Here is a 57,671-nt window from a genome sequence, read left to right on the forward strand (position 1 = left end):
GATTTGTTTCTCAAACTGCCGATGTGAAAACTCTGGCACACGAATTAGCGCATGGAGCCTTTGGTTTGGAGCATCCGTTCCCGCAAATAACACAAGGCTCTTCGGGGTTGCTCATGGACTACGCTTCTGGAGAAGAGTTGACGAGGATGGAGTGGGAGCAAATTCATAGCCCTAATCCTATTTACAACTGGGGCGATAGCGATGAAGATGCTGCGTTTTTCGATTCATGGTTACGCTCAGCATTGGGCAATAATTGTTATACACAATATCTTGCACACGATGGCATTATACCTCCTTGCTGGTGGGAAAATGAATATGTTTACAATCCCCAAGGCGACCCAGCTTTAATTTCCGGAATTATCGATGGAGCTTACAATACGATTAAAAGTGTCTTTACAATTGCTCAGTTGTGTGTGTGCATGACTCCTGCAGGAGTGGTTACGCCATCGTGTTATGAATTAAATGAAAAAATTGGAGAAACAGGGACGTTTATTTACAACTATGCAACAGATAATGCTTATAGAGCATCTGTCAAAACGGCCATTTATAAAGAGCTGGGTAATTGGTGGGATAGTACTACTTGTTTTCAACCGCATTGCAGATACAATCAAGGTAAATTAGTTTTTGATATTGCCTCTGCAGTATTAACCGATGGTGGAGCTGCAATTTTAAAGGGGGGAATTACAATTCAAAAGACGGCTAATCTACTTTCTAAAATTCCTAAGGTGTTTGGTAAGGTAAATAAGGCTGTTTCAAAATTGAGCTACAAAATTACCAAGCAAGCCAAGATATTTTATTTAACTACTTCCTTAAATGTAAATATCGCGGTTTTCGATATTTCGAAAAATGCGATACGGCCAATTCAGTGGATGCCGAGTACAGCCAGCAATACAAAAGTATTGCAAAAGATAAACAATGTTGATTTCTATGATGCTTCCAACACCCTTAAACATGGAGAATTAGAGATTTTAGAAGATGCGGGTAAGAATGTAGGATGGAGGGAGGTAAACATGATGGGGGATTTGCTTACTAAGCGCACTAATTGGTTGAATAATTTAAAATCACAACATGGACCCTTTGATATTTTAAACTTTAAGTCTCAAGGTCTAAAACAAATTGATGTTCCAAATGCAATCTATACGGAGATGTTGGGTGAATATCCAACAGCTATCGATAATGCAACTAAGCAGGGATATCTAAATGAATTAATAAACTCAGGGAGTTCAGTTCCATTAAAAAAGCATTTTAATATTGGAGATGAACTATATAAAATAGTACCTAAGGGAGAGAGTGTGACCCCCTATACTCCTTTTTTTATGACAAAATCAGAGTATGAAGCTCTTGAAACCGCCTCAAATATTGAGCAAAGACTAGGACTACCATTAATAAGCCACTCAATTGAATATGATGTATTTAAAATTACTGCAACTCAACAAGCAAAAGCATTTGAAAATACAATAGCTAATACATTGGAAAAGTCCTACACAACAACTGGAGGGGGAAAACAAATGCTTGTAATTGATAGAGGTAAATGGAGTGCTCCTCTAAAAGTTAAGACTATTATACCTAATCAATAATTATGATGAATACAATTAATTATATAGAAAATAATCTAAATCGAATTTCAGAATTATCGGTATTAGAAAAATTTGATTTAATTATAAGTTCAACAAATGCTATAAATAAGAAGGAATTATCAAATGTTGAATTGATCAAAAAGATATTGACTAAAATAGAAGCTTTGCGTTACGAAATGGGTTACAATAAAGGGATAGAGGCAATAAGCGGTAGACTTGATAAAATTTTAGCATATGAAGCGTTAAAGCTTGCCCGAACTATTTTTAATGGAAAAGATTTAATGAAGTTTATCAATGATGTACTTTATTACGAAATAAATGAAGGTTTTAGAGAAGAGTTGTTGAAGGAAATAGAAGGATTATAACGAAAAATCTCGTAAATCAATAATTCTGCACGTGCTAACCTACCTCCAGGCAGGGCTGAAGCTATGCTATTTGTCTTGGGCTTAGTGCGCAACAGTTCTTGTAAGATGGGCTTATTTAAAATAAGCAAAGCTTACAAAAATTAAAAGGTACTAAGAAAATCTTAGCACCTACGGGGGATAATTCATTTAAAAATTCCGTACAACAAATTCAATTACCATGGTAGAAACAGAATTATTTAAAAAACAATACAATGAATTATTAGAATTAGTTGCAAACGAAGCTAAGCTTAACAAATCAGCTTTAGAATACTTAAATTATTTGAATAAGTATTACAGTATGTTTGTAGCTTATTCTAATAAGAGTGATAAAGAAAATTTAAAAGAGTTTTTGCGAAGCGCCAATCGTTACTTAGATGAATTTTCTTTTTCAGCTGACAATAGTTATTTAATAAAAAACAGAATTAGTGATTTGTATGATATACTAGACAAAGAAAACAATGCAATGTAATTTTATTGAATACCGATTACTAGATTGCATTTTTTAAGCAATTAACGGCAAATACATACTTTTGTTTTAGTGATGAGTGGCGATTATAAGATTACCACAAGTCAATCAGCAACAACCTATAGAATTATAATAGCTCCTACCACACAGAGGGGATATTCAACTACAGGAGGTGCTATTCAAACATTATTACTTGATGGAAGCCTTTGGAGTACCCTAGTAAGCGCGAACTTTTATTTCATACCAAACTATCATATAACTTTGCTTCCAAAAATAAATAAGCTGGAGCTTATAAAAAAATTAGGCCTAAGCTCCAACACACAATGCAACGCTGCAGCTTAGCTACCTACTGGGAAGACTGCACAAGCTGTGCACATTATACTGTGAATAATGTAAACATATAGTAGTATAAATTCTAAATGAATAATAGATGAAATTAAAAAGGAATTTAAGTTTTTATTTTTTTTGTTCTGTCTTTATGTTTTTTCAAAAAGGTTTTACGCAAATTATAGACAGAGCCTATTTAGACCATATAAATAGTAGTTATGGTGAAGTGGCATTAATAAATTTTATTGATAGCTGTGCTAAAAGGAAAAATATTGAGTGTATGTTTAATAAATATGTTATGTATTATGATAGTAGAAAAATAGATAGTGCAGTTGTATTGTTACTTGAAATAGCTTGCCAAAACATCGGTAGCATGGATGACCCTTATAATAGAGTTTTGGAAGTCCGAAATTCATTGGGAATAATGTATTTGGATGGATTTGTTTTAAAACAAGATTTTTACTTAAGCTATGTGTGGTTTCTTGTTTATAATGAGCATAAAAATAGTTGCGCCCAAGATGTTCAACAAAATAATATCAAAAGAATAAAATATGTTCAAAAAAAGCTATCTAAAAGTGAAATTTTATCTGCTCAAAAAGACGCTACATTTATAAATAAAGGGCCACTAAAGAATACTTCGAAACTTTTTGTAATGGAGTAGCTCCAGAGGTTAAGCACAAACACACAATGCAACGCTGCAGCTTAGTTGCCTAAAGGGTTTGTTGATGATTTTGCTAATAAAATAACTTTTGTAAAAGAAATTCCATTACAATAATGAAAATAATAATTGACAAATGCCCCGCATGTGAACCTATCAATAAAATTATTGAAGAGATTTTGAAAATTGGATATAAGACTTTAGAAAGCAAACTAGAAGACTATCATTTTCGCCAATTGTATTTTAAGGTAAACGCAAAAATTGATATTTTAAAGGGATTCGATATTTCTGGATTTACAATAAAGGATAATTTTTTGATTTGTGACTGTCATTGGAGCAGAATTGAATTCATTCAAAATGAAGTTGTTCATTCATGAAACCAATTCCTTCAAGTATTACCCCCCCCCTTCCTTTAAGTAAAGGAGGTCTTGGAGGAACAATGACTAATCTAGGAAATAATTTATGGAAAACAATATGGTAAATAATGTTTTATTTGATAATAAGTTCTTTTTAAGCTATTCTGATGCGAAAGAGGTAATAAATGAGTTTTTAAAAAACAACATGAACGAGTGGCTCTTAAAGGAAGATGAAAATTTTGGCATGTACTTTCATTTGAGATATGAATACAAAAATTATTCAATTTACTTACTAAGTGATAGAGGCAGTTTGAGCTTTAAATTTACGGTTGATAATAACGAAATAAGTTTATTGCTTTTCGAGCCATTATTATCTAATGTAGAGTGGTTCAGTAGAAAAAATATATTATTTGTTCTTGGAACAATTCAGCGTTATATAGAAGGGCAAAGTGTGATTTAACCCTCGATAGTCGACAAAGTAACCAGTAAGCTTTTCAACTCAGTAGGCGCGTAATTTTACTTCATACCAAACAAGCTAATAACTTTGCCTACAAAAAGGAAACAAGCTTATCTAATAAAAACATTAAGGCATTAAGCACCAGCACACAATGCAACGCTGCAGCTTAGCTGCCTACAGGAGACGAAATAGTAATATGGAGTGATCCAATTAATTCTAGAACTGGATTCTATAAGCGTGAATTGGACTTTATTCAAATGAATGCTATAAATTATGGGTTTGATTATAGTACAGGAATAAGTACTGGAATATTTAAAAAATAAAAAATGGACAATTTTTTCAGAAGAATAAATACGGAATCTCTCTATCAGTTTATTGGTGAAACAAAAATTGATTATCATGCTGGCATATATTTCGTCTATAAGAAAACTAATTACTTGAAATTTTTTAAGAATCATACAATAAAATATTTTGAGAGAATTGAGGGACAGCACTTAGATGATACGAATTTTTTAAAACTAAATGAGTCTCTGCTTATAGAAAATAAAGATATTCAGACGGTTCAAGCTAAAGGTATAGAATGGAATAATAATATAGTCTTATTTGAGATTAAAAGGAATACAATTTTAATTCCTTTTTATTGTATGCCTTCTAAACTAATCGAATTAATAGATAATGAAATAACAGAGGTGGTTTTTGATAATCACGAATCACCTCATAAAACAACTGAAGTATATCGATTAATCTAAGACATTAAAAGATTTTTATGCCCTAGTTAGCGCGAACTTTTACTTCATATCAATTAATAAGTTTTCCTAAAATGCTCTTTTCCTGCTAACCACAAGTATCTGTCAATATCTTTTAATGTAAAAATTTCAAGATTATAAAATGTGCGAAAACTTAATAGAATGTTTTTAAATTTTGTGTACTCTTTTAAATCTATTTTGCCAAACTCGCAAAACGAATCTTCTTTTTTAAAGTGCAAAAGTATTTTCCCTACATAGGAATCATAAATAGGATATAAGTTTGGATAATGATGGCTGCAATATTTGGTTGCGAATGAGTAAAAATTTTTCTGCACTCCATTCATTTTTACCATTGCAATTTTATTAACTATACCAAGATCTCCTTGTTTAATTTTCCTGTCAATATCAAGAGAAATTATATGCTTGGCCACAGCAAATGGTGAAAAAATATGAGTGCTGTAAAAATCATTTAGCGAACATACTTTTATTAAAACATCATCTAAATCTATATTATTAGGATACGTAATCAAGAATAGTTTTTTGAGCGCACTCTCTTGTTCAATATAATTTTTATTTTCTTCGGAATACCACATCTGAACATATCGAGCAATTTCCGTTTCTGACGGCTTAACAATATTCTTATTCTTCATTTTCATAATATTAAAGTTAAACTACTTTCTCCTAAAACAGCCAAACATCCTATCACAGAGCATTTTATCATTTTCTACGTATTCAATAAGAAATATATTTTTTAAAACATTTACTTGGTTGATAAGGAAGTTTTTGTCGCTATTAGCAATATACATCATTGCAGAATCAGCATTAATATTTAAACCATGATTTTTTCTAAGACTATTCCTTAGCAATTCTGAAACAAGTATTCTTTTTGTTTCTCCCTTTTCTGTAATAGTTAGAAGATATTCCGTTTTATAAGTATTTCCTGTTTTGGAAATTGTTAATTGTACTTCTATTGCTGGATTTGTTGAATAATCTTCGCCAACAAATGGCAGCTTACGTTCTGCAATCAAGCTTGGATTTGATTTGCACAATATCCATTCTCCAATAAATGAATCGAAGTCATCCGATAATAACTCAGTCGTATTATTGATTGAAATTTCTTTACATGAAATTAGTACAACGCAGATACATGTAAATATAAATATTTTTAAACCTTTACTCATTATACATTTATTGATTACAACATTGCCAACTATATTTAATTTTGTATCCATCATCAAGTGCCGATACCTCGACCAAACAACACCCTACTTCTGCCCCATAACAAGAGAAACTATATACGTCTTCGCGTAAATTTTCTTCGCTACAAAAATATTTCATGAAGTGCTCATGTATATAGCTATAATCAAACAAGGCTTTTTGAGTATAAATCCCCTTGGAAGACACTATATTTACAATGTTTTCATTTGTTAACAAATCATCTGTTGAATAAATTGCCGATAGCTCTAATTCTAAAGATCTATCTTTATTATTTAATTTTTTATTGTCCCGTTGCGAACTCTGACCATATGATTTATCTTGCAATTGCCTTTCGTGAGTTACATTTAAAGCTATATTCCGTTGAATCGTATCATTCTCAACCTGTTTTATTTCTGAAGTTGTCTCAGAGACTGAGGGGGCTGATGCAGATTTGTAATTCTTTGAAAAATAAAAGCAGATTATTGCAAATAGGACTAAAAACAATACGATGCCTAGAGCAACTATGGTGCTAATGCCACTAGAATCTTTTCTCTCATGAGGCAAATAAGGTATTGAAGGTTGTTCGGCATTAGCCCCTTGTTCTTTGTGCTCATTATTGCCCTCACCCTTTATCTCTAAATTATTATCCCCAATTAATAGTTTCTTTTTCAATTCTTCTTTCTGATATTCATACTCCCTTTCCGTAAGCACACCTTTTTCTTTTAAAAGAAGGACCTGCTCTAGTTGCTTTAAAACATCTCCATTATTATTGTGCAGAGATTCCTTTTCTAAATTTAAGCGCTTTGCCTGATCTGTTTTTATTTCATTATTCCGCTTCGCCATTAACTCCGCCTCCAGTTCAATATCTTCATTATAACTATTTATTGCATTTGCTCCCCAAATTATTGGTATAATGTAGTGAATAAGAAGCCAAACAATTACAAACCAAACTACAGCACCTAATACACCACCAACACCTACTAATTGAGAGCCTAAAAGAGTTTTAATAATGGTATTTCCTAAAAAAATCCAGTATATAATTTCTGCAAAACACATTACTACAGCTCCTGTAATAGTACAATAAACCATGCTTATTGGTCCTAGAATAAACCAAAGAATAATAAAAATCCAAATTTCCTTAGGACGTTTAATCATTACAAATTGCTTTTTACAAAATAGTAAATATATAATTTACAATGTAAATATTAAACATACAAATAAAAGTGTAAAAAGTCCATGTGTTTCTCAATTTTGTGGGATGGGCGTACACATTGGAGAAAAAATACGGCAGCGAGCCAAAGAGCTGCGCATGGGGCCTACTGAGTTGGGCAAATTAGTTCACACCTCCAAACAAAACATTGCCGGTATTTACAAACGAAAATCTATTGATGCCGAATTACTTAGAAAACTATCGCATGCACTTAATTATAATTTCTTTGAATACTACTCTCCGTCTGTTGTTATAACCTATGCCAATGAAGAACAAGCTGCGCATAGAAAATCTTCGGGAACAAAATACGGCAAGAAGAAAAACAGCAAAAAGAAAAACAACCTCGATTTAGCAACAGAGCTGCACGCTATACGCCAACTACTTGATGTTATTTTTAAAAAACTAGAGAATCCTTTGCAGTAGGCGGGCATGTTTACTTCGTGCCCAAATTCTTTAACTTAATCGCATTGGCGCGCTAAGCCGCACACATTAATAGTAGCTAATCTTATAAATATCTATTTTCTTATTTTTTTCATCTCTAGACAATCGTGATTTCAAGAGTCCATTATCATAAAAAATAAAATTATCCTGAAACACTAGTTCATTGCTTTTGTATTTACTAATTATACTTAATTGACCATTTTCTGTATAACCAATAGTGTATTTCTCGTTCATATCTCCACTTGCATTTGACGAATAAACCTTTTCGGTCAATTGCTTCTTGGTATTATAAGAATATATATTTTCTAAATGCACCCAACCTATTGAAAAATCGTGGGTTTCACGCAAAAGTAAATTATCGTCAGAAAAATATTTTATAATCTCTTTATATATCCTACTCTCGTCATTAAAACATTTTACCTTAAACTGATAGTTTGGCAAACGCTCGTAAGCAAATGTTTCTAATGAAATAACAACTTGTGCTGATGGAATAAAATTAGTTATGTGGTTACCAACATTCTGCTCTCGCACATTAGTAAGTTTTGAGACAAAACCTCCGTCATTATACTCGTAATACCAACTAGTAAAGCCGGTTTCTAGCCGCGTACGTTTTATTTGCAAATTACCTTCTTTGTTATAATGGTAATAGGTAATAGATGAATCGCTGACAATATGCTTACGTCCATTGCCTTGCTCATCGTCCTTTCCGACAATCTTTCTTTCTTCAACTCTCATGGATTGAATAAGCTGACCTTCTTCGTTAAAAAAGAACTGGTCGTAAAAGTTATAGTCCTTAATAGGCTGATTATCGGGCTTAACAGCGTAATTTATTTTTATCGCTCTTACTTTATTTTTTTGCACAACTGCTCTTTCAAACTGGTTAAACTCCAAGCCTTGATTAGGAGAAGTACTCAAGTGATTAGGCGAAAAAACAAATTGTGAAAACAACGGATGTCCGCCAAGCAAAAAAGAAAAAAGAAAATAATAGTTAATTGTGGATTTGCCTAAGCGCTTCATCAACAGTATGTGTAGGATATTTACATGTTTTATTGGTACAAACATATATGGTGTTTTCTTTTGCCTCTAATTTATCTTTTAATAAAGGAATTTTTGTTTGTACACTACTACTAGTTATAAACATTTTGTTGGGTATATATTTTTTAGAAAACTCCAGAATATTTTTTTTTGCATCATTCCCCACAATTGCAATTTCATACAACGGAAAAATTTGTTGCAACAACAAGATGCCCCAATTGCTATATCCGGAGCCATATTCCTTTAATAAAGGGATTGTATTGTTTAGCATTTTCAAACTTACAGTGCGGTAATATTCATTGTCTAGTAAATTGCCTAAATAAAACAATGATTTCGCAATGGAAGAGCTTGATGCAGGAATAACATTGTCAGACACTTCATATTTACGGGCAATTAATGCTTTCGATTTAATGGAAGTAAAATAAAACATTCCGGAAGCAGAATCGAAAAAATTATCGAAACAATACGAAACATAACTGTTTGCTTTCTCTACCCACTCTTCATTTCCGGTGGCCTCGTACAATGCAATATATCCTTCCACCACAAATGCATAATCCTCTAAAAAACCCTCTATAGTTGCGCTCCCGTTTTTGTAGGAATGAAATAATCCACCATCTGGCATCTTTACACTACGCTCTATCAGCGCTGCTATTTGCAAAGCATTGTGCAAATAGTGTTCATTCTGCAGGGCAAAATAAGAATCTACAAAACCTTTCAGTAGCAGCGCATTCCAACTGGTTAAGCATTTATCGTCCAATCCGGGCTTTGTACGCTTATTTCTTTCCTGCTGCAATTTTTTCTTGGCATTTTCTATTTTTTCTTGCACTTGTGCTACCGACAAATTTTGCCGTGCCGCAAAATCTACTAACTCAGCATTTCTTAGCAAAATATAATTATCGTGCTCCCAACAGCCCAATTCATTTACATTAAAATAATCTGCAAACAATAAATAATTTTCCCCCAATACATTTTCAAGCTCTTTTTTAGTCCACACATAATATTTTCCTTCCACGCCTTCGCTATCTGCATCCAATGCGCTATAAAATAATCCTTCTGCCGACTTCATTTCTGTTGTCAAAAACAAAATAGTCTGCTCAATTACTTCTTTGTACAGTTCTTTCTTAGTGCACTGAAAAGCCTCTGCATACAACGATAATAACTGTGCATTATCATACAACATTTTTTCAAAATGTGGCACTTTCCATTCCATATCCGTTGAATAGCGCGCAAACCCACCTCCAAGTTGATCGTAAATGCCGCCCATTGCCATTTTATCCAGTGTCAAAAAAACGTGCTCTAGTAATTTGGGCGAATCAATTGCATTAGGGCTAGAAGAAGCAATATTGGATGATATTTTATACTTGTTTAGAGTTGCCAAACGCATTAAAAAAATGTAATTATTGGGCAACGGAAATTTGGGTGCTTTTGCCGGTCCACCAAACTCCTCATCAAATCTTACGCTCCAATTATCCATACAGGCTTTCAAAATAGATATATCAAATCCTTCTGTTTGTTCAATCCGTACAACGCTATCTGTTTTGATTATACCATCTGTTAAGCGTTCTGCATATTCATACATTTTACCGGGCTCTGTTTTATAGATGTCCACCAACGTAGATAATACTTGCATCCACTTTGCCTTAGGAAAATAAGTTCCGCCATATACAGGTCTTTGATCGGGCAATGCAAAACAATTAAGAGGCCAACCTCCTTGTCCACTCATCAACTGAACAGCCGCCATATATACTTGGTCTATGTCCGGACGCTCCTCTCTATCTACTTTTATACACACAAAATGTTCGTTCATTAGTTTAGCCACCTGTTCGTCCTCAAAGCACTCACGCTCCATCACATGGCACCAATGACAAGACGAATAGCCAATACTAATAAGTATCAATTTATTCTCCACAACAGCTTTTGTAAGCGCACTTTCTGTCCAAGCGTACCAGTTTACCGGGTTATATGCATGCTGCAACAAATATGGACTTGTTTCATTTATGAGCGAATTGGCTTTATTATTCTTTAACATACTGTTGTTTTAATGCTTAGGAATGGTAATTTATTGCAAAATTATAGTAGTTTTGCGCATCTTAACAATTATATATGCAAAGTATCAGAAATATTGCCATTATTGCGCACGTTGACCACGGTAAAACAACACTAGTAGATAAGATATTATTACTAGGAAAACTATTTAGAGAAAATCAAGAAATGGGCGAGCTAATCCTTGACAACAATGATTTAGAGCGCGAAAGAGGAATTACCATTCTAGCGAAGAACGTTTCTGTTACATACAAAGGTGTAAAAATAAACATTATCGACACTCCGGGCCATGCCGACTTTGGTGGAGAAGTAGAGCGTGTATTAAACATGGCTGATGGCGTAATCCTATTAGTTGATGCGTTCGAGGGACCAATGCCTCAAACACGTTTTGTATTGCAAAAGGCACTTCAAAAAGGATTAAAAGCAATTGTGGTTGTAAATAAAGTAGACAAACCAAATTGTCGTCCGGATGAAACACAAGAAAATGTTTGGGAATTGTTTTTCAACTTAGATGCAACGGAAGATCAACTTGACTTTCCTACCGTATATGGCTCTTCCAAGCACAATTGGATGGGACCTGACTGGAAAACCCCAACCACAGACATTACTTATTTATTAGATACTATTCTTGCAAAAATACCACCTGCGCCTATGCATGAAGGTACTTTGCAGATGCAAATTACATCGTTAGACTTCTCCACATTTGTTGGCAGGATTGCCATAGGACGTGTGTATAGAGGATTAGTAAAGGAAAATATGCCGGTATCACTCGTAAAACGAGATGGTAAAATAATAAAATCAAGAATTAAAGAACTTTTTGTTTTTCAAGGTTTGGCAAAGCAAAAAGTACAAGAAGTTAAAGCTGGCGATATTTGTGCAGTTACTGGAATTGAAGGTTTTGAAATTGGCGATACACTTGCCGATTTTGAAAATCCGGAAGCATTACCTCCAATTGATATTGATGAGCCTACTATGAGTATGCTCTTTACAATTAACAATTCTCCATTTTTCGGTAAAGAAGGTAAGTTTGTTACTTCACGCCATTTGAGAGATAGACTATTCAAAGAGTTAGAAAAAAATCTTGCCATGAGATTGGTAGAAACTGACTCTCCAGATTCTTACATGGTTTTCGGACGAGGTATTCTGCACTTGTCTATCCTAATTGAAACAATGAGAAGAGAAGGCTACGAAATTCAAGTAGGGCAACCACAAGTAATTATCAAACACATAGACGGTGTTAAACATGAGCCGGTAGAAATTTTATACGTAGATACCCCACAAGAAACATCCGGTAAGGTAATTGAATTTGTAAGTCAGCGAAAAGGCGAAATGGTTGTAATGACACCAAAAGCAGACTGGGTACATTTAGAGTTTAACATTCCATCTCGTGGATTAATAGGTTTAAGAAACAATATTTTGACAGCTACTGCAGGAGAAGCGGTAATGAACCATAGATTTAAAGCTTTCGAACCTTGGAAAGGTCCAATTCCATCAAGAATTGCAGGTGTGCTAATATCTGGAGAAACTGGCACGGCAGTTGCATACTCCATAGATAAATTGCAAGACAGAGGTAAGTTTTTTGTAGAACCTACAGAGGAAGTATACGCTGGACAAGTTATTGGAGAAAACATTCGCCAAGACGATTTAGTAATTAATATTACTAAAGGGAAAAAACTAACAAATATGCGTGCTTCAGGCAGCGATGAAAAAATGAGTATCGCCCCTAAAATTAATTTTTCGTTGGAAGAAGCTATGGAATATATACAATCTGATGAGTATGTAGAAATAACACCGAAATCAATTCGTTTAAGAAAAATCCACTTAGATGAAAACGAACGAAAACGCCAACAAAAGAAAGTTGAAGCCTAATTTTGTAGTTTAAGAAATAAATATATCTTTATGGTACATTTAAAAACAAGACCACTAAAAAATTCAAGATGTTTTTAGTAAATTGTTTTGATTTATTGTAATAGAATTTTAATATTGTGATATCGTATCTAATTGATTTTAAGGATAACATGAATAAAATAGTTATAGTTTTAGTTGCGCTGATTTCTTCACTAAATACAGCCTTTGCAGGCGGAGTAATTGTGTTAGAAGGTACCTATCAAGGAAAAAATTTGTATGTGAACAATCCTTTTGCAGGAAGCGGAGTAGGTTTTTGCGTATATGAAGTTACGGTAAACGACCAAGTAACAACTGACGAGATTAACTCAAGTGCCTTTGAAGTTGATTTTAAAAATTTTCAATTTAAACTAGGAGATAGAATTGAAGTGAAAATTAAGCATAAAGACGATTGCAAGCCACGCGTTTTAAATCCGGAAGTTTTAAAACCAAAAAGTTCCTTTGAGATTGTAAGTATGAAGATTGAAAAAGACGAAGTTTTAAAGTGGACAGCAAAGAATGAGAACGGAAAACTTCCATATATAGTTGAACAGTTTAGATGGAATAAATGGGTTAAAGTTGGTGAAGTAGAAGGCAATGGAACACCGTCTGAAAATTCATATTCCTTTAAAATAACACCACATTCAGGAAAAAATCAATTTAAAGTAAAACAAGTTGACTATTCTAACGTAGCTCGAATTTCCAAACCTGTTGATTACATGTCTTCAAAATCGGAAATTACATTCTCTCCACAAAAGGTTTCTAAAGAGCTCGTTTTTTCTGAAGAAACTATGTACGAAATTTTTGACCAATATGGAAATGTGGTAAAAAGAGGTACAAATAAACAAATAGATTGCTCAAATCTTTCTAAAGGTGTTTATTACATAAACTACGATAATAAAACCGGGGAGTTTATTAAAAAATAATTTTTTTAAACAAAATAGAAAAGGTGTACTAACTACTTAGTACACCTTTTCTATTTCTAACCAATTTCTTTTCAGCAAAAATCATTAATTAAGTTATATCTGTATTTTTCATTTAATGAACATTATTAGTTAAATTAGTGTTATTCATTAAATAGAATTTTATGCACACGTCTCAAGCATTTATTGATTATGTTCCAATTGTAATAACATTAATTATTGCACTAGGCTTTGTTGGACTTACTATGTTTGCAACACACGCCCTTGGACCAAAATTAAAAGGCAAAAAAAAACTCGACACATTTGAGTGTGGTATTGAGTTGCAGGGCAATGCGCGCATTCCATTTTCTATAAAATATTTTATAGTCGCAATTCTTTTTGTGTTGTTTGATGTGGAAGTAATATTTATGTATCCATGGGCAGTTAATTTTAAGGAGTTAATGTCAGAAGGCGGACCTGCAATTTTTTTCGAAATGCTTTTATTCATTGCATTTTTCTTGATTGGCTTTACCTACATTATCAAGAAGGGGGCGCTAAAATGGGAGTAATACCAATTTGATAATGATTACACGAATCAACTCGAAGTATTTTTTTTAGAATTTTAGTATTTATTATTTAGAACTTTCTTCCGAATTTATGAGCAAAATACACATAGCTGAAAAACCCGATGGACACGAAGGTGCAGGGTTCTTTGCCACATCGCTTGATAAAGCCGTTGGCTTAGCACGAAAAAATTCTATTTGGCCACTGCCATTTGCTACCTCTTGCTGCGGCATTGAGTTTATGGCATTAATGGCATCGCATTACGATTTAGGAAGATTTGGTTCCGAGCGACTTTCGTTTTCTCCTCGTCAAGCAGATTTACTAATGGTAATGGGAACCATCGCAAAAAAAATGGCTCCTGTTTTAAGGCAAGTTTATGAACAAATGGCAGAACCTAAGTGGGTTCTATCAATGGGTGCTTGTGCTTCAAGTGGTGGAATATTCGACACCTATAGTGTTTTACAAGGTATTGATAAAGTTATACCAGTAGATGTATATGTTCCAGGCTGCCCTCCAAGACCGGAGCAGGTTATTGATGGAATAATGCAAATCCAAAATATGGTTGGCAACGAAAGTTTGAGAAGAAGAAATTCTCCTGAATACGCTCATTTGCTTGCTAAATACGGCATGTAACAAATAAATTATAAAATTTAGTATGACTACAACCGATACAACACTTTTAACAACAATACACGAAAAATTAAAAACGCAATTTGGCGATGCAATTATTTCGGCTGAACAGCACTACGATTTTCCGGTGTTTGTTGTTTCAAGAGAAAAAGCTCACGACATATTGCAGTTTTTAAAAGAGAATGCAGATACGCAATTCCAGTTTTTAACTACCATGTGCACATTGCACTTTCCAGATAACGAGGGACAAGAATTTGGCATAATGTATCAATTGCATAATATGCCTAAAAACTGGCGTATTCGCATAAAAACATTTTTCTCAAAGAACGACACTTCTATTCCTACTGTAACAGATTTGTTTCCTACAGCCAACTGGATGGAGCGTCAGGAGTACGATTTTTTTGGCATCCAATTTAAAGGGCATCCTGATTTGAGAAGAATATTAAATATGGATGAGATGAATTATCATCCAATGCGTAAAGAATATGCACTAGAAGACGATACCCGCACCGATAAGAACGACAAGATGTTTGGACGATAATACAATTTGAAAGTGTGCTGATTTGAAAATTTGAAAATGTTTTTTTATGATTACCGACAAAGAAATAAAAGAAAAAGATTACTCGATACTTAACCTTGGTCCCACGCATCCAGCTACACATGGTATTTTTCAAAATGTATTGAAAATGGATGGTGAGATTATAATGGAAGCAGAACCTACAGTTGGCTATATTCACAGGGCGTTTGAAAAGCTTGCAGAGCGCAGACCATATAATCAAATAACTCCAATTACTGATAGGTTGAACTATTGTTCTTCACCTATAAATAACATGGGGTGGCACATGACGGTTGAAAAGCTTGCAGGAATTGAGATTCCGAAGCGTGTGCAATATTTACGTGTAATAATTATGGAATTGGCGCGTATTGCAGATCATTTAGTTTGTAACAGTGTAATTGGTGTAGATACAGGTGCAATGACAGGTTTCTTATATGTGTTTCAAGAGCGTGAGAAAATTTATGAGATATATGAAGAAATATGCGGAGCTCGATTAACTACTAATGTTGGGCGTATAGGAGGATTGGAAAGAGATTTTTCTGAAACCTGTTGGAAGAAATTAGAGAAATTCATGAATGAGTTACCTGGTGTTTTAAAAGAATTTGAAAATCTTTTGATGCGAAACAGGATATTTATGGATCGTACAATTGGTTGTGGGCCAATTGCTGCTGAACGCGCATTGCAGTATGGTTTTACAGGTCCTAATCTTCGTGCAGCAGGAGTCGACTATGATGTGCGCGTAATGAATCCATATTCATCGTATGAAGAATTTGATTTTATAATTCCAGTAGGAACAAATGGAGATACATACGATAGATTTATGGTGCGCCAACAAGAAATGTGGGAGAGCTTAAGCATCATGAAGCAAGCAATTGAAAAAGTGAAGCAAATAAAAGATAAAGTATATCACGCGGATGTTCCTGATTTTTATTTGCCACCCAAAGAGGTGGTTTATAGCAGCATGGAGGCGTTAATATATCACTTTAAAATTGTTATGGGAGAAACCGTAATTCCTAAAGGTGAGGTGTATCATGCAGTAGAAGGCGGCAATGGTGAATTAGGATTTTATCTAATCAGCGATGGCGGCAGAACCCCGTACCGCTTGCATTTCAGAAGACCTTGTTTTATTTATTACCAAGCGTATCCTGAAATGATTAAAGGAAGTATGCTAAGTGATGCTATCCTAACTATGAGTAGTATGAATGTGATTGCGGGGGAATTGGATGCGTAAAATAGTTTAATGTGTTTCGTGTTTATGAGTTGTTTAACTCAAAACTCGAAGTTCAAAATAAGAAATAAAGTTTATGGAAATAAAATTTTCAAGCGAAGCCTTAGAATTGGTAAACAAAATAATTAAACGCTATCCAGAAGGGAAGCAAAAATCCGCGCTACTGCCGGTGTTGCATATTGCACAAGCAGAGTTTGGAGGTTGGCTGAGTTCACAAACAATGGATTACGTAGCGAGCTTATTAAAAATTCAACCGGTTGAGGTGTATGAAGTAGCGAGCTTTTACAGTATGTTTAATTTAAAACCTGTAGGAAAATGTTTAATAGAAGTCTGCAGGACTGGTCCTTGTTGGTTGTTAGGTGCCGAAGATTTAGTGAAGTATTTAGAGAAAAAATTAAACATAAAAGAAGGACAAACTACTGCTGATGGGATGTTTACATTGAAAACGGTTGAATGTCTTGCAGCGTGCGGAACAGCGCCTGTTGTGCAAATTGGAGAGAAATACCATGAGAATATAACATTTGAAAAAATGGATGGTATCTTAAATGAATGTCGTGCAACAGTAACAGAACCGGTATCCCATTGGGCAAAGGATAAAATAAAGGCGTAGAAACAATATTCCCTTTTATGTGGGAATGACAATAAGAATTGACAACTTGAAACAATAAACCCAAAACAAGAAACAAAAAGTATGGGCAAACAACTTTTGTTAGAAAATATAAATACACAGGGCATAGATACACTTCCTGTTTATAAGCAACATGGCGGATATCAAGCATTGGAAAAGGTTTTAAAAATGAAACCCGAAGAAGTAGTTGCTGAGGTGCAAAAATCAGGTTTAAGAGGTCGTGGTGGAGCCGGTTTCCCGACTGGCATGAAATGGAGTTTTATTGCAAAGCCTCCGGGAGTGCCAAGACACTTGGTTTGTAATGCAGACGAAAGTGAACCTGGAACATTTAAGGATAGGTTTTTAATGCAACACAAGCCTCATTTATTGGTGGAGGGTATGATTATTTCAAGTTTTGCTCTAGGTGCGAATACTTCTTATATATACATACGAGGCGAAATGTTGTATGTATTTCATATTCTGGAAAAAGCTATACAAGAGGCTTACGATGCGGGCTATCTTGGTAAAAATATTTTAGGAAGCGGTTTCGATTTAGATTTGTATGTTCATCCAGGTGGTGGAGCTTACATTTGTGGTGAAGAGACTGCATTGATAGAATCATTGGAAGGCAAACGAGGCAATCCTAGAATAAAACCTCCTTTCCCTGCTATTGCAGGTGTTTGGGGAAGACCAACTGTAGTGAATAATGTAGAAACAATTTCTGCTGTTGTACCCATTATAAATATGGGAGGCGATGAATACGCTAAAATTGGAGTTGGGAAAAGTACAGGAACAAAGTTGATTTCTGCTTGTGGACATATTAATAAGCCCGGAGTATACGAAATAGAGTTAGGTGTACCTGTAGAAGAATTTATTTATTCGGAAGCCTACTGTGGAGGAATAAAAAATGGAAAAAAATTAAAAGCCGTTGTTGCCGGAGGTTCTTCTGTTCCTATACTTCCAACGGAATTAATTTTGAAAACTGCTAAAGGTGAGCCGCGCCTAATGACATACGAAAGTTTGAGTGATGGAGGTTTTCAAACTGGCACCATGCTTGGCTCCGGAGGTTTTATTGTGATGGATGAAACAACAAGTGTTGTGAAAAATTTATGGAATTTTACTCGTTTCTACCATCACGAAAGTTGTGGGCAATGCTCTCCTTGTCGTGAAGGAACCGGATGGATGGAGAAAATCTTACATAAGATAGTTGAGGGGCATGGTACAATAGCAGATATAGATTTACTTTGGGATATACAAAGCAAGATAGAAGGTAAAACCATCTGTCCTCTAGGAGAAGCTGCATCATGGCCTGTGGCTAGTGCTATTCGTCACTTCAGAGCAGAGTTTGAAGATTATGTAAATAATCCATCTAAAATTAAAGATGTAAAGCATTATTTCAATACGCATAACCTGCAAGCAACAGAAGCATAGTTTCTCAAATTAGTTAAACACAAAAGCGCATCTTTCACATGAAAAAAGTAATTATATTATTAGTGGCAATTACATCTTTTAGTGTTGTTGCATCTAGTAAACCTAAAAAAATAAAACTTACCAAAATGGATAAAGAATTTCTACAAAAACAAGCAGACGGAATTTATGCAAAATTCGAAACTAACAAAGGAATTATTTACACAAACCTTGAGTTTAAGAAAACACCTTTAACGGTAGCAAACTTTATAGGACTAGCAGAAGGAAGTATAAAAAACAATATAAAGCCTGAGAATACACCTTATTACAATGGATTAAAATTTCATCGTGTAATTCCCAATTTTATGATACAAGGTGGATGCCCCTTAGGTACTGGCACTGGAGATCCCGGCTATAAATTTGCAGATGAAATTGACACTTCATTAAAACACAGCGGCCCCGGAATATTAAGTATGGCAAATGCAGGTCCTGGCACTAACGGATCGCAGTTTTTTATCACACATGTTGCTACACCTTGGCTAGATGGCAAACATACCGTTTTTGGACATGTAATTGAAGGGCAAGATGTGGTTAATAAAATTGTAATGAACGATACGATTATTAGTCTTATTATTTTGCGCAAAGGTAAAGAAGCAGAGGCATTTGATGCAAGCAAGAAATTTGTGGAAGAACAGGCCAATGCAGCAAAAAAAGCATTGGAAAAAGAAGCAAAATCAAAAGCTGCCGCAGAAAAATTAATGAAGGAATTTACCAATGTTACAGCTTCAGGACTTAAATATATCGTTTTAAAAGAAGGTACAGGGGCTACTCCTGTTGAAGGGAGTAATGTAAAAGTGCATTATACCGGTTCTTTTCTTGATGGAACCATCTTTGATAGCAGTGTGCAACGTGGTAAGCCAATTGATTTTGGATTAAATCAAGTTATTAGAGGCTGGACAGAGGGCTTGCAACTAATGAAGGAAGGCGCTAAATACAAATTTTACATTCCATACAACCTTGCCTATGGCGAACAAGGATACCCTGGTGCAATACCTCCAAAAAGCGATTTGATTTTTGAAGTGGAGTTGATTAAGATAAATTAGTCGTCCCTTAAAAAGTCGGTTTCACAAATTGATTATAAAACAAAAATCGCGAGATGAAATTTTCTAGCAGTTTTATACCGTAGTCATTAACCTATGCTTCCATAGGTTAATGACTCGTTTAGCTCAGAGACCACAGACTATTCATTTGAACTATTCAATAAGAATTTAAGTTTCGCTAGTATAGCTAACAAAATTTAGAAAATATTGGTAAAAAAACCTGCCTAACCTACAGCGTGCCTCTCTTTTCCTGCTCTCGTTCTATAGATTCGAATAATGCTTTGAAATTTCCGGCTCCAAACCCACGTGCACCCATTCGTTGTATAATTTCAAAAAACAAGGTAGGTCTGTCCTCTACAGGTTTGGTAAATATTTGTAGTAAATATCCTTCTTCATCGGCATCAACAAGAATAGCTAGTTTTTCTAACACGTTAATGTCCTCTTTCATTATACTCATGTGACTACCCAAACGCTTCGGTATTTCTTGGTAGTAAGCATGTGGTGGTGCTGATAAAAACTCTACCCCACGGGCGCGCAATTCAGAAACTGTTTTTATAATATCGTCTGTAGCAACTGCTATATGCTGCACTCCGGGGCTTTCGTAAAAATCTAAATATTCTTCTATTTGCGACTTCTTTTTTCCTTCTGCAGGCTCGTTAATTGGAAATTTAATTCGTCCATTTCCGTTGCTCATTACTTTACTCATCAATGCCGAGTATTCGGTATGAATTTGTTTGTCGTCAAACGATAAAAAGTTTACAAATCCCATTACATCTTCGTACCATTTTACCCATTGATTCATTTCGCCCCAACCTACATTCCCCACCATGTGGTCGATAAACTTCAACCCTGTTGGCGTTGGATTATAATCCGACTTCCAAGGCTTGTACCCCGGCATGAATGTGCCTTTGTAATTTTTTCGTTCTACAAAAATGTGTACTGTTTCGCCATAGGTATAAATGCCGGAGCGTACCACCTCTCCATGCTCGTCTTTTTCTACAGTAGGCTGCATAAAAGGTTTTGCACCACGTTTAGTGGTTTCTTCAAATGATTTAGTAGCATCTTCTACCCACAGTGCAATTACTTTTACACCATCTCCATGTTTTTTTAAATGCTCATTTATTGGCGAATCGCTCTTAAGCGGAGTTGTAAGCACCAGCCTAATTTTATCTTGAGCCAATACATAGGATGTTCTGTCTTTAACACCAGTTTCAAGTCCTGCATACGCAAGCGATTGAAACCCAAAAGCTGTTTTATAAAAGTGGGCCGATTGCTTAGCATTCCCCACATAAAATTCTACATAATCAGTACCAAGAAGTGGAAGAAAATCTTGTGCACCTTCGAATATTTTTTCTAATCCGTATTCTACGTTTTTTATTTCTTTTGACATCGTATAATTAGTTTGCATTTATTAGTAAGTGGTATGTAAGTGTGTACACCTTTCATATTGTATATTACCAAAAGTACTTATAACTTAAACATTCAACATTTTTAATTCTTAATTCATAATTCCCTACTCCACCCAGCTTTTATAGTATTTTCCATCATCAATTCCCATGGCAGCTTCCGTAACCATTAATGGTTTAAATGTGTCTACCATTACTGCTAATTCTTGCGTTTCTTTCTGACCGATACTGCGTTCCATTGCACCCGGTGCCGGCCCGTGCGGAATACCTTTTGGATGCAATGTTATATGACCTTGTTTAATATTATTTCTACTCATAAAATCACCATCTACATAATACAATACTTCGTCCGAATCTATATTACTGTGATTATAAGGTGCCGGAATTGCCTGTGGATGGTAGTCGTACAAGCGAGGGCAAAATGAACATACCACAAACGTATCTGTCTCAAACGTTTGATGCACCGGAGGTGGCTGATGCACACGTCCTGTAATAGGTTCGAAATTATGAATAGAAAATCCATACGGAAAATTATATCCATCCCAACCTATCACATCAAAGGGATGTGTGGCATACACCACATCGTGCAACATTCCTTCTTTTTTTACTTTAATAAGAAAATCGCCTTTCTTATCGTGGGTTTCAATGGTAACAGGCAATTTATAATCCCGTTCGCAAAAAGGCGAATGCTCCAACATTTGACCAAAATGATTGCGATAGCGTTTAGGTGTGTAAATTGGTGCAAACGATTCTAAAAACAATAAACGATTATCTGTGGAGTTGAATTCCATTTGGTAAATCATGCCTCGGGGAATAACAAGATAGTCGCCATATTCAAAAGGAATATTCCCCATAAACGTTTTTAGTGTGCCCGAACCCTTATGTATAAATAGCATTTCATCGGCATCGGCATTCTTATAAAAATAAGACGTGGTAGATTCTTGAGGTGCAGCCAACCCCAAATGAACATCGTTGTTTACAAGCAATGCTGTTCTGCTTTCTAAAAAATCTGCCTTAGGTTGTACTTTAAACCCCTCTAATAGCAACGCTTTAATGTTTTTTTGTATTGCAATTTTAGGACTTACATCCTTCGAGCCAAGAATTTCTTTTACCTGAGTTGGTCTGTGTACATGATACAACAAAGACGACATGCCACTAAATCCTTCTGTACCAAAAAGCTGCTCGTAATAATGTTTGTTGTCTTTACTTTGAAATACTACATGGCGTTTTTGAGGAATATCTCCCAATTTGTGGTATATAGGCATATTTACTTTGTATTAAAAAACAATTTTTTGATTGAACTGTGAACCAAAAAATAATTTTTATGTATACCTAAATTTACTAATAAGAATATGATTTTTAAAGATAAGGGACGGAAATATTAGCTGATTTTTGTCACTTTACCATTCTCTAACTTATACTTTTGTTTGCTCTCAGAACATACTGCTACTCCATCTTTATCAAAGCTTAGGCGATGCCCATATTCGCTCATCCAACCGATTTGTTTAGCAGGATTGCCTACAAACAAGGCATATGCGGGAACATTTTTAGTAACTACAGCTCCGGCACCAATAAAGGCAAACTCTCCAATATCATGTCCACACACAATAGTTGCATTTGCGCCAATAGTAGCACCTGTGCCTACATGCGTTTTAGCATATTCGCTTTTTCTATTTACTGCGCTGCGCGGATTTATTACATTGGTAAAAACCATAGACGGACCCAGAAACACATCATCTCCGCAAGTTACTCCAGTATAAATAGAAACATTGTTTTGCACTTTTACATTTTTGCCCAACACTACATCCGGAGAAATAACCACATTTTGACCAATGTTGCAATTCTCGCCAATAGTGCAATTAGGCATAATGTGCGAAAAATGCCAAATCTTTACACCTTTTGCTATTTTACAACCTTCGTCAACTACGGCAGTTGGGTGAGAAAAAAAAATATTTTCCATGAAAAAATAATTTAATACGTACTTATATGCTACCTATCGTGTAATCGTAGCTTTCCATAATTTGATTTGCCAATAATTTTTTACACGCTTCGTCAACTTTAGCTTTTGCAGTGGCTTCGTCTGTGGCATCGATTTCTAATGTAATATGTTTACCTACACGCACATTCTCAATCTCTGCCAATCCAATATTTTTCATACTAGATGTAACGGCTTTGCCTTGTGGGTCTAACAGTGCTTTTAAAGGCATTATATTTATTTCAGCTTTAAACTTCATATGGCTACTTGTTTTTAAATTGTGCTATAAGGGGTTTTCAAGTTTATTCAAGGCAGCAACTATTGAGTGGGCTTTTTCTTCAAACCGCCAAATACTAGAGATAGTAATATGTACAAAGGCACCACCAAAAGCAATCCTATATACTGGAAGAAGGCAATAAGTATAATGGAAGATACCACCAATATGTATTGTGGCTTGTTGTCGGCAAATGAAAATGTTTCCATTTTAAAAGAGAACATACGAATGTTTGCAACCAACAAATATGATAAAAACACTACCAACACCAACAGAAAATAAGGATTCAAAACAGCCGAATTAAGCAGCCATTCATTAATATTTGTTGGATTCTCAATTACTAACGGGAAAGACGCTATTAACAACGTATTGCCGGGAGTAGCCAACCCAATAAATGTTTTATGCTGACGAGTATCGATATTGAATTTAGCCAAACGCCATGCAGAAAATAGTGTAATTAAAAAGGCAACGTACGATAGTTTTGTATAAACAGTTCGTGCTTCTAATGACATATTCTCTTGAATAGATTGGTATATAAGGGCTCCGCCAATTAATTTAAACATAATAACACCCGGAACAAGTCCAAAAGAAACCATGTCAGCAAGTGAATCCAACTCTTTACCAATGGGACTATTTGCTTTTAATGCTCTAGCCATAAAGCCATCTAAGAAATCAAAAATTAGAGAAAAGCCTACACAGTAGGATGCTCCAACCAAATTATTATTTAGTGCAGCAACTGTAGCAATGCAGCCAAACAAGAGATTTGCAAGAGTAAAAAAATTGGGAATATTATTTCGCATCGTTAATTTGCTATTTAAGCTACAATATAAATAATCTTATCTAAAATTAACATAATCTAATTCAATAATATAAATTTACCCCACAAATTAGCCAATGTTATTCAACTCCATTCATTTTATTGTATTTCTACCCATTGTTTTTATGCTGTATTGGAGCATAAAGCATGAATGGAGATGGATATTGCTTCTCATTGCCAGCTATTATTTTTATTTAAGTTGGGAGCCTTGGTTTGGGTTGTTACTATTAGGCACTACAATCGTTGATTATTATTCCGCAATAAAAATTTACAATACTCAAGACAAACACAAAAAGAAAATTTGGTTATCTATAAGCCTAACAGCCAACTTAGGATGTTTGGCTTATTTTAAATACAGTAGTTTTTTTTACAATTCGATTATTGACATTGTAAATATGACATCAGGCAAAGGTCTGGAAAGTATATCCAGCATTATACTTCCCGTTGGTCTATCCTTCTATACATTTCAGTCTATTAGCTACACAATAGATGTATATAGAAGCGTAAACAAACCCGAAACTAATTTAGCTCGTTTTGCTTTATACGTATCGTTTTTCCCCCAACTGGTTGCAGGGCCTGTAGAACGTTTTTCGCATTTAATGCCTCAGCTGTACGAAAAAAAAGAATTTAATTATTCAGATTTTGGAGAGGGAATTAGACTCTGCATTTGGGGATTCTTTAAAAAACTAGTAGTAGCTGATAGGTTAGCCACTTTTGTTGACCCCGTGTTTAACGATGTAGAAAATTACTCCGGATTAACATTTTTAGTTGCGGGCTTTTTCTTTGTGGTGCAGCTGTATTGCGACTTTTCGGGATACACGGATATAGCAAGAGGTGTAGCAAAGTTCTTTGGCTTTAGCCTACTTATTAATTTCAATCGACCTCTATTGTCAACATCTATACGAGATTTCTGGAAGCGCCATCATATTTCTATGACAACGTGGTTTAGAGACTATTTATACTTTTCTTTGGGTGGGAATAAAAAAGGATTTACAAAACAGATAACAAATATATTTATAGTATTCTTAATTAGTGGCTTGTGGCACGGGGCCGGTTGGAACTTTGTTTTGTGGGGATTTTTTCATGCTTTGTTTTTTTCTTTAGAATTAATCGTGTCGAAGTTTTCGTTTTATAAAAAAACAACCACTGCTCAACATTCATTATTTAACACCCAACGCTTCTTAGGTTGGATTTATTTTTTATTAGTGCACTCCATTACATTAATCTTGTTTCGCACCAAGAGCATTCATGATATACACTTTATTTTTTCTTCGTTGTTTTCTTTTTCCCATTTTGATGCCATCAACACACTTAACCAACTCCTATCTATAAATACAACGTTTCCTTTGTTTGTAACACTTACCGTTGTTTTATTTTTATTTAGCGCTGACTTTATATCCGAAAGAATTGAAAAAAAGGGATATACTATACCCAACTTTTTACTTATTGCATATTACTTAGTGCTTACAGTAGCTATATTTATTTTAGGTCAATTTAATGCAAATGAATTTGTCTATTTTCAATTTTAAATCTTTTGTACTATTAGTCATTATGGCTATTCTACTGCTTTTTGCAGCTAGAGAAGCTATTTATATTGGCATTAGAAAAAACGAAATTGGAGAATTCGATAAGCTAAATACCATCTTTATAAAGAAAAACAATTTTGATGTTCTGTTAGTTGGCTCATCAAGAATGGAATCGCATGTGCACCCCGGAATTATCGATTCTGTTTGCCATACATCGAGCTATAATATTGGAATGGATGGTGGCTCTTTGCCTTTTGTTTACGGTGTTTTCAAATCGTATTTAGTTAATAGCGCTACCCCTAAAGTAGTAGTGTTTAATATTGATATGCACTCGTATAGTTTGAAAAAAATTGTAATTAATCGCTTTCCTCGCTACTTCCCTTATTTAAAAAACAAGGAACTACATACTGTATGTAGTGCACTAGATGAACGCTTCCCCTATTTCAAGTACATTCCAATGTACAGTCTTCCTTATTTAAATGACACGTATCTTAATGCAAGCGTAAGAGGTTATTTTGGGAAGAAAAGCGAATTTGACAAGGCATTTTATAAAGGCTATGTTCCTATTCCACAACAATTACATCAGAACGTAGATACGGTTACCTATAAAATATTTGCTTCGCCTACACAGCCTATTATCTTCGAATCCTTCGACTCTACCATAGCATTGTGCAATAAATTAAACACTAGGCTAGTGTTTGTTATTTCTCCCATGTATTACAAAGGTTCCGTGGTGGTAAGTAATTTGGCAACTCTAAAAAAAGAGTTTATGGCAAAAGCGGCAGAAAAAAACATCCGATTCATTGATTATTCAACAGATACAATGTGTTTTAATCCTAGTTTTTTTGCAGACCCTTACCACCTAAATACAAAAGGCGCTTATGTTTTCTCGACAAAACTAGCCTCTGATTTAAAGCAATATTTAAAGTAAAAAAGCGTTTTAGTAATTGTTTTGCAATTACATAATCTATACTTATATTAATGTCTATGAATTACATTCATTTGAAGAGATTTACATTTTCGCTTTTAGTATGCACATCGACTATTTTATTTGCACAAGCACCAAAATACAGTAATGAATTTTTATCTGTAGGGGTTGGCGCAAGAGCACTAGGCATGTCGAATGCAGTGGTAGCCTCTGTAAACGATGTAACATCGGGATATTGGAATCCGGCAGGACTTGTGCACATGAATAGCAACGTACAAGTGGGGTTAATGCACTCCGAATACTTTGCGGGAATTGCAAAATATGATTATGGCAGTTTTGCCTTTAAAATAGATAGTTCCAGCGCAATCGGATTTAGCCTAATTCGTTTTGGTGTAGATAATATTCCCAACACTACCGAACTTATTGATGCGCAAGGCAACATTAATTACGACAGAATAACAACATTCTCCTCTATTGACTATGGGTTTCTTGTTTCTTATGCACGCAAACTAAAAATAGAAGGACTTAACCTAGGAGTAAATGCTAAAGTGGTAAGGCGCACAGTAGGTGATTTTGGTGGAGCTTGGGGATTTGGCGCAGATGCTGGAATACAATACAACAAAAACAAATGGTTATTCGGATTAATGGCAAGAGACATTACCACCACTTTTAACGCTTGGAGTTACACCCTATCCGACCAAACAAAAAACACATTTGCTTTAACAGGAAATGAAATACCGGAGAATAGCTTAGAAATTACCCTTCCAAAACTAATTTTAGGAGTGTCCAAAAAGTTTTCTTTTTTTACAAATCGCTTTTCTGTAGCTCCAGAAGCAAACTTGATGTTTACGTTTGATGGCAAACGAAACGTGGTAATAAAAAGTGATTTTACAAGTATAGACCCGACTCTTGGATTGGAGATGGATTATCAGAATTTGATATTTTTCAGAGCAGGAATTGGCAATATTCAACAAACTACAGATGTAACCAATAAGTCCGTTACTACGTTTCAGCCTAATATAGGGGCAGGTGTAAAAATAAAAGGCGTTACGCTTGATTATGCACTTACAGATATTGGAGATAGGTCTATCGCTTTATATTCGAATGTGTTTTCGTTAAAAATAGATATTAATAAGCGTGTCAATAAAACATAATTACTTTTTAAAAAACATAACCCTATTTATTCTTTTTGCTGCAAACGCTGCATTATCGCAGCCTTATGGCAACGAGTGGATAAATTATTCGCAAAAATATTACAAAATAAAAGTTGTAAAAGATGGAGTTTACAAACTAGACTCTACCACCCTTGCAAAGTCTGGATTTCCTGTTGCGACAATCGACCCAAGAAACTTACAGCTCTTTGCAAGAGGCAAGGAACAACCCATGCACATTGTAGGACAGAACGATGGTAAATTTAACACAAACGATTACCTACTTTTTTATGGTGTACGCAATGATGGTTATTTAGACTCCGCATTATACTTGGGCGGAGCAGCGTCTCAACCAAACCCCTACTACAGTTTATATAATGATACGGCTATTTATTTTTTAACGTATAACTCATCACTAACCAATAAAAGATTTGCGCTAGAAAGCGACATTACTTTTTCTTCATACACTCCCATAAATTATGTTTGGAAAAAAGAGGTTAGTTATTTTAGTGCATTTTATTTGGATGGTGCTACCAATGTATTTAACAGCACGGACGCAGAATTCACAAATAGTGAGGGATGGTTTGACACAAGAATTGACTTAAATGTTACAAGGAGTTACAATCTTCCTACAAATAATATTTACACACTTGGGCCAAATGCATCAGTTAAAACACTAGTTGTTGGTTCGAGTAATTTTGGCGCACTAAACCCCGACCACCATGTAGAAATAACAGTTGGCGGGCAAATGCAGGATTCTACGTTTGAAGGTTATGTTCCTGTACCTTTCACATTTACTATTCCACCGGCAAATTTAACCACAGTACAAACAACTGCTATCGTAAAAAATGTTGATATTTGGGCTACTCCAAGTCTTTCTGTTACAGCATCGTTTGTTGTACCTTATTTTTCCATTAACTATCCACACACGTTAGATTTTGAAGGGAAATCTTTGTTTGATTTTCATGTAAAAGACAATCAAACGCAAAGCAAATCATACATACAGGCTACCAATATTCCTAACGGCAATTACTGGCTATTTGACATCACAAACCAAAAAATTATTTCGTATTCTTTCAATGGTGCTACCTTACAAGCATTGATCCCTAATAGCAATAACGAAAAGCATTGTTTGTTAATAGACCAAGGGAATTTTTTTAGTGTTGATACACTTCTCACTGTAAGTAACAACGGAACGTTTACCGATTTTACACAATTGGCAGTCGATTCGGCTTATCTAATTGTAACACACAAAAGTTTACTTTCGGAAGCCAACAACTACAAGCAATACAGAAGTATGGATCCGAATGGAGGAAATTACAACGTAGTAGTTGCCGATGTAGATGAACTATACGACCAATTTGCTCATGGGATTGTAAAAAATCCATTGTCTATCCGAAGATTTTCGGAGTTTGCATACGACACATGGAATAGCCCGCCTAAGTACTTGTTTTTAATTGGGAAGTCAGCTTGGGTAAATTCAAATAGTAGTGGGCAAAATGCTAGAAAGTACGATGCCAATTATTATGCAACATTGGTGCCAAGTATAAACAATCCTCCGTGTGATAATTTTTTCACAATGAAAATGAATGGTTCGGGATACAAAATGCTTATTCCAACCGGTAGATACGCTGCCCGAACGCCCAATGAAGTTGACATTTATTTAGACAAAGTTAAAGAACACGAAAGTGCTCAACCTGACGAATGGATGAAAAACATTTTGCACTTTGGCGGAGGAACCAATAGTGGTGAATTGCAGCAATTAAAAGGCTATTTAGATGGCTACAAAACTATTGCAGAGGATACAATGTTCGGAGGCATCGTAAAAACATTTTCAAAAACAACATCTGCTCCTATTCAAATAGCCATTACAGATTCAATAAAAGGGTTGATAAATAACGGGGTTACGCTTATGACGTTTTTTGGGCACGGTGGTGCGCAAAATTTTGACCAAAGCATAGATTTACCACAAAACTATAACAACAAAGGCAAGTACCCAATGCTGGTTGCAAACTCCTGTTATTCGGGCAATATACACATTGCCGTTACAGGACTTCCCTCCCTTGGCGAATCGTTTGTTATTCTTCAAGACAAAGGCACTATCGGTTTTTTAGGAACCATATCTCAAGGTATTTCAACCGGGTTAGATAATTTTACCAGTAGATTTTATACAAATTTTTCTAAAAACATGTATGGTCAAAGTATTGGCAATATTATCCAAAAAACCGTTGATTTTCTAGAGCCAATTTCCAACTTCGATCCTATCACAAAAGCAACGTGCATGGAAATGACACTACATTGCGACCCTGCTATAGTTTTAAACTCTTGGCCAAAACCGGATTATAAAATAAGCAACAGCAATGTATACTTCGACACTAAAACAAATCCTGACTCCATTAAAGTATATGCCATTGTAACAAATGTTGGCAGAGCCATTAGCGATTCTTTTTACGTAGAGTTTACCAGAAAAAAACCAAACGATTCTTTGGAAACAATATACGTGTATTCCCCATCTACCCTATTTAAAGACACCCTATCTGCATCTTTTGCAATTGGTGCAAACGGATATGGTGTAAATAAATTTATAGTAAAAATAGACCCCATAAATATTATTGATGAATTAGTAGAAACAAATAATTCAACCAATCCGGAAATAGAATTACTGGTATCAGGACGCATTGCTGTTCCAATATATCCATATAATTATGCAGTAATACCAAATGATACTGTTACTCTAAAAGCATCGTCATTAGACCCGTTAGCCCTGTCCACCAAATATATATTTGAAATTGATACAACACTAAATTTTTCAAGCCCATTTAAACAAGTTGGTGTGCTTATTAGTACTGGTGGCGTGTTAGAATGGACTCCATCTATTACACTTAAAGATAGCTCTGTTTATTTTTGGCGTATATCTCCAGATTCAATAGATAATACTGGCTTCCAATGGAGAACATCGTCTTTTCAATACATACAAGGCAAGCACGGTTGGGGACAAGCAAATTTCTCACAATACAACAACAACGAATATGAATTTATTAAACAGATTCAACCAACAAAAGAGTTTGATTATTTCGGCAACTTTAGCACACTATTAATTAGAAATGCCGGATACTGGAACACCTCACTATCAATTACTACCTTTATGATAAATGGGCTTGTAGCAGCACCTAGATCATGTTTGTTTGCAGGCACAGGCGGTGTTGCTGGAATTAATTTTGTAGTTATTAATCCTAAATCAGGCAAGCCTTGGAATACCGGCCCGAATACAACAAACGGAAGAACCGGGAAGTACAAAAACTATGTTTTCCCGGGAGCTTGTGACAATAGAAACACCTTTGATTACTGTACAAAATCAGGCCCAGTTGATTCTGCAGGAGCTGTAATAATAAGAGGCCCAAGCTATTGGAGACAAGCCATACGAGACTTTATAGACTCTATTCCTAATGGACATATTGTGTTGGCATATACAATCCCAGAGCTTGCCGGGGCTCGCCAAAATCACTACTTAAATTTAGACACTACGTTGTATAGCTCTTTTGAAAAATTTGGAGCAGGACTCGTAAGAACAGTAAACGACACAACACCTTATTTGATTTCGGGTGTAAAAGGTGCAGCTATAGGGAGTGCGACTGAAATAGTTGGAGCAATTGCAAATACTGCCTATACGCTAACAGACACTTTTTTGACTAACTGGAATGAAGGCTCTATTACTTCTACATTGATTGGACCGTCTAAAAACTGGAAATCATTGCATTGGAGAGAGAAATCTATTGAAGCAATAGATAAAGATAGTGTAATGTTAAACGTAATTGGCGTAACAGCAAGCGGAACAGAAAACAACTTAGCTAGCTTCCCTCCGGATTCGGCAGATGTATTTAACCTTGGAGCGTATGCTAATGCAGCTACATACCCATACTTAAAGCTAATATCCTATATGAAAGATGATAGTTTTAGAACTCCTTCTCAATTAAAACGTTGGCAAGTATTGTACGACCCTTATCCGGAAGCCGCAATAAATCCAAAAATAAACTATGCGCTACATGATAGTATGGTACAAGAAGGTGCAGACATAAGCCTCAGTTTAGGAATTGAAAATGTAAGCGAATTTAATTTTGTAGATAGTTTTGCAATAAAATATTGGGTAGAAGATAGAAATAGAGTAAAACATATACTCCCTGGAAAAGTTTTAAAGCCGCCTTTCAACGGATTGACTTCCTTTATTGATACCATAAAAACAAGTACATACAATTTTTCAGGTAACAATAATTTATGGGTAGAAATAAATCCGTTGGCAGATGTTAACTACCAAGAAGAACAATATCATTTTAACAATTTGATACGAGTTCCATTTAAAGTACAGGCAGATAAAATAAATCCTTTGCTAGATGTAACATTTGATGGATTACACATCATTAATGGAGATATTATAAACCCAAGACCAACTATTATAGTGCAAGTAAAAGATGAGAATAAATTTTTAGCACTTAATGACACCAACGATTTTGCCCTTTTTCTAAAAAAACCTTCTTCATCAAATTTGCAAAAAATATACTTTGATAACGGGATGTCTTTTACTCCAGCATCCTTACCTAGCAATAGTTGTAAGATTACCTACAACCCAATTTTAACAGAAGATGGTATTTATGAATTGCTAGTACAAGCAAAAGACAGATCAAAAAACCAGTCCGGAAAAAATGATTACAAAATACAATTTGAAGTAATACAAAAATCAAGTATTACAGAGGTGATGAATTATCCTAATCCATTTTCTACCTCCACGCGATTTGTGTTTACATTAACCGGAAGTGAAGTGCCTACCGATTTTAGAATACAAATTATGACTATTACCGGCAAGGTTGTTCGAGAAATTTCGCAAGCCGAACTAGGACCAATTCGCATTGGTAAAAACATTACCCAATATGCATGGAATGGCAAAGATGATTTTGGAGATCAATTAGCCAATGGAGTATACTTGTATAAAGTAATTACCCGCTTAAGCAACGAAAGTATTGAGAAGCGTGCCACCGATGCTGACCAATACTTTACAAAAGGTTTTGGGAAAATGTATTTAATGAGGTAGTTTGTTATTTTTTCTCTAATACTTTTGGCACTTTAAAATAATCAGAATCTTTTTTAGGAGCATTCTTCAGAGCATCATCTTGAGTAATTTCTTGTTTTATCTCATCCTCACGCAAAACATTTACATCCTCATTGATATATATTAATGGCTCTACATTTGTAGTATCTACTTGATTTAGTTTTTCTACAAATGCTATCATCTTAGTTAAATCCGTTTTCATTTGTTGTTTTGAAGAATCGTTAAACTCTAACTTGGCAAGCTCTGCAATTCTATCAATTAAATCATTCGTTATTTCCATGTTGTTGTAAATCGGTTGCAAAAATTGTGTGTACCTTATTCAGCAAAGGTAATAAATCTTCCTCTGTTAATCCTTTTGTATCAATTGGCTTGTGAATAATTGCCTTTGTAAACCCAGGTCCACCTTTGGCTTTAAAAAAGCCTCCACTTTGCATGCGTTTCCAATTGTCTATAAATGTTATTGGAATAATCGGAATCTGTTTTTGTATAGCAAGCCTAAAAGCTCCCTTTTTTAAGGGCAGAAGCTTACCTTCTCGGTTGAATGTGCCTTCCGGATAAAGAAACATACTATTGCCTTTATCAACCTGTTCTGCTGACTGCAACAATGCCTTGTGCGACTCGTGTTTATTTTTTCTATCAACCAAAATATTCATTCTCTTGAAAAATATATTAAACAACGGAATCTTCTGAAGCTCCTTTTTTCCCATGTACGAAAAATATTTTGGCACCACAACATAACTAATTACAATATCGATATAGGAAGTGTGGTTAGCACAATACACCACCGGACCATTTATTGTATTCCAATCTAAATACACTTTTTTTTTTATAAAAATACCATTGGACAGTAGTATAAATTTAGCCCACATCCGTTTCAAAGAAAAAGCATAGCCAAACCACTTTTCGTTAGAAAGCAACACAAAGAAAACTGGATATAATAGAATAAGTCCTATTACGAATGTAAGGACGAAATACGCCTTCCAAATTGCACGGGGTAATATCAACAGGTATCTCACTACCTACAAAAATACAGAAAACCTTTTATTATACGGTTATTTAAAACTGATGAAATTCGGATACCTCTTTAATCATTATATTTACAAAAATTTTAGTATGGCTCGTATATTAACAGGAGTGCAAAGCACAGGAATTCCGCATTTAGGCAATGTTTTAGGCGCAATACAACCGGCTATTGAGTTGTCTAAAAATCCGGCAAACGAATCGCTTTTTTTTATTGCTGATTTACATACACTTACCAGCGTTAAAAATGCAGAAATCATAAAAAACAACACGTATTCTGTTGCCGCAACTTGGTTAGCATTTGGATTCGACATTAAGAAAAATTTATTTTATCGCCAATCGGATGTTACCGAAGTATGCGAATTAATGTGGCATTTAAGCTGTTTTACGCCCTATCCCATGTTGGCAAATGCGCACTCATTTAAGGATAAATCGAATAGACTGGCCGATGTAAATGCCGGACTATTTACCTATCCAGTTTTAATGGCAAGCGATATTCTTTTATACGATGCCGACTTTGTACCCGTTGGCAAAGACCAGTTGCAGCATCTTGAAATGACGCGCGATATAGCTAAATCATTCAATCATCAATATGGAGAAACTTTGATATTGCCTGAAGCCTTGATAGATGAACGAGTGATGATTGTACCTGGAATAGATGGTCAAAAAATGAGTAAATCGTACAACAACTACATCAATATTTTTTTGCCGGAAAAAGAGCTCAAAAAAGTAGTACTATCTGTGGTAACAGACAGCAAAGGACTTGAAGAGCCTAAAGATCCTGAAACGTGCAACGTATTTGCGTTGTATAAACTTATTGCAAGTGTTGATGATATTGCAAAAATGCGTGACAATTATCTGCGTGGTGGTTATGGTTACGGACATGCCAAAACAGCCCTTTATGAACTACTACTCGAGCGCTTTAAACACGAGCGTAGCGAGTACAATAGATATATGAATGATTTGCACGAATTAGACAATCAACTAAAAATTGGTGCAACCAAAGCGAAAGCAATTGCAAATCAGGTATTGCAAAGAGTAAGAGGGAAGATTGGTTATTTATAAAAACAAAGATTACATCAACATATAGTCTTCTCTGCTTTTTTCAATTACTTGCAAAGCCTCTTCTTTAGCATACACAGCATCAATTACACAAGTTGGAGTAGTTTCTCCGGGAATATTTTTATACGTTAAAAAGTAATGCTTTAGTCTATTAATAATTGATTCAGGGCAATCGGAAAGTGTTTCAAAATTGCCATACACATCATCTCCGTATAGCACTGCAATAATTTTATCATCGGCCTCCCCTTTATCTATCAACCGAAAACCTCCTATTGGTTTTGCCTTCAGTATTATATCGCCATGAGAAATAATGCGTTCCGTTAAAACACAAATATCTAACGGGTCTTTATCTCCGGATTCTATAATCCTTTTACTTCTTTCGGAAGCATATTTTGCTACGTTAGCGCCACAATAGGTTTGAGGAATAAAACCATATAGTGAAGGAATAACATTAGAAAATTTTTGAGGTCTATCTACTTTTAAATACCCACTTTCTTTATCAATTTCGTATTTAACTGTGTCGGATGGAACTATCTCGATAAAGGCAGTAACAATTGCCGGAGCATTTTCTCCTATAGAGATTCCGTGCCAAGGATGTGATTTATGTTTATGCTTATTCATTTTTCTTTTTATTAACGTATGCGTTCATTACCTCGCCAATAGACAAAAAGGATTTGGAGATTACATCCTCCAATTGTTTTTTCTCGACCCATTTTACTTCCGAAATCCCCTCTTCTAATTGAGGCTTACCTGCATTTACACCTTTATACTCCATCGTAAACCAATACGTTTTTTTTATAGCCTTTGTCTTCCCAATAAAATAAATATGGTGTGTAGTAACCAACGCTGAGCGTATTACAACGGGAGCAATTCCACACTCCTCTTCTACCTCTCTAGCAGCGGCCGTTTCAACATCTTCTCCTTTTTCAATTTTACCTTTGGGCAAATCCCATTTACCGTTTCTAAAAATAAATAGAAGTTTGCCTTCCTTATTTTTCACAACACCCCCCGCAGCCTCTACAACCTTAAATAGCGAGCAAAAATCAGCATATAACTTATTTACATCCGATGCACTTACATACAAACTAGTTACTTCTTTGTTGAACAGCACCATGTCTATCAATATTTTTAATGCTGACTTAGAATCATAACAAACATACATACTTCCATCTTCTAAATGAAGATTGGCAGCTTTACCTACCAAGTAAATACATTTAGTATGAAAGTAAATTTTAAACATTAAAAATATGTTTTGGTAAAAGTACTATTTTATTTAGGTTTGTGTTCTATGAATATTAACGATGTTACCTCCCAAAAAATTGCGCAGCACTTACTACAAATAAAGGCTATTCGGCTGCAGCCCAACAACCCATTTACGTGGGCTTCGGGGTGGAAATCGCCTATTTACTGCGACAACCGAAAAACGCTTTCATACCCTTTAGTAAGAACTTATATAAGACAACAGTTTGCAGATGTAATAAGTTCGAAATATGGAAAACCGGATGTTATTGCAGGTGTTGCAACAGGCGGAATTGCAATTGGCGCTTTAGTAGCGCAAGAACTTGGCTTACCCTTTGTATATGTGCGCTCGGAAGCGAAAGTACATGGACTAACAAACCTAATTGAAGGTGTTATTGAAAAAGGACAAACGGTAGTTGTGGTAGAAGATTTAATATCAACCGGCTCAAGTAGCCTTAAGGCAGTTGATGCACTTAGAGCAGAAGGATGTGATGTAAAAGGAATGGTTGCTATTTTTACCTACGGATTTAAAGTGGCAGACCAAAATTTCAAAAAATCTAAATGCGAACTATACACTTTATCCGACTACAATATTCTTATTGAAGAAGCTGTAAAAGCCAAATTTGTATCTGAAAAGGACTTGGATTCATTAAAAGCATGGCGCCAAAGCCCAGACAAATGGGAAAAATAGCGAAACAATAAGAATTGAGAATTAAGAATTAAAAGCAAAGAATCAAGAATTGATAGTCAGCTTACTCCTTGTGAATATATAACTATCCTACAATTAAATACATACCAAACTCATAAAAATGAAAATAGAAAGCGATAAAGTACTAGTTGAAAACACAAATGATAAATTATTTACTTACCTAAGCGATTTCAATAATTTTTCACAATTAATGCCTGCACAAGTTACCAACTGGAAATCTACTGCAGACGAATGCTCGTTTACGATCAATGGACTTGCTACTGTTGGAATGAAGATTATAAATAAAGTCCCAAATGAAGTAATTAATATCGTTTCAGGAGATAAAACACCGTTTAAGTTTACACTCAACATTCACCTAAAACCGCAGGATGGTGGCGCAAAAACAGAAGGGCAACTTTTGTTTGAATCGGACTTGAATCCTATGATGAAAATGATGGTAGAAAAACCATTGACCAATTTTTTTAATATGTTGGCCCAAAAAATGAAAGACATCAAGTAGTAGTTTAGATTAAGCTACTACTAATTGTATTTCTTTAAACCCAAACTTTCTAAATTCATCTTCGCCATTTAACACCACCAACAGCTCTCCTATTGGCGAAACGCCTTTAATCACACCATCTACTAGTTTAGTGTTAAGCATAAATTGTTGTTCGAGCCCAAGCCCTTTCAACTTTCCCAAATAGCCCTCTCTTACTTGATTTTGGCCGTTTTGATTTCGTATTTGCAAATATCTTTTGTCTATTTGAGTGCAAATTTTTGCCAAAATTTCTTCTGTATCAAACTCCTCTTCAAATTCGTTACTTAATGAGCTAGCCTGAGTTGGAAACAAATCAAATTTCTTTTGATTTACATTTATACCAACACCAACCACTGTATGCTGAATTGATGTTTCACGAATACTGTTTTCTATCAAAATACCACATACCTTTTTATTGTTCAGTAAAATATCATTGGGCCATTTTATGGCTATTTTGTCATTAAGTTTACCTGTATTGTCAAGTGCTGCCACAAAGTCGCAAATAGCAAGCGACACTGCTTGTGTTAATAAAAACTGATTGGAAATGGGTAAAAAGTGGGGAGTTAAAACTATAGAAAAAGTGAGATTCTTAAAGGGTTCCGACTGCCAATTATTGCCTCGTTGTCCACGGCCATTTGTTTGATTTAATGAATATATTAACGTGCCTTCATAAACTTTTTCTTGTTTCAAAAGTTCTATGGCATAAGTATTGGTTGAGTTAACCTCATGTAGCTTTATTCTAGTATGTCCAATAAATAAACTATTCATAAAACTGCTGTGTACATTAAATTTAGTATATTAATAGGATTAAAATAAAAGGATTTATAATTAGTTGATATGCCCGTAAAAAAAACCAAAAAGACTACTAAGCCTGTTGTTGTAAAAGGAAGAAAAAAAATCGAAAAAAAGGTTGAGAAAAAACCAAAATCAACAACAAAAAAGGCTGAGCCTAAAATATTAGACATCATAATAGACGCTATTAAGGAAAAAAAGGGCGATTATATAGTTAGCTTAGATTTAACATCTATTAAAAACTCTGTAACTAATTATTTTGTTATCTGCCAAGCCAATTCCACAACACAAACAGCTGCAATAGCAGAATCTGTTGAAGATGAGGTAAAAAAGAAACTGCAAATACGACCATATCATGTAGAAGGCAGGCAAAATTCAGAATGGATTTTGATTGATTATGCAGATATAGTGGTGCATATTTTTCAGCCCGATATTCGCTCTTTTTACAATTTGGAGGCACTTTGGGCAGATGCCAAAATTAAAAAGCACAATTAAATACTAAAACAGATTAATTTTTATATGAGCACTAACGAACAACAAGATAAAAACCAGTTTGATAAAATGAAGGAACGGCTTAAGAAAAAGCCGAATATGTCTAAAACACCTTTCAATGTAAACTGGATTTATTTCATCGTAGTAATTCTAATACTTGGATTGCAATTTTGGGGCGGCTCTATGAACTCCGGAATTGGCAAAACAGACTTCTCTTCTTTCGAAGAAAATATGCTTAGAAAAAACCATGTAGAAAGAGTGGTTGTAATAAATAATGAGGTTGTAGAGGTGTATATTAAGAAAGACAGCCTAAACTTACCTCAATACGAAAAAATAAATAAAAAAGGATTTGGAGGTTCTGTTAATCCCGGACCACACTACCAATTTAAAGCCGTAGAAGATTTTGCGTCCAGTTTGCGTGATTCACAAAAAGATGTTCCGGCAGGTCAAAAGAAAGTATATGCCGAAAAAGAAGAACGAACAGACTGGTTGAATATATTTATTACCGGAATATTACCATTTGGGCTAATTATTTTGGTTTGGATATTTATTATGCGCAGAATGGGCGGTGGCGGTGCCGGAGGACAAATATTTAACATTGGAAAATCAAGAGCTACACTCTTCGACAAAGACACCAATGTGCAAATTACCTTTAATGATGTTGCAGGCTTAGAAGAAGCAAAAATTGAGATTAAAGAAATTGTTGATTTTCTAAAGAACCCAAAAAAATATACTGCTTTGGGAGCAAAAATTCCTAAAGGTGCGTTGTTGGTAGGTGCCCCGGGAACAGGGAAAACGCTACTAGCAAAGGCTGTGGCAGGAGAGGCAAAAGTTCCTTTCTTTTCTTTATCAGGTTCCGATTTCGTGGAAATGTTTGTGGGCGTTGGTGCATCGCGTGTGCGAGATTTATTCCGTCAAGCAAAAGAGAAAGCTCCGTGTATAATTTTTATTGATGAGATTGATGCTATTGGGCGTGCACGTGGTAAGAATCCTGCACAAGGAGCCAATGACGAAAGAGAAAATACACTCAATCAATTACTAACCGAGATGGATGGATTTGGTACCAACAGCGGAGTAATTATTTTAGCTGCTACAAATAGAGCCGACATTTTAGATAGAGCATTGTTGCGTCCGGGTCGATTCGACCGACAAATTTATGTGGACATGCCTGATTTAAATGAGCGAAAGGAAGTATTTAAAGTACATTTAAAACCATTAAAACTAGACAATACCGTAGATGTAGAGTTTCTTGCTAGACAAACACCTGGCTTTTCCGGTGCCGACATTGCAAATATTTGTAACGAAGCTGCATTAATTGCTGCCAGAAAAGACAAAAAAGTAATTGACAAACAAGATTTTTTAGATGCCGTAGATCGTATTATTGGCGGTTTAGAAAAGAAAAACAAAATAATTTCAACATACGAAAAAAAGGTTATTGCCTATCATGAGGCGGGACACGCATCCGTTAGTTGGCTTTTGGAACATGCCTCCCCGTTGGTAAAAGTTACTATCATCCCTAGAGGACGTTCATTGGGAGCAGCTTGGTACTTGCCGGAAGAAAGACAAATTACAACACGAGAGCAATTGTTAGATGAAATCTGTTCTGCTTTAGGCGGTAGAGTAGCTGAAGAAATAATGTTTGGAAAAGTTTCCACTGGAGCATTAAGTGATTTGGAAAAAATTACCAAGCAAGCGTATGCCATGATTGTGTATTATGGCTTAAACGACCGCATTGGCAACATTAGTTTTTACGACTCTTCTGGAAATAGCGAATACTCATTTAACAAACCATACAGCGAAAAAACTGCGGAAATTATTGATGAAGAGGTTAGTAAGATGATTGAGGCCGCATATAAAAGAACTAAAGAAATACTTACAACCAATAAAAATTCGTTGATGAAATTGGCAGAATTGCTATTGGAAAAAGAAGTTATTTTCAAAGAAGATTTGGAAAATATTTTTGGCAAACGCTTATTTGAAAAAGACATTCAAAATGATAAAGATGCACTTGAATCAACTATAATTGCTGCAAACGAAAAAGAAGAAAAAAACCTTACCCCTACTGAAAATAAAACAGAAGTAGAAGGCACAGAAAATTCCGAACAAAAAAATCCAACATTGTTTTAAAGTGTTATGGAAGATAGTACTTCAAGAGAAAAAATATTAAAAAAAGTTCGCAAGGCGCTGATTAACCAATCAACCTATGAAATAGGCAATGTAGATTTTGATTCTGAAATATACCATAAGCCAACCGAATCGTACGAAGTGCTATTCGCTCAAAATTTTTCGGCACTAAACGGAAAGTTTATTTTTTGCGAGAGCGAGGCCGAATTCTCGGAAAACATAAAAGCATTGGTTGAAGAAAACAAATGGTCTAATATAACTTGTTTGGAAAGCAATATTCAGCAGTTGCTTACTAATGCAGCTGTTCCTTACATTTCCTCTTCCACCCAAATGGATGAGACGGATATTGGTATTACAAGCTGCGAGTGCTTAGTTGCCCGACTTGGGAGTATTTATATTTCATCGAAACAACAAGCAGGTAGGCGATTGCCTGTATTTGCAAATATTCATATCGTAGTTGCTTATACATCGCAATTAGTGTACCATATAAAAGATGCTTTAAAGCTTATAAAAAATAAATACCCGAACTCTATTCCTTCTATGATAGCAAGTATTGCAGGCCCAAGCCGCACCGCTGACATTGAAAAAACTTTAGTACAAGGAGCTCACGGCCCTAAAGACATTTATTGTTTTTTAATTGACGACTATAACGTAGATAAAAAATAATGGAAAAAGACTGGGAAAAAGTTTACTCAACATCTCAGGCACATCAAGCAGAAATGATAAAAACAATATTGGAGGAAAACGAGATAGAATGTGTATTGATAAATAGACAAGATTCGTTTTACAAATTTATTGGCGAGTTAGACTTATATGTAAATAGAGATAAAATAATTAAAGCAAAAACAATAATTAATAAATTTAGTAGTGAATAATTTTTGGAAGAGAACCATAACGGGCACTTTTTTTATTATAGTAGTTATTGCTTCTATTATTTATTCTTGGCAATCGGCATTTACATTATTCTTCATAATCTCCATTTTAGGATTACTTGAGTTTTATAAATTAATTAGTATTTCGACATACAAACCGCTTAAAGCATACGGGATTATAGTTGCTATATTTGTATGGCTTGTAAACACACCTATTCTAAGCTATTTTTACAGTGATGTCAAATTAGACAAGCTATTTGCAGCATTACCGCCACTACTTTTTTTAAGCTTGCTACTTGAGTTGTTTCGAAAAAAAGAAAATCCAATGGGCAATACAGCCGTTACATTATTAGGCGTGTTGTATATACCAGTATCATTTACCTTATTATTCGACCCTGTTTTTATACTGGAAGCAAATGCAACTAACTACTCGTACGAGGGAATTATAGGCATATTTATCATTCTTTGGAGCAACGATACAGGAGCGTATTTAGTTGGTTCTAAAATTGGAAAAAATAAATTATTCGAACGTATATCGCCCGGGAAAACGTGGGAAGGAACAATTGGAGGTGCTGTATTTGCTGTACTCGCAGGATATATAGTATCCAAATTTTACACCATTCACAACACAACAGATTGGATGGCAATTGCCTTAATCATTGCTGTTATTGGCACATTGGGCGACCTTATCGAATCTCAACTAAAAAGAAGTGTTGGCGTAAAAGATTCCGGCACCATATTACCCGGACATGGTGGAATTCTAGATCGTTTCGACAGTTTTATTCTCATTATTCCATTTATTTACTTCTATCTAAAAGTATTTTAGGGAGGTTTCGCCTACGTTTCTACCTTTTTTACCGACTTTTACCTATACTGCACCTAAATACGCTACTTTACAGGCGTTTACCATTGTACATTTGAATAAAAATAATTACTATGAACACGGAATTTAAAAATGATTTAAGAAGTAAAATAGAAAGACACCATGCACTAGAAAGCAAGCCCGGTAAAATATTGGGAGGTGTACTAGTTATTGTTGTTGGTGCTATTTTACTAGCCCATAAATTGGGCGTGGTATTCCCCGACTGGTTTTTTAGTTGGCAAATGTTTTTAATTGTACTTGGATTATTTCTGGGGCTAAAGAGAATGTTTCGTTCTAAAGGTTGGTTTATACCAATTATCATTGGCGCATTCTTTTTAATAGATGAGTATATAATTACACTTTCTATCGGAGAATATTTTTGGCCTATACTTATTATAGGTATTGGACTTTTCATGATTATTAAATCGACACGAAAAAAAAAAGAATTTTTCTCGACTTATAAAGATGTAAGCAATTTTGGAACTGTCGAAGTGCACCCGGACAACTCTCTTTCAACAACTTCTATTTTTGGAGGCGTAAAAAAAAATATCACTTCTAAAAATTTTAAAGGCGGAGACATTACTTGCGTAATGGGTGGAGCTGAAATAGATTTTATGCAGGCAGATATAGAAGGCGATGCCGTATTAAATATAACTGTGGTATTTGGAGGAGTAATGCTTGTAGTACCATCTAATTGGCAAATAAAATCAGGGCAGGAATCTACAGTAATAATGGGATCTGTAGAAGACAGACGAGTAATGCCTTTGAACACAACATCAGATTCTACAAAAACACTTACAATAAAAAGCTCTACAATATTTGGCGGAATTGAAATAAAAAATTATTAATGGCTAATTAGGCAACTGAAATGAATTGGTATACTTCTAAAATTGTTTTTCAAATAATATGTGGCAATGGAATACATACACCACAATTTGATAGTCAAGTCCGTCTTATAATGGCAAATACAGAAGATGAGGCATATGTAAAAGCATCAAAAATTGGGATTGCCGAACAGGACTCGTTTACCAATAAGGCATTCGAAAAAGTGGAATGGAAATTTATTGCCGTAACTGAAATTTCTAGAATAACAGAATTGAAAGATGGAATAGAAGTTTATTCTCAAATAGATGAAAACGACAACCCTGCGAACTATATTTCGATGTTAGTTCAAAAAGAAAAGAGCTTGCAAACAGTTTTTGTTAATTAATAACACAAATAAAATCTTATATTAATACAAACTAAAACAAACCAAATGGATCAAAAAGTATTGTCTATGCTTCCCGGATTAGAAGCAGATGAAATGATGTACATTCAAGAGCTTCTAAAAAATTTATCCGAAGACCAACAAAAACAGTTTATTCTTCTTTACCAAGGGAAGCGAAAAGATCCTCAAACCATACTAATTTTTACACTAGTAGGATTTCTTGGATTTGCAGGAATACAGCGCTTTGCAGTTGATGAAATTGGAATGGGAATAGCCTACTTGTTTACAGGAGGGTTTTGTGGAATAGGTACAATTATCGACCTAATTAATCACAAGAAACTAACATCCGAATTCAATAGAAAAAAAGCATTAGAGTGCTGCAATATGGCTAAAGTAATGGCCAACTAATTTTAACTACCCATGCATCTATTGTACATATTAGCATACAGCTATTTTTAATAACAATAGAGCATGGGTATTTCATACCAAAAGTTATTCTTTATTCTTGGTGGATGGTATCTGCTTTGGTTAGCAGCCCACACTTTTATTGTCTATCAATTCTATCTAGATTTCTATTTAGCTCTTACAGATAGTTTACTAAGTAATATTCCACTTTTTATTATTTGTTCGCTATTGGTAATTATTCTTAAATACTACCAACCCAATACCAATAATATTGTCAATCTACTAGTTTGGATACTTGTATTATCCGCAATTTATATTGGTCTATTAAAATTAATTTTCCCCATATTCATTGCAAACACCTCAGTAGCCCCACTATTCGAGAAGTCGACTTACATACGCTATTGTGTAGCACTTTTACTTATGAGTTTTGTTTTGGTGCTTAGTTGGGTGTGGCAAACCATCAATGAAATAAAACTAGTGGAACAACGTAAACTACAAATAGAGCAACTTGCTAAGGATGCCGAGTTAAATTCCATCAAACAACAATTACAACCACATTTTTTATTCAATAGCCTCAACTCCATAAGTGCGCTTATTACCATTAAACCGGAAGACGCAAGAAAAATGATATCACAACTATCCGATTTTTTTAGAGGCACTTTAAAGAACGACACGCAACAACTAATTACAATTGAAGAAGAAATAAAATATTTACAACTCTATTTAGATATTGAAAAAATACGTTTTTCTAATCGACTCGATGTTGCAATAGAATTGGATTCAGCCTTAACATCGTGCAAGTTACCCTCATTACTCTTACAACCTGTGGTTGAAAACGCCATTAAATATGGGCTTTACGACACCACAGAAAAAGTGCTTATCTCTATTTCTACGAAAAGACTAGAAAACGATTTAGTTATTTCTATATCAAATCCATATGATAATAAAAGCGTGTCCACTAGAAACGGAACAGGATTTGGGCTATCGTCCATAAGCAGAAGACTACTTTTGTTATATGGCAGAAACGATTTATTAGAGCTTAGTCAGCAAGGAAATATATTTACTACCACCATTAAAATACCTCAACATGCATAGTGTTTTATTAATTGATGACGAATTATTAGCCAGGGCATTGGTAAAAGAGTTTTTATCGGACTTCCCAGAGTTTAAAGTAATAGGCGAATGTAATGATGGATTTGAAGGATTTAAAGCAATACATACACTTAAGCCCGACTTAATTTTTCTAGATATTCAAATGCCAAAACTAAACGGCTTTGAAATGCTTGAAATAGTTGAACATCCTACAAATGTAATTTTCACTACTGCATTTGATGAGTTTGCTGTTAAAGCCTTTGAAGCGCATGCCGTTGATTATTTATTGAAACCATTTAGCAAAGAGCGTTTCAAAAAAGCGCTAGAAAAATATGTAACTCAAAAAGAAAATCAAAAAAAATCAACAGATGCATTGCTAGAAAAGATTACAGGAAAAGAGGATGAAACCAAACGAATTGTTGTAAAATCAGGCAACAGCTTAAAAATTCTAGCAACGGAGGAGGTCGAACACATTGAGGCTTACGATGATTATGTTAAAATTTTTACACTCGATGGCAATTTATATGTAAAGAAAAAAACAATGTCGTTTTACGAAAAAACATTACCTCAAAAAAATTTTATTAGAGCACACCGATCCTATATTTTACAAGTACAACAAATAGTTAGGTTAGAGCCTTACGAAAAAGACGGATACTTGGCCATTTTAAAATCAAACAAAAAAATTCCCGTAAGTAAGACAGGATATAGCAAACTAAAAGAGCTATTAAATTGGTAAAATTAAAAAGCCAAGTAAGCAGAACCGCTTACTTGGCTTAAAGAGGAAGGATAAACTAATTGTTAACTACAAGTTTGCTAACTTGTTTTTCTGAACCATTTACTGAAATAGCAACAAAATAAATTCCTGCTTTAGCAGTACTTAAATCAACTGCTGTATGTTGATTTCCTAAAGAAAGATTTGCAAGTTCAGTAGCATAAACTACCTTACCAGTTATGTCTAAAACTTGAATAACAACATCAGCTCTTTCTTTCAAACTAAAACCGATAGTAGCAATACCACTTGAAGGATTTGGATATACAGAAAGTAAAGACAATACATTACTTACTTCTCTTATTCCTGTGTTAATAACTAACCCCGAAAATTTAGTATCTGTAAAAGATGCTCCAGTTGCGGCAACAGAAGTATTATTCATCAATCTAAAATCAGCTGTATCGCTTAATGCAGTTGGAAACGGATCTACCCAAGCTATTTGAGCAACTGTCTGAGTTGTATCATTACCATCTTGAGAAAAGAATGTATAATAAAAACTATTTGAAGCAGTTGCCAATGGATCAGATGCTCCTACAATCAAATTATTTGCAAACACAGCAGAGTCTCCAATAAAATTATCTTCAGTTGCAGATCCTTCTATTGACACTCCTTTACTCCAACCTACTATTATTGAATTAAATGTTGAGATAGAAGTATTTCTTCTGATACGCAACGCCTTTCCAAACGCTTGATTAGAAGGCAATGAAGTATTACCATCTCTTTTAGGTCCTACTAAAGTAATATTTGAGAAAATTCCTGACGTCAGTGGAGTTCTTCCTGATCCCGGGTCAAAATTATCCGATTCAAAACCATTTGAATCTTTACCAGTATCAGAAATATCTTTATCCCTTATAGCAAGCCCAAACTGAACATTTCCAGCCCAACCATGATCAGTATCAAAATCATCATCTAAGCCTCTAAACGCAATTAAGTATTTTGCATTTACAGCACCACCAAACCATTCGTAAGAATCATCTCCTGAATAAGAAACTTGGATATGGTCTATTTTTGTTTTTCTTCCAACACTTCCCATTGTCAAGCCATTTATTTCCGAATTACTTGCAGATGATAATGCAACCCCCGCATACTCTATTCTTACATAAGAAAGCACTCCGGAACTATCATCATTATTATTTCCACCATGCAATATTTCAGGAAAATTGCTTGAAAACCCTTCTATATAATTCGTATTTGGATTGGTTGAGCAGCTTCCACAAGATGTATTAGTAACACCGTAGCCAAGTATTATCAAGCCTCCCCAATCTCCCGGCAATCTATTGTTTACACCTTGGTCGGAAGTAAAAACAATAGGATTTGCGACAGTTCCTTGTGCAATAATTTTGGCACCTTGTGCAATAATTAAGCAGCTCTTGGTTGCTTGATCTCCGTAAATTATTGTTCCCGGCTGTATAGTAAGCACAGCGCCATTCTTAACAGAAATATTCCCAACTAGTTTATACACATTAGAAGATGTCCATGTGGTGTTAGTTGTAATATCTGAATTAATGGTTTGTGTAACTGTAGTAGGATACGATTTAACATCTGGATTCCATTCTGCCCATCCTGCAGTCCAATCATTCGAACTTACTCCTGTCATTCCATCTGTAACCGGGAACGCACCTTTGTAGGTAACCGGTGTAAAAAATGGCTGTGCTAACATACTACCTGTAAGCAGTGCAGCAGAAATAAATGTGTAAATTTTTTTCATATTCTGTGTTTAATTTAGGTTTCTAATTATGTATTATGTACTTATTCAAATACATGTGTGAAATTAGAATGAGTGAATTACCTAATATTTAACACAGAATTACCACTAAATTAAATGTGCATTAATTGAATGTTAAGCAAGCTCGAAGCTCGAATAATAAGGAGAAATGCAGAATTAGCCCTTGTATGAATATACTCCATTAGAGCTATTAATAGTAAGTTGTTTATTTCCTGCCTCTACCCTACCTATAATTTTTGCATCTATCGAAAACTCATTGATAGAAATATCTATAATTTTCTTTGCGGTTTCTTTGTCAGTATAAATTTCTAATCTGTGTCCCATGTTAAATACCTTATACATTTCTTGCCAAGAGGTATTGCTTTCTTTTTGAATTAGTTCAAAAACGGGAGGTATATCAAATAAATCGTCTTTTACAATATGTATATCATCTACAAAATGCAGCACCTTTGTTTGTCCACCACCACTGCAATGCACCATTCCATCTATTTTATTTCTAAATTTTTCTATTATTCTTTTGGCAATGGGAATATATGTTCGAGTCGGAGACAAAACTAATTTACCTACGGTTGTTTCTACATTTCCTGCAAATTTATCTTGAATAGAAACTTTATCAGTAAGATTTTTTGTGCCAGAATACACGATACTTTTTTCCAAAGAATTATCATAACTCTCCGGATATTTTTCTGCTATATAATTCGAAAAAACATCGTGTCTGGCAGCAGTAAGTCCATTGCTCCCGATTCCGCTATTATACTCTGTTTCGTAAACAGCTTTTCCAAAAGACGCCAAACCCACAATTACGTTTCCGTGCTTTATATTTTTATTGTCTATCACATCGCTTCTCTTCATTCTACACACAATGGTGCTATCTACAATAATAGTTCTTACTAAATCGCCCACATCAGCTGTTTCGCCTCCGGTGGAAAAAATTTCAGCACCAAAAGATTTTATACTTTGTAATACCTCCTCCGAGCCGTTGATGATGGCAGCAAGTACATCTTTGGTGATTAAATTTTTATTTCTACCAATGGTAGAAGATATCATCATGTTATCAATTGCACCTACACAAAGCAAGTCATCTGTATTCATCACAATAGCATCTTGGGCAATGCCTTTCCACACACTGATATCGCCTGTTTCCTTCCAATAGCTGTATGCCAAAGAAGATTTGGTGCCAGCACCATCAGCATGCATTACAATGCAATAGTTAGGGTCTCGGCCTAAATAATCAGGAACAATTTTACAAAACGCTTTTGGAAATAATCCTTTGTCTATATTTTTTATAGCAGCGTGCACATCTTCTTTAGAAGCAGATACTCCTCGCTGATTGTATTTTGTGTCGCTCATATAGATTGAAAAAGGAGCTAAAACAATCAGTCCCGATGGTTAGTCGGGACTGAGAATATTTTTATTTTGGTTTGTTTGTGTTGTTTGGCTGTTGTGGAGTAGTTGCCTTTGGCTGCTGATTAGGAGTAGTTGCAGGCGTTGTATTTGTTGGAGCCGGAATAGTAGTAGGTGCAGTTTCTAATTTTACCGGAGCTTCTTCATCTCCATAATCTTCACCTTCTCCACCCTCTACTTTAGGCAATACCTTAGGTAATGGTTTTGGAGCATTAGGATCTTGGTAATCCCAACGTAATACTCTAAATACAGTTCTTCTGTTTTTTTGGTGAACAGCTTCCTGCTCTTCTTTTGTTTTTAACTGTTTAGTAATGTATTGCTCTGTAGCATATTGCAAACACTTTCCGTCTTTATCTTTCTCTAAACAGATTGGTTTAGACTCACCCCAACCTTTAGCAGAAAGTCTTTCAGCAGGAATACCTTTTTCTTTAATTAAATAATCCACACAGGATTGAGCTCTACGTTGCGATAAATCAATGTTAGATTTATCTGTACCTCTAAAGTCGGTATGTGCATCTAGTGATACAACTAGTGTAGGGTTATCAATCAATGTTTGATACAAGAAATTTAAAGAGTCTTTAGATTCAGGTCTCAAATCTGCTTTGTTTAAATCGTACATAACAGCAGGGAATTTAATACCGGCAGGGTTATTAGGTACTAAGCAAAAATCTTGTTTAAATGTTTTACTTTCTTTTTCTCCTACAGTTGTAATTCTACCTTTTTCTGAGCTATTCAAATATCCAGTACCTCCTGCAGAGTTAATAACTGTGCTAAGAGCTAATGCATCTGTAGATATAACATAAGAAGTATTCATGTTAATGTATCTAGCATTACCAACTTCCGAAAATCTATAGTATCCGGCTTTGTCTGTCTTCATTTCTACGTTTGTTCCATCAGAACCTACTAAACGAACAGTAACACCTTCTAATGGACCTTTGCTAGCACAATCAGAAATAACACCTTCTAAGGTGTACAACACCGGAGGTAAAACGAATGAATATAAATCATCGCTACCTTTTCCACCTTCACGGTTAGAAGCAAAGTAGCCTCTTTCTTTTTTTCCTTCAAAAATGATAGAAAAATCATCTCCGGCTGAATTTATGGGAGCTTGTAGGTTTGTAACATTTGCCCAATTATTATCGCCTTTTTTCTCTGCTTTAAAAATATCCAATCCTCCCATTCCAATATGACCATTTGAGGAGAAATACAAAGAACCATCCTCATGAAGGAAAGGGTACATCTCATCTCCGGAAGTATTTATAGTTGGACCTAAATTAATTGGCGAGCCGAATTGTTTTGCTTTACTATCGTAAACAGCATACCAAATATCTCTTCCACCTTGTCCACCAGACATATCAGACGTAAAAAGAATAAGTTTTTCATCTGCACTTACAGATGGATGACCAAACGCAAAGCTATCTACACAAAAAGGTAATTTTTTTTCATCACCCCAAGAGCTACCTTTTTTAGTTGCCATAAAAAGTTGACATCTTTTTTCTTTGTTTTTCTCTACCTCACAACGTGTAAAATAAATAGTGTTTCCTTTTTTAGCAACTACAGAAGATCCATCGTTAGCAGGAGTGTTCAAAGGCTCCGCAACAGGAGTTGGAGTACTCCACTTTCCGTTTTTATCTACTTTTGTCTCAAAAATATCGCTGTATGTTTGTCCTAGTCCCGGGTCTGTTTTACCACCAGTAGAGCCCTCTCTAGTTGACGTAAAATAAAGCGTTGTTCCTTTTTTATCTGCAAATCCGGGAGCAAAATCTTGTTGCTTAGAATTTAGCATTGCCATATTATCTACTTTAAAACGAGTTGGATTGTCTTTCCACTTTTGTGCCATTTCGCACGATTTAACACCGTCTGCACCTCTTGTATCGGAAGGAACTTCTTTTTTGTAGTTGTTGTATTCTACTATAGCTTCATCGTATTTTTGTTGGATTTTCTTTGCGTCAGCCAAATATAAAATAGCCTTAGGGTCAGGATACTTTGCTTTAACAGCCTTTGCATACCAAGTCTCCGCTTGCTTTGAATCACCAATTTTTCTATAGCACTCCGCTGTTTTAAAAAGAATAGAAGCTTTTTCTTCTTTCTTTTTTGCTTTAGAATAGGCTTTTTTATACAACTCTATGGCATTAAAGAATTCCATGTTTTTGTAAGCCTTATCAGCTTCTTTCGAAAAGTTTTTTTGAGCAAAAGCAGGAGCTACAAACAAAAAAGCTACTAACAAAACGGAACTTAAACGAATACTCATTTTCATATTTTTGAACTGTTACATTAATATATCTGACACGCTAAAATAAACAAATATTTGAAACTAAAAAATATTTATTAGCTTGATTATTAAAGTGATTATGCCTAACAGTATAAAGGGGGAATAAACCAACAGCTCTACTTTATTTACTCTTAATGTTAGTTAAAAAACGCTTTTCTAGGTATATTTGAAACACTATATTAGCACAAACAAAACATGAAACTCCAACTTCTAAGCCTATTTACCTTTTTAAATTTACTATCGCTAGCTCAAAATCCTATTTTTTCTTGTAAAGGATTTAAAACGCTGTTGCCTGAAGCAACTGCAACTAATTCGGCTCAAGCCTTAAATACCAGAAGCGACACCTTTGATATTCTTAAATACACCATCAACTTAGAAATTACCGACTTTACAAATAAAAAAATTAGTGGGAATACAATTGTTCGCTTTGCTCCAAAACTAAACGGAGTTAATTATATAGACCTTGATTTATACAAACTAACTGTTGATTCCGTAAAATTAAATAGTAATAATCTATCATTTACTTATAATGCAGGAACAGATTCGTTATTGCATATTTTACTTGGAACAAACTACAATACAACAGATACGCTCGATTTAATTGTGTATTACAATGGAAGTCCGGCAAAAGACCCTTCCGGTTGGGGCGGATTCTATTTTCAAAGCGGGTATGCGTTTAATTTAGGAGTAGGTTACTCGGCCAATCCTCACAACTATGGACGAGTTTGGTTTCCGTGTTTCGATAACTTTGTAGAACGCTCTAAATACGAATTTAATATTACAACAAACAGCGGCAAACGTGCGTATTGCAATGGATACTTAAGCAAAGACACCTTGTTTGTGAATGGCAATAGAATAAGTACGTGGGTGCTAGAGGACGAAATTCCAACTTATTTAGCGTGCGTTGCTGTTGCTAATTATACACACGTATCGCAGATATATAATGGTGTTCAAAGGAACATACCTATTTGGCTTACCGCAGCACCTGCTGATACTACCAATTTAAAAAACGCATTTATCAATTTAAAAAATGCCCTTGCCGGATTTGAAAACGATTATGCACCTTACGCATGGAACAAAGTTGGCTATAGCTTAGTTCCTTTTAGCAGTGGGGCAATGGAACATGCTACAAACATAGCCTATCCGCAGCTAGGTGTTGCAGGAGGCTCTACCGGATTACAAGATTTAATGGCGCACGAGCTTGCACACCACTGGTGGGGAGACTTAATTACATGTGAAACTGCTGAAGACATGTGGATAAACGAAGGTATGGCAACGTATTCGGAACATATTTTCTTTGAGAACCTGCAAGGGAAAAATGCTTACAAAAACCAAGTGCGAACCAATCACGAGGATGTACTGCATTTTGCGCACATTGAAGAGGCTGGATACAGAGCAATTTCTGGAATTCCACATCAGTACACGTACGGGAAACACGTATATAATAAAGGAGCTAGTGTAGCACACACGCTTAGAGGCTATTTGGGAGATTCTCTATTTTTTGTGGGCCTACAACACGCTCTAAATACATTTAAGTTTACACATGTAAATAGTACTCAATTATTGAATGACATGAGCACTGCTACCGGAGTTCCACTTACCAATTTTTTAAATGAATGGGTGCTTGGTGCCGGATTCCCTCATTTTTCTATTGATTCGAGTAGCGTTGCAGGTGGCGGAGCAAATAATAACGTAACTGTTTACATTAAACAAAAACTGACAGGTGCGCCAAACTACTTTACAAATGTGCCAATTGAAATAACCTTTAAAAATGCACAATGGCAAGATACTACAGTACGAACAACGGTTTCGGGCAAACACACCACATTTACTATTTCGTTGCCTTTTGCGCCTACTTACATTGCATTAAACTTAGACGAAAAAATAAACGATGCCATTGCGCCCGATTACAAAACGATTAAAAGTGTTGGAACCTATACGCTTTCAAATGCACGAATGACGGTAATTGCGAGTGCTGTTACGGATTCAACCTTTCTTCGTGTAGAACATAATTATACTGCTCCCGACCCGTACAAAGCTTCTACATATAAGTATAGAATTTCGCCAAATAGATATTGGAAGGTTGATGGGATAATACCGGCAGGCTTTAAGGCAAAAGGACGAATAAACTACGATGGCAGGACAAACTTTAGTGGAAATGGGTATTTGGATAATGCACTAATTACAACAACAGAAGATAGTTTGGTTTTATTATACAGAAAAAATGCTGCGGACGACTGGCAAGTATTTCCATACTACACAAAATCGATGGGTATAAACACAGATAAAGCAGGGTTAATAACAATAGACTCTTTGTTCAAAGGAGAATACGTATTTGCGATGCAAGATAAAACAGCCGGTTTGGCAGAAAATAAAAACTTATTTGAGTACTCTGTTTATCCAAACCCAACTAATGGAAACATTTATGTAGAAATTCCGGAAACTATAAATGGGAACACCACATTTGAAATTATTAATAGTGTTGGTGCTAAAGTGCTTACCGGAAATGCGAGTAACTTTTTTGTAGTAGATACAAAAACCTTCGACACTGGAATGTATTTAATTCGAATTAAAAAAGACAATCTAATTACAACAAAGCGTTTTGTGGTAATCCGCTAAATACTGCTGCTATTCATCATTCCAACGATAGGTTTTTGAATTTTGCAACCCTGCCAAATCTAGCACTCTATCTACAACAGTAGCTGCAAGCTCTTCAAAGTTTGTTGGCTTGCTATAAAAAGAAGGAGATGCGGGACAAATAATTCCACCTGCCTCGGTAATTGTTTTCATATTAGTAATATGAATTAAACTTAACGGAGTATCGCGTGTTACGAGAATTAATTTTCTGCGTTCTTTTAAAATAACATCTGCTGCACGAGTTGTTAAATCATCAGAAACACCTGCCGCAATTCGTCCTAAGGTGCCCATGGAACAAGGGCAAATTATCATAGTAGTATATTTTGCAGAACCGGAAGCAAACGGTGCGAAGAAGTTCTTCTTATCGTAAAATTCGAACGAATACTTTTCGTAGGATTTATCGCCTAATTCAAATTCCCACACCTGCTTGGCGTTGTCGGACATAACTATTCCTACTTTATCAATTTGCTCGTGTAGCTGCAAAAGCTTATCCAACAGCACTTTTGCGTAAATAGCACCACTGGCACCGGTTACAGCTACTACTATTTTATGTTTTGTATTAGACATACTTAATTTATATAAACTTACAACTCATAATTTAAGCTAAGACAAAGCAAACTATTGTAATATCCTTTATTAAAAAAATTAGACATTAAATTAGGCGAATATACTGCAAATGGAAACTTTCTGATAGGCATTAGAGAATAACTTCTTCTAATTGCTACTGTCCATTTTTCGGCAAACTGATAATAAAATCCAGCAAAAAACATAACATCACTTTTTTCGAACGGATACAATTGAATAACAGGCCCCGCTTGATTTTGTTCGGAAAAGCTAAAAAGTCGACCATAAGACGCTCCGCCTTCAAAATATATTTTTTTATACCTATACCGCAAGCATACCGGAACATCAATATAATTGAGCCTGAGCAAATAAGAAGTGTAATCGCCTTTTTCTGTATCCGGGTTCTTTCTACTTCCTTTTTGTGTATATATAATTTCAAATCGAACATCAAACTTGGAGTTTAAATTTGTTCGAACATACGCTCCAACAAGCGGCCCAACTTTATCAAATCCCCCATAACTATCGCCATCTACCTGACTAGTGGAAATACCCGCAATAATTCCGGCATGAAATTTTTTTGAAGGGGTTACATTCTCTTCTTGAGATTGTAGATGATATGATAAGATAAGGGCAAAAAAGAAGCTCGTATATTTTAGCATGCGCTAATTTACAAATAATTTGAGGGCTTTGTTTTAATCCATATATGCTTTAACTTTGTGTTAAACCTGTATTAATAATTTAACCGCGTGAGAAAATACAATTTAAGTATTGTACTAGTTCTGCTACTGTGTTTAAACATAGTAATGTCTCAACCTTTGTCAGTGCAGCAAAAAACTGCTGCTCAATTAGTAAATAATGTATTATTGGGAAATGGTGTTACAGTATCGAATATCACCTACAACGGAGACCCTCAAGCAATAGGCTTTTTTAAAGGCGCGACTAGCAATATTGGCTTAGACAGCGGCATTATTATGACAACAGGAGTTATACAAGACGCTCCCGGTCCGAATAGTATGTTTGGCGCATCTACATCTCATTATACAAGTGGAGACCCTGATTTGGATATTTTGGCCGGATTAACAACCTACGATGCGGCAATAATTGAATTTGACTTTATACCTAAATCAGACACTGTCCAATTTAGGTATGTGTTCGCATCTGAAGAATACATGGAGTTTGTAAACCCTCTATTTCCAATTAATGATGCATTCGCTTTTATAATTACAGGGGTTACTGTAGCAATGCCTGCTTCAAATATTGCTTTAATTCCCGGCACAACTACACCCATAAACATAAATAATATAAACCTAAACAATTACCCTAATTTTTATGTTGACAACGGTGATGGTTGGGGAACAGGAACTGCTCCAGATGGATTAACAGTTAATTACGATGGCTTTACGAAAGTATTTACAGCTATTGCAGCAGTGCAATGTGGAGAGACTTATCACATAAAATTAGCTATTGCAGATGGATCCGATTGGTCGTACGACTCAGGAGTATTTATCGAAGCGGGAAGTTTTAGTTCTAAATCTGTGGTGTCGATTAAATCAGATTTATTTCAAGGAGCTGCGCAAGACCAAAATACGGTTTACGAAAACAATGGTTCTATAAATATCTGTTTTGACAGAGGTACAAAAAACATATCTAAGCGCGAAGCTTTTAAATACACACTCAGCGGCACGGCTGAAAATGGAGTTGATTATGTTTATTTACCGGATAGTCTAATTTTTCAGGCAGGAGAAGACAGCGTGTGTATTACAATACAAGCCATTACAGATAATATCGTAGAGTGTAAAGAAGACATCCATTTTGACATTAACGAAATTGGCGCTTGTGATTCGCTAATTGCGAACTTTACTTTTTATATTCAAGATACATGCGTGTCGTACTTTTATATTCCAACCGCATTTACTCCTGACGGAAATGGCAACAACGATTTATTTATGCCACAGAGCGCAGGAGTTTTATCTTTTGAATTAGCCATTTACAACAGATGGGGTGATTTAGTCTTTCAAACCACAGATCCTACTATTGGTTGGGATGGAACAACAGGCGGAAAAAATGCACCACAAGGTGTTTACATTTGCAAATACTCGGTAGAAAGTGTTTATGGGGATTTTAAAGAAGAAGACAAAATATCGCACGTGGTGCTAATTCGATAATTAAATTTACAACTCCAATTCCTTTAATGGATCCCAAAAAAGAGTTTTAAATTTTTCTATTTTATCTTTCTTAACTTTTACGCCTTCCTTTTCTAACAGTTCCTGCATAAGGAAAGGTGTTGCAAAATGATGCTTGCCGGTTAACTCTCCATTTCTATTTACCACTCTATGTGCAGGCACTTTTGGTTTTACGGAATGAGAGGCATTCATTGCCCAACCAACCATCCGAGAAGAACGCTTTGCTCCTAAATAAGCAGCAATTGCGCCATAGCTGGTTACTCTTCCTTTAGGAATAAGTCGCACTACCTGAAAAACTTGATCGAAAAAATCGGAAGAAGCCAATGTAAAAAGTTAACGTGGATTTGCTTTTAGTCTGCATTTGAATTTCGTAAAATTCAAATGCAGACTGATTAAGATTACAACTTTTCTACAATAGTTCGCACTACAAAATAGAGAATTGTGGCTATAACGAATACCGCCACAGTTCCTGAAGCAATTTGCGAAACTCTTTCTTCGAGTTTTTGGGTGTTTTTTGCAATTGTTCTCATGATAATTGGGGTGTTGGTTTCTGTAAGATACAAACAGATGTTAATCGCATTTAACAAGCATTAACAGACTTACTAACTTTGAGTTGTTAATTTCGAAACACTATTTTTTTAGCATAAAAAAACGGGCTGCAAAATTGCAGCCCGTTGAAAAATTAACTTGCCCTTATCCCACTAATGACTAATGATCAATCTTTTTGCCGTTCCTAGTTCATTATCTACT

The 57,671-nt window shown here is 35.1% G+C and carries 59 protein-coding genes (1 of these 59 running past the window's edge); 37 read left to right on the plus strand and 22 right to left on the minus strand.

Going from position 1 to position 57,671, the window contains the following annotated elements:
- The 8 genes from J0M08_05340 to J0M08_05375 all read left to right on the plus strand — a co-directional run.
- A partial coding sequence (locus J0M08_05340) for a hypothetical protein (protein ID MBN8702464.1) occupies positions 1-1,577 on the plus strand: 1,577 nt, incomplete at its 5' end.
- Between the two features lie 2 nt (positions 1,578-1,579).
- On the plus strand, positions 1,580-1,942 hold the full coding sequence (locus tag J0M08_05345; GenBank protein ID MBN8702465.1) for a hypothetical protein: 363 nt from the start codon (positions 1,580-1,582) through the stop codon (positions 1,940-1,942).
- Positions 1,943-2,159: 217 nt separating this feature from the next.
- Positions 2,160-2,450, plus strand: coding sequence for a hypothetical protein (locus J0M08_05350; GenBank protein MBN8702466.1), 291 nt, complete (start codon positions 2,160-2,162; stop codon positions 2,448-2,450).
- 72 nt (positions 2,451-2,522) lie between these two features.
- Positions 2,523-2,789 (plus strand): hypothetical protein, encoded by a 267-nt coding sequence (locus tag J0M08_05355; protein MBN8702467.1) that lies wholly within the window; start codon positions 2,523-2,525, stop codon positions 2,787-2,789.
- An 88-nt stretch (positions 2,790-2,877) separates the two neighbouring features.
- Positions 2,878-3,435: a hypothetical protein gene (locus tag J0M08_05360; protein ID MBN8702468.1), complete on the plus strand. Its 558-nt coding sequence runs from the start codon at positions 2,878-2,880 to the stop codon at positions 3,433-3,435.
- 113 nt (positions 3,436-3,548) lie between these two features.
- The gene (locus J0M08_05365) at positions 3,549-3,809 is read left to right on the plus strand and encodes a hypothetical protein (protein MBN8702469.1); all 261 of its coding nucleotides are present in this window, start codon (positions 3,549-3,551) and stop codon (positions 3,807-3,809) included.
- Between the two features lie 85 nt (positions 3,810-3,894).
- The gene (locus tag J0M08_05370; protein MBN8702470.1) at positions 3,895-4,248 is read left to right on the plus strand and encodes a hypothetical protein; all 354 of its coding nucleotides are present in this window, start codon (positions 3,895-3,897) and stop codon (positions 4,246-4,248) included.
- 323 nt (positions 4,249-4,571) lie between these two features.
- Positions 4,572-4,994 (plus strand): hypothetical protein, encoded by a 423-nt coding sequence (locus tag J0M08_05375; GenBank protein MBN8702471.1) that lies wholly within the window; start codon positions 4,572-4,574, stop codon positions 4,992-4,994.
- A gap of 53 nt (positions 4,995-5,047) precedes the next feature.
- Here J0M08_05375 and J0M08_05380 read toward each other — a convergent pair whose 3' ends face one another.
- The 3 genes from J0M08_05380 to J0M08_05390 are packed head-to-tail and all read right to left on the minus strand — an operon-like array spanning position 5,048 to position 7,343.
- Positions 5,048-5,647, minus strand: coding sequence for a hypothetical protein (locus J0M08_05380; GenBank protein MBN8702472.1), 600 nt, complete (start codon positions 5,645-5,647; stop codon positions 5,048-5,050).
- 15 nt (positions 5,648-5,662) lie between these two features.
- Positions 5,663-6,172, minus strand: coding sequence for a hypothetical protein (locus J0M08_05385; protein MBN8702473.1), 510 nt, complete (start codon positions 6,170-6,172; stop codon positions 5,663-5,665).
- A 7-nt stretch (positions 6,173-6,179) separates the two neighbouring features.
- Positions 6,180-7,343: a hypothetical protein gene (locus J0M08_05390; protein MBN8702474.1), complete on the minus strand. Its 1,164-nt coding sequence runs from the start codon at positions 7,341-7,343 to the stop codon at positions 6,180-6,182.
- Positions 7,344-7,446: 103 nt separating this feature from the next.
- Here J0M08_05390 and J0M08_05395 point away from each other — a divergent pair, with 103 nt between their 5' ends.
- A complete protein-coding gene (locus J0M08_05395) occupies positions 7,447-7,821 on the plus strand; it encodes a helix-turn-helix transcriptional regulator (protein ID MBN8702475.1) in 375 nt (124 codons plus the stop codon).
- Positions 7,822-7,887: 66 nt separating this feature from the next.
- Here J0M08_05395 and J0M08_05400 read toward each other — a convergent pair whose 3' ends face one another.
- Positions 7,888-8,856 carry a hypothetical protein gene (locus tag J0M08_05400; protein MBN8702476.1) on the minus strand — a complete coding sequence of 323 codons (969 nt, stop codon included), beginning with the start codon at positions 8,854-8,856 and terminating at the stop codon, positions 7,888-7,890.
- Complete coding sequence (locus J0M08_05405) at positions 8,828-10,903, minus strand: thioredoxin domain-containing protein (GenBank protein MBN8702477.1); 2,076 nt, start codon at positions 10,901-10,903, stop codon at positions 8,828-8,830. Before J0M08_05405 ends, J0M08_05400 begins: the two co-directional genes overlap by 29 nt.
- A gap of 74 nt (positions 10,904-10,977) precedes the next feature.
- On the opposite strand from J0M08_05405, the gene typA reads away from it, so the two are divergent.
- From typA to J0M08_05450, 9 genes are all read left to right on the plus strand, one after another.
- The gene (gene typA / locus J0M08_05410) at positions 10,978-12,786 is read left to right on the plus strand and encodes a translational GTPase TypA (protein ID MBN8702478.1); all 1,809 of its coding nucleotides are present in this window, start codon (positions 10,978-10,980) and stop codon (positions 12,784-12,786) included.
- A 158-nt stretch (positions 12,787-12,944) separates the two neighbouring features.
- Positions 12,945-13,727: a hypothetical protein gene (locus J0M08_05415; GenBank protein ID MBN8702479.1), complete on the plus strand. Its 783-nt coding sequence runs from the start codon at positions 12,945-12,947 to the stop codon at positions 13,725-13,727.
- Between the two features lie 161 nt (positions 13,728-13,888).
- Positions 13,889-14,272 carry an NADH-quinone oxidoreductase subunit A gene (locus J0M08_05420; GenBank protein ID MBN8702480.1) on the plus strand — a complete coding sequence of 128 codons (384 nt, stop codon included), beginning with the start codon at positions 13,889-13,891 and terminating at the stop codon, positions 14,270-14,272.
- An 88-nt stretch (positions 14,273-14,360) separates the two neighbouring features.
- Positions 14,361-14,900 (plus strand): NADH-quinone oxidoreductase subunit B, encoded by a 540-nt coding sequence (locus tag J0M08_05425; GenBank protein ID MBN8702481.1) that lies wholly within the window; start codon positions 14,361-14,363, stop codon positions 14,898-14,900.
- A 22-nt stretch (positions 14,901-14,922) separates the two neighbouring features.
- Positions 14,923-15,438, plus strand: coding sequence for an NADH-quinone oxidoreductase subunit C (locus tag J0M08_05430; GenBank protein MBN8702482.1), 516 nt, complete (start codon positions 14,923-14,925; stop codon positions 15,436-15,438).
- 46 nt (positions 15,439-15,484) lie between these two features.
- Complete coding sequence (locus J0M08_05435) at positions 15,485-16,684, plus strand: NADH-quinone oxidoreductase subunit D (protein MBN8702483.1); 1,200 nt, start codon at positions 15,485-15,487, stop codon at positions 16,682-16,684.
- 73 nt (positions 16,685-16,757) lie between these two features.
- Positions 16,758-17,291 carry an NADH-quinone oxidoreductase subunit NuoE gene (gene nuoE, locus J0M08_05440; protein MBN8702484.1) on the plus strand — a complete coding sequence of 178 codons (534 nt, stop codon included), beginning with the start codon at positions 16,758-16,760 and terminating at the stop codon, positions 17,289-17,291.
- An 81-nt stretch (positions 17,292-17,372) separates the two neighbouring features.
- Positions 17,373-18,719: an NADH-quinone oxidoreductase subunit NuoF gene (nuoF, locus tag J0M08_05445; protein MBN8702485.1), complete on the plus strand. Its 1,347-nt coding sequence runs from the start codon at positions 17,373-17,375 to the stop codon at positions 18,717-18,719.
- A gap of 125 nt (positions 18,720-18,844) precedes the next feature.
- Positions 18,845-19,798 carry a peptidylprolyl isomerase gene (locus J0M08_05450; protein ID MBN8702486.1) on the plus strand — a complete coding sequence of 318 codons (954 nt, stop codon included), beginning with the start codon at positions 18,845-18,847 and terminating at the stop codon, positions 19,796-19,798.
- Positions 19,799-20,024: 226 nt separating this feature from the next.
- Here the strand turns inward: J0M08_05450 and hppD are convergent, their stop codons facing one another.
- The 5 genes from hppD to J0M08_05475 form a co-directional block, all read right to left on the minus strand.
- Positions 20,025-21,185, minus strand: a complete 1,161-nt coding sequence (gene hppD / locus J0M08_05455; protein ID MBN8702487.1) for a 4-hydroxyphenylpyruvate dioxygenase — start codon at positions 21,183-21,185, stop codon at positions 20,025-20,027.
- A 123-nt stretch (positions 21,186-21,308) separates the two neighbouring features.
- Positions 21,309-22,466: a homogentisate 1,2-dioxygenase gene (locus J0M08_05460; GenBank protein ID MBN8702488.1), complete on the minus strand. Its 1,158-nt coding sequence runs from the start codon at positions 22,464-22,466 to the stop codon at positions 21,309-21,311.
- Positions 22,467-22,582: 116 nt separating this feature from the next.
- Positions 22,583-23,161 (minus strand): N-acetyltransferase, encoded by a 579-nt coding sequence (locus J0M08_05465; protein MBN8702489.1) that lies wholly within the window; start codon positions 23,159-23,161, stop codon positions 22,583-22,585.
- A 22-nt stretch (positions 23,162-23,183) separates the two neighbouring features.
- A complete protein-coding gene (gene purS, locus J0M08_05470) occupies positions 23,184-23,435 on the minus strand; it encodes a phosphoribosylformylglycinamidine synthase subunit PurS (GenBank protein MBN8702490.1) in 252 nt (83 codons plus the stop codon).
- 59 nt (positions 23,436-23,494) lie between these two features.
- Positions 23,495-24,250, minus strand: a complete 756-nt coding sequence (locus J0M08_05475) for a CDP-alcohol phosphatidyltransferase family protein (GenBank protein MBN8702491.1) — start codon at positions 24,248-24,250, stop codon at positions 23,495-23,497.
- Positions 24,251-24,344: 94 nt separating this feature from the next.
- Between J0M08_05475 and J0M08_05480 the strand changes: the two genes are divergently transcribed.
- Genes J0M08_05480 through J0M08_05495 form a run of 4 tightly spaced genes read left to right on the plus strand, consistent with a single transcriptional unit; the run spans position 24,345 to position 32,955 of the window.
- A complete protein-coding gene (locus tag J0M08_05480) occupies positions 24,345-25,796 on the plus strand; it encodes an MBOAT family protein (GenBank protein MBN8702492.1) in 1,452 nt (483 codons plus the stop codon).
- 22 nt (positions 25,797-25,818) lie between these two features.
- Positions 25,819-26,724, plus strand: a complete 906-nt coding sequence (locus tag J0M08_05485; GenBank protein ID MBN8702493.1) for a hypothetical protein — start codon at positions 25,819-25,821, stop codon at positions 26,722-26,724.
- Positions 26,725-26,780: 56 nt separating this feature from the next.
- On the plus strand, positions 26,781-27,875 hold the full coding sequence (locus J0M08_05490) for a PorV/PorQ family protein (GenBank protein MBN8702494.1): 1,095 nt from the start codon (positions 26,781-26,783) through the stop codon (positions 27,873-27,875).
- Positions 27,859-32,955: a hypothetical protein gene (locus J0M08_05495; GenBank protein MBN8702495.1), complete on the plus strand. Its 5,097-nt coding sequence runs from the start codon at positions 27,859-27,861 to the stop codon at positions 32,953-32,955. Before J0M08_05490 ends, J0M08_05495 begins: the two co-directional genes overlap by 17 nt.
- Before the next feature lie 4 nt (positions 32,956-32,959).
- Here the strand turns inward: J0M08_05495 and gatC are convergent, their stop codons facing one another.
- Both gatC and J0M08_05505 read right to left on the minus strand, forming a co-directional pair.
- Positions 32,960-33,253: an Asp-tRNA(Asn)/Glu-tRNA(Gln) amidotransferase subunit GatC gene (gene gatC, locus J0M08_05500; GenBank protein ID MBN8702496.1), complete on the minus strand. Its 294-nt coding sequence runs from the start codon at positions 33,251-33,253 to the stop codon at positions 32,960-32,962.
- Positions 33,237-33,893, minus strand: a complete 657-nt coding sequence (locus J0M08_05505; protein ID MBN8702497.1) for a 1-acyl-sn-glycerol-3-phosphate acyltransferase — start codon at positions 33,891-33,893, stop codon at positions 33,237-33,239. The genes gatC and J0M08_05505 overlap by 17 nt, the downstream gene beginning before the upstream one ends.
- A gap of 193 nt (positions 33,894-34,086) precedes the next feature.
- Here J0M08_05505 and trpS point away from each other — a divergent pair, with 193 nt between their 5' ends.
- Positions 34,087-35,058 (plus strand): tryptophan--tRNA ligase, encoded by a 972-nt coding sequence (gene trpS / locus J0M08_05510; GenBank protein ID MBN8702498.1) that lies wholly within the window; start codon positions 34,087-34,089, stop codon positions 35,056-35,058.
- Between the two features lie 9 nt (positions 35,059-35,067).
- Here the strand turns inward: trpS and J0M08_05515 are convergent, their stop codons facing one another.
- Both J0M08_05515 and J0M08_05520 read right to left on the minus strand, forming a co-directional pair.
- On the minus strand, positions 35,068-35,676 hold the full coding sequence (locus tag J0M08_05515) for an inorganic pyrophosphatase (protein ID MBN8702499.1): 609 nt from the start codon (positions 35,674-35,676) through the stop codon (positions 35,068-35,070).
- A complete protein-coding gene (locus J0M08_05520) occupies positions 35,669-36,295 on the minus strand; it encodes an NUDIX domain-containing protein (GenBank protein ID MBN8702500.1) in 627 nt (208 codons plus the stop codon). The genes J0M08_05515 and J0M08_05520 overlap by 8 nt, the downstream gene beginning before the upstream one ends.
- Positions 36,296-36,343: 48 nt before the next feature.
- On the opposite strand from J0M08_05520, the gene J0M08_05525 reads away from it, so the two are divergent.
- Both J0M08_05525 and J0M08_05530 read left to right on the plus strand, forming a co-directional pair.
- Complete coding sequence (locus J0M08_05525; GenBank protein MBN8702501.1) at positions 36,344-36,985, plus strand: orotate phosphoribosyltransferase; 642 nt, start codon at positions 36,344-36,346, stop codon at positions 36,983-36,985.
- Between the two features lie 118 nt (positions 36,986-37,103).
- Positions 37,104-37,502 (plus strand): hypothetical protein, encoded by a 399-nt coding sequence (locus J0M08_05530; protein ID MBN8702502.1) that lies wholly within the window; start codon positions 37,104-37,106, stop codon positions 37,500-37,502.
- A gap of 9 nt (positions 37,503-37,511) precedes the next feature.
- Here the strand turns inward: J0M08_05530 and J0M08_05535 are convergent, their stop codons facing one another.
- Positions 37,512-38,288, minus strand: coding sequence for a biotin--[acetyl-CoA-carboxylase] ligase (locus J0M08_05535; protein MBN8702503.1), 777 nt, complete (start codon positions 38,286-38,288; stop codon positions 37,512-37,514).
- Positions 38,289-38,357: 69 nt separating this feature from the next.
- Here J0M08_05535 and rsfS point away from each other — a divergent pair, with 69 nt between their 5' ends.
- The 10 genes from rsfS to J0M08_05585 all read left to right on the plus strand — a co-directional run bounded on the left by rsfS (position 38,358) and on the right by J0M08_05585 (position 46,102).
- Positions 38,358-38,807: a ribosome silencing factor gene (rsfS, locus tag J0M08_05540; protein MBN8702504.1), complete on the plus strand. Its 450-nt coding sequence runs from the start codon at positions 38,358-38,360 to the stop codon at positions 38,805-38,807.
- 66 nt (positions 38,808-38,873) lie between these two features.
- On the plus strand, positions 38,874-40,931 hold the full coding sequence (gene ftsH / locus J0M08_05545) for an ATP-dependent zinc metalloprotease FtsH (GenBank protein ID MBN8702505.1): 2,058 nt from the start codon (positions 38,874-38,876) through the stop codon (positions 40,929-40,931).
- A gap of 6 nt (positions 40,932-40,937) precedes the next feature.
- A complete protein-coding gene (locus J0M08_05550) occupies positions 40,938-41,594 on the plus strand; it encodes an LUD domain-containing protein (protein MBN8702506.1) in 657 nt (218 codons plus the stop codon).
- Complete coding sequence (locus tag J0M08_05555) at positions 41,594-41,803, plus strand: DUF2007 domain-containing protein (GenBank protein ID MBN8702507.1); 210 nt, start codon at positions 41,594-41,596, stop codon at positions 41,801-41,803. Before J0M08_05550 ends, J0M08_05555 begins: the two co-directional genes overlap by 1 nt.
- Entirely contained in the window at positions 41,796-42,626 is an 831-nt protein-coding gene (locus J0M08_05560; protein MBN8702508.1) for a phosphatidate cytidylyltransferase, read from the plus strand. The genes J0M08_05555 and J0M08_05560 overlap by 8 nt, the downstream gene beginning before the upstream one ends.
- 110 nt (positions 42,627-42,736) lie before the next feature.
- Positions 42,737-43,510, plus strand: a complete 774-nt coding sequence (locus J0M08_05565; GenBank protein ID MBN8702509.1) for a hypothetical protein — start codon at positions 42,737-42,739, stop codon at positions 43,508-43,510.
- Between the two features lie 20 nt (positions 43,511-43,530).
- A complete protein-coding gene (locus tag J0M08_05570; GenBank protein ID MBN8702510.1) occupies positions 43,531-43,872 on the plus strand; it encodes a DUF4288 domain-containing protein in 342 nt (113 codons plus the stop codon).
- A gap of 45 nt (positions 43,873-43,917) precedes the next feature.
- Entirely contained in the window at positions 43,918-44,277 is a 360-nt protein-coding gene (locus J0M08_05575; GenBank protein MBN8702511.1) for a TM2 domain-containing protein, read from the plus strand.
- Positions 44,278-44,340: 63 nt separating this feature from the next.
- A complete protein-coding gene (locus J0M08_05580) occupies positions 44,341-45,369 on the plus strand; it encodes a histidine kinase (GenBank protein MBN8702512.1) in 1,029 nt (342 codons plus the stop codon).
- The gene (locus tag J0M08_05585; GenBank protein MBN8702513.1) at positions 45,362-46,102 is read left to right on the plus strand and encodes a response regulator; all 741 of its coding nucleotides are present in this window, start codon (positions 45,362-45,364) and stop codon (positions 46,100-46,102) included. Before J0M08_05580 ends, J0M08_05585 begins: the two co-directional genes overlap by 8 nt.
- A gap of 55 nt (positions 46,103-46,157) precedes the next feature.
- On the opposite strand, the gene J0M08_05590 is transcribed toward J0M08_05585, so the two are convergent.
- From J0M08_05590 to J0M08_05600, 3 genes are all read right to left on the minus strand, one after another.
- Entirely contained in the window at positions 46,158-47,843 is a 1,686-nt protein-coding gene (locus J0M08_05590; protein MBN8702514.1) for a T9SS type A sorting domain-containing protein, read from the minus strand.
- A gap of 174 nt (positions 47,844-48,017) precedes the next feature.
- Positions 48,018-49,211, minus strand: a complete 1,194-nt coding sequence (locus tag J0M08_05595; GenBank protein MBN8702515.1) for a phosphoribosylformylglycinamidine cyclo-ligase — start codon at positions 49,209-49,211, stop codon at positions 48,018-48,020.
- 61 nt (positions 49,212-49,272) lie between these two features.
- Positions 49,273-51,516, minus strand: a complete 2,244-nt coding sequence (locus tag J0M08_05600; GenBank protein MBN8702516.1) for an OmpA family protein — start codon at positions 51,514-51,516, stop codon at positions 49,273-49,275.
- A gap of 216 nt (positions 51,517-51,732) precedes the next feature.
- Between J0M08_05600 and J0M08_05605 the strand changes: the two genes are divergently transcribed.
- Positions 51,733-54,156 (plus strand): T9SS type A sorting domain-containing protein, encoded by a 2,424-nt coding sequence (locus J0M08_05605; GenBank protein ID MBN8702517.1) that lies wholly within the window; start codon positions 51,733-51,735, stop codon positions 54,154-54,156.
- A gap of 9 nt (positions 54,157-54,165) precedes the next feature.
- On the opposite strand, the gene J0M08_05610 is transcribed toward J0M08_05605, so the two are convergent.
- Complete coding sequence (locus J0M08_05610) at positions 54,166-54,741, minus strand: UbiX family flavin prenyltransferase (protein ID MBN8702518.1); 576 nt, start codon at positions 54,739-54,741, stop codon at positions 54,166-54,168.
- 17 nt (positions 54,742-54,758) lie between these two features.
- Entirely contained in the window at positions 54,759-55,397 is a 639-nt protein-coding gene (locus J0M08_05615; protein ID MBN8702519.1) for a PorT family protein, read from the minus strand.
- Between the two features lie 144 nt (positions 55,398-55,541).
- On the opposite strand from J0M08_05615, the gene J0M08_05620 reads away from it, so the two are divergent.
- A complete protein-coding gene (locus J0M08_05620) occupies positions 55,542-56,903 on the plus strand; it encodes a choice-of-anchor L domain-containing protein (protein MBN8702520.1) in 1,362 nt (453 codons plus the stop codon).
- A gap of 6 nt (positions 56,904-56,909) precedes the next feature.
- On the opposite strand, the gene J0M08_05625 is transcribed toward J0M08_05620, so the two are convergent.
- Complete coding sequence (locus tag J0M08_05625) at positions 56,910-57,245, minus strand: MGMT family protein (GenBank protein MBN8702521.1); 336 nt, start codon at positions 57,243-57,245, stop codon at positions 56,910-56,912.
- A 377-nt stretch (positions 57,246-57,622) separates the two neighbouring features.
- Positions 57,623-57,671, minus strand: the 3' portion of a protein-coding gene (locus J0M08_05630; GenBank protein MBN8702522.1) for a PKD domain-containing protein. It continues 1,325 nt past the right edge of the window; only the last 49 of its 1,374 coding nucleotides appear in the window; its start codon lies beyond the right edge, outside the window; it ends in the stop codon at positions 57,623-57,625.

It is taken from the genome of Bacteroidota bacterium, assembly GCA_017303975.1.
Taxonomy (GTDB): domain Bacteria; phylum Bacteroidota; class Bacteroidia; order JAFLBG01; family JAFLBG01; genus JAFLBG01.

Bases quoted from the DNA above. Each gene is read 5' to 3' on its own strand.
- J0M08_05345 (MBN8702465.1), top strand. From the start codon at position 1,580: ATGATGAATACAATTAATTATATAGAAAATAATCTAAATCGAATTTCA.
- J0M08_05350 (MBN8702466.1), top strand. From the start codon at position 2,160: ATGGTAGAAACAGAATTATTTAAAAAACAATACAATGAATTATTAGAA.
- J0M08_05355 (MBN8702467.1), top strand. From the start codon at position 2,523: ATGAGTGGCGATTATAAGATTACCACAAGTCAATCAGCAACAACCTAT.
- J0M08_05360 (MBN8702468.1), top strand. From the start codon at position 2,878: ATGAAATTAAAAAGGAATTTAAGTTTTTATTTTTTTTGTTCTGTCTTT.
- J0M08_05365 (MBN8702469.1), top strand. From the start codon at position 3,549: ATGAAAATAATAATTGACAAATGCCCCGCATGTGAACCTATCAATAAA.
- J0M08_05370 (MBN8702470.1), top strand. From the start codon at position 3,895: ATGGAAAACAATATGGTAAATAATGTTTTATTTGATAATAAGTTCTTT.
- J0M08_05375 (MBN8702471.1), top strand. From the start codon at position 4,572: ATGGACAATTTTTTCAGAAGAATAAATACGGAATCTCTCTATCAGTTT.
- J0M08_05380 (MBN8702472.1), bottom strand. From the start codon at position 5,647: ATGAAAATGAAGAATAAGAATATTGTTAAGCCGTCAGAAACGGAAATT.
- J0M08_05385 (MBN8702473.1), bottom strand. From the start codon at position 6,172: ATGAGTAAAGGTTTAAAAATATTTATATTTACATGTATCTGCGTTGTA.
- J0M08_05390 (MBN8702474.1), bottom strand. From the start codon at position 7,343: ATGATTAAACGTCCTAAGGAAATTTGGATTTTTATTATTCTTTGGTTT.
- J0M08_05395 (MBN8702475.1), top strand. From the start codon at position 7,447: ATGGGCGTACACATTGGAGAAAAAATACGGCAGCGAGCCAAAGAGCTG.
- J0M08_05400 (MBN8702476.1), bottom strand. From the start codon at position 8,856: ATGAAGCGCTTAGGCAAATCCACAATTAACTATTATTTTCTTTTTTCT.
- J0M08_05405 (MBN8702477.1), bottom strand. From the start codon at position 10,903: ATGTTAAAGAATAATAAAGCCAATTCGCTCATAAATGAAACAAGTCCA.
- typA (MBN8702478.1), top strand. From the start codon at position 10,978: ATGCAAAGTATCAGAAATATTGCCATTATTGCGCACGTTGACCACGGT.
- J0M08_05420 (MBN8702480.1), top strand. From the start codon at position 13,889: ATGCACACGTCTCAAGCATTTATTGATTATGTTCCAATTGTAATAACA.
- J0M08_05425 (MBN8702481.1), top strand. From the start codon at position 14,361: ATGAGCAAAATACACATAGCTGAAAAACCCGATGGACACGAAGGTGCA.
- J0M08_05430 (MBN8702482.1), top strand. From the start codon at position 14,923: ATGACTACAACCGATACAACACTTTTAACAACAATACACGAAAAATTA.
- J0M08_05435 (MBN8702483.1), top strand. From the start codon at position 15,485: ATGATTACCGACAAAGAAATAAAAGAAAAAGATTACTCGATACTTAAC.
- nuoE (MBN8702484.1), top strand. From the start codon at position 16,758: ATGGAAATAAAATTTTCAAGCGAAGCCTTAGAATTGGTAAACAAAATA.
- nuoF (MBN8702485.1), top strand. From the start codon at position 17,373: ATGGGCAAACAACTTTTGTTAGAAAATATAAATACACAGGGCATAGAT.
- J0M08_05450 (MBN8702486.1), top strand. From the start codon at position 18,845: ATGGATAAAGAATTTCTACAAAAACAAGCAGACGGAATTTATGCAAAA.
- hppD (MBN8702487.1), bottom strand. From the start codon at position 21,185: ATGTCAAAAGAAATAAAAAACGTAGAATACGGATTAGAAAAAATATTC.
- J0M08_05460 (MBN8702488.1), bottom strand. From the start codon at position 22,466: ATGCCTATATACCACAAATTGGGAGATATTCCTCAAAAACGCCATGTA.
- J0M08_05465 (MBN8702489.1), bottom strand. From the start codon at position 23,161: ATGGAAAATATTTTTTTTTCTCACCCAACTGCCGTAGTTGACGAAGGT.
- purS (MBN8702490.1), bottom strand. From the start codon at position 23,435: ATGAAGTTTAAAGCTGAAATAAATATAATGCCTTTAAAAGCACTGTTA.
- J0M08_05475 (MBN8702491.1), bottom strand. From the start codon at position 24,250: ATGCGAAATAATATTCCCAATTTTTTTACTCTTGCAAATCTCTTGTTT.
- J0M08_05480 (MBN8702492.1), top strand. From the start codon at position 24,345: ATGTTATTCAACTCCATTCATTTTATTGTATTTCTACCCATTGTTTTT.
- J0M08_05485 (MBN8702493.1), top strand. From the start codon at position 25,819: ATGGCTATTCTACTGCTTTTTGCAGCTAGAGAAGCTATTTATATTGGC.
- J0M08_05490 (MBN8702494.1), top strand. From the start codon at position 26,781: ATGAATTACATTCATTTGAAGAGATTTACATTTTCGCTTTTAGTATGC.
- gatC (MBN8702496.1), bottom strand. From the start codon at position 33,253: ATGGAAATAACGAATGATTTAATTGATAGAATTGCAGAGCTTGCCAAG.
- trpS (MBN8702498.1), top strand. From the start codon at position 34,087: ATGGCTCGTATATTAACAGGAGTGCAAAGCACAGGAATTCCGCATTTA.
- J0M08_05515 (MBN8702499.1), bottom strand. From the start codon at position 35,676: ATGAATAAGCATAAACATAAATCACATCCTTGGCACGGAATCTCTATA.
- J0M08_05520 (MBN8702500.1), bottom strand. From the start codon at position 36,295: ATGTTTAAAATTTACTTTCATACTAAATGTATTTACTTGGTAGGTAAA.
- J0M08_05525 (MBN8702501.1), top strand. From the start codon at position 36,344: ATGAATATTAACGATGTTACCTCCCAAAAAATTGCGCAGCACTTACTA.
- J0M08_05530 (MBN8702502.1), top strand. From the start codon at position 37,104: ATGAAAATAGAAAGCGATAAAGTACTAGTTGAAAACACAAATGATAAA.
- J0M08_05535 (MBN8702503.1), bottom strand. From the start codon at position 38,288: ATGAATAGTTTATTTATTGGACATACTAGAATAAAGCTACATGAGGTT.
- rsfS (MBN8702504.1), top strand. From the start codon at position 38,358: ATGCCCGTAAAAAAAACCAAAAAGACTACTAAGCCTGTTGTTGTAAAA.
- ftsH (MBN8702505.1), top strand. From the start codon at position 38,874: ATGAAGGAACGGCTTAAGAAAAAGCCGAATATGTCTAAAACACCTTTC.
- J0M08_05550 (MBN8702506.1), top strand. From the start codon at position 40,938: ATGGAAGATAGTACTTCAAGAGAAAAAATATTAAAAAAAGTTCGCAAG.
- J0M08_05555 (MBN8702507.1), top strand. From the start codon at position 41,594: ATGGAAAAAGACTGGGAAAAAGTTTACTCAACATCTCAGGCACATCAA.
- J0M08_05565 (MBN8702509.1), top strand. From the start codon at position 42,737: ATGAACACGGAATTTAAAAATGATTTAAGAAGTAAAATAGAAAGACAC.
- J0M08_05570 (MBN8702510.1), top strand. From the start codon at position 43,531: ATGAATTGGTATACTTCTAAAATTGTTTTTCAAATAATATGTGGCAAT.
- J0M08_05575 (MBN8702511.1), top strand. From the start codon at position 43,918: ATGGATCAAAAAGTATTGTCTATGCTTCCCGGATTAGAAGCAGATGAA.
- J0M08_05580 (MBN8702512.1), top strand. From the start codon at position 44,341: ATGGGTATTTCATACCAAAAGTTATTCTTTATTCTTGGTGGATGGTAT.
- J0M08_05585 (MBN8702513.1), top strand. From the start codon at position 45,362: ATGCATAGTGTTTTATTAATTGATGACGAATTATTAGCCAGGGCATTG.
- J0M08_05590 (MBN8702514.1), bottom strand. From the start codon at position 47,843: ATGAAAAAAATTTACACATTTATTTCTGCTGCACTGCTTACAGGTAGT.
- J0M08_05595 (MBN8702515.1), bottom strand. From the start codon at position 49,211: ATGAGCGACACAAAATACAATCAGCGAGGAGTATCTGCTTCTAAAGAA.
- J0M08_05600 (MBN8702516.1), bottom strand. From the start codon at position 51,516: ATGAGTATTCGTTTAAGTTCCGTTTTGTTAGTAGCTTTTTTGTTTGTA.
- J0M08_05605 (MBN8702517.1), top strand. From the start codon at position 51,733: ATGAAACTCCAACTTCTAAGCCTATTTACCTTTTTAAATTTACTATCG.
- J0M08_05610 (MBN8702518.1), bottom strand. From the start codon at position 54,741: ATGTCTAATACAAAACATAAAATAGTAGTAGCTGTAACCGGTGCCAGT.
- J0M08_05615 (MBN8702519.1), bottom strand. From the start codon at position 55,397: ATGCTAAAATATACGAGCTTCTTTTTTGCCCTTATCTTATCATATCAT.
- J0M08_05620 (MBN8702520.1), top strand. From the start codon at position 55,542: ATGTCTCAACCTTTGTCAGTGCAGCAAAAAACTGCTGCTCAATTAGTA.